The sequence below is a fragment of the Aeromonas molluscorum genome (genome assembly GCF_051376105.1).
GTDB lineage: Bacteria > Pseudomonadota > Gammaproteobacteria > Enterobacterales > Aeromonadaceae > Aeromonas > Aeromonas molluscorum.
Genome location: NZ_JBPQCY010000001.1, coordinates 57,672 through 114,295, shown reverse-complemented (window position 1 = coordinate 114,295; position 56,624 = coordinate 57,672). Strand labels below are relative to the sequence as shown.

Sequence of the window (56,624 nt, the reverse complement as noted above, 5' to 3'; positions counted from 1 at the left end):
AGATAAGCCTGATAGGGATCGCTCGCCTGGCTTCTGCGGGCACAGTGGTTCTGGCACTCCTCCTCGAACCAGGCAAACTTGCCGCTCTCGTGCAGCTTGGCCATCACTGTGTCATAGAGCGGCATCAGATAGAGCACATCCGCCGCCGCGTATTCGAGCTGGCGCTCGGTCAGCGGGCGGGCCAGCCAGTCGGTGCGGGCCTGATCCTTGACCAGTTCCACCCCGAGAAAATCCTTGGCCAGGGCGCCAAACCCAACGGAGACCCCATAACCCAGAAATGCAGTGGCAAGCTGGGTGTCATGGACGCGGTTGGGCAGATGACCAGCCTGGTGCTGAATGAGTTCGAGATCCTCCCCGGCGGCATGGAGGATGGAGACCTGGCCATCCTGACCCAGACGCTCCCACAGGGGGCTGAGATCCAGGGTCAGGGGATCGAGCAAAGCCAGCTGATGACCATCAAAGATTTGAAAGAGACCAAGTTGGGGATAGTAGGTGCGGGTGCGCACGAATTCGGTATCGATGGCGAGTGGCACCTGGGCCAGAGTGGCGAGGTAGGCTTCCAGATCGGCTTGCTGTGAAATGAGTTGATATTGCATCTTTGCCTGCATCTTGTCGGTTGGCCCAAACGAAAAAACCGTGGTGTGACCCACGGTTTCGCATCGGCCAGGATAGGTTACTGCTTGGCGATTTCCTCGTCGCGCAACACGCGGCGCAGGATCTTGCCCACATTGGTCTTGGGCAGTTCGTCGCGAAATTCTACCAGCTTAGGCACTTTATAGGCAGTAAGATGTTGACGGCAATGGGCAATAACTTCCTCCTCGGTCAGCTTGGGATCCTTTCTGACCACAAACACTTTCACCAGCTCGCCGGACACCTTGTGAGGCACACCGACCGCCGCCACTTCCAGCACCTTGGGATTGAGCGCCACCACGTCTTCAATCTCGTTGGGATACACGTTGAAGCCCGACACCAGGATCATGTCCTTCTTGCGATCGACGATCTTGAAGAAACCCTGCTCGTCGCACACCGCTATGTCCCCGGTGCAGAGCCAGCCATCTTGCATCACCTCGGCGGTGGCCTCGGGACGCTGCCAGTAACCTGTCATCACCTGGGGACCGCGTACCTGCATCTCCCCCGGTGTATTCAGGGCATGGATAGGCTGGCCAGCATCATTCACCAGACGAATGTCGGTAGAGCAGACCGGCAGGCCGATGGAGCCGTTGTAGTCGGTCAGATCGTAAGGACAGACGCTGACCAGGGGTGAGCATTCGGTCAGGCCATAGCCCTCCAGCAGCGGCGTGTCCGTCATGGTCTTCCACTGCTCGGCCACCGCCCGCTGTACCGCCATGCCGCCGCCTATGGTCAGGGTGAGCTTGCTGAAGTCCATGCTCTGGAACTCGTCATTGTTGACCAGGGCATTGAACAGGGTGTTGACCCCTGTGATGCAGGTAAAGGGGTACTTTTTGATCTCTTTGACAAACCCCGGAATATCGCGCGGGTTGCTAATGAGCAGGTTGTAACCCCCGAGGCGCATGAACAGCAGGCAGTTCACCGTGAGCGCGAAGACGTGATAGAGCGGCAGGGCCGTGACCACGAACTCCTTGCCACGCTGCAGCACCGGGCCATAGACCCCGAGGCACTGCTCGACGTTGGCAATCATGTTGCGGTGGGTCAGCATGGCTCCTTTGGAGAGACCGGTCGTGCCGCCGGTGTATTGCAGGAAGGCGATCTCTTCCCCATGGATCTCGGGCTTGATGTACTGCAGGAAGCGGCCCTTGGCCAGGGCGTGGCGCATGGTACTGGCATGGGGCAGATTGTATTTCGGCACCAGCTTCTTGACGTATTTCACCACGAAGTTGACTAGCGTTCCCTTGGCCAGCCCCAGATTGTCCCCCATCCGGGTCAAGATCACGTGCTTGATGGGGGTGTCGTAGACCACCTTCTCCAGGGTATGGGCAAAGTTGGAGACGATGACGATGGCCTTGGTACCCGAATCCTTGAGCTGGTGTTCGAGCTCGCGCGGGGTATAGAGGGGGTTGACGTTCACCACTATCATGCCGGCGCGCAGTATGCCAAACACGGCGATGGGGTACTGCAACAGGTTCGGCATCATGACCGCGACCCTGTCACCCTTCTCCAGCTTCAGTTCGTTTTGCAGGTAGGCAGCAAAGGCGCGGGACTGCTCCTCGAGCCGGCGATAGGTGATGGTCTGGCCCATGTTGACGAAGGCGGGCTGGTCGGCAAATTCGTTCACCGAGGCTTCAAACATCTCGACCAAGGAGCCGTAGATATCGGGATTGATCTCGGCTGGCACGCCCTCTGGATAGCGCTTTAGCCAAATTTTCTCGGCCGATGCGCCTGTCGGCTCGGCCTGCGGCGGCACCATGGCTTGCTCATGCTCATCCATATCGACTGACTCTGTGGTCAGATCGGACTGCTGCGGCATGATGTTCTCATGCTCATCTTTATGCTCATGCATAACTCGCACCTGTGCGCTCACTGTGTTGCCCCTATCCCTGTCCACGTTCATTTTCAATCATTTGTTTTGAGCTCAAGCTCTAATGCCGGACATCTTTACATACGACAATAGAAATTAACAGCCACTTAACAAGTGCGAAGTGTGAGGGACGAAGCAAACCTGAAAGATTGAAAGCGGGAGATTCTAGCGAATTTGACAAAATTTTTCGATAGCAATGGCGGTTTGTACGGGATTATCCATATGGAAATGGTGATTGCCCGCCACCCATTGCCGCTGAATGTCATTGAAACATCCCTGGCGGGCCTGCCATTGTGCCGTCAACTGAGGGAAGCCCTGCACCCCTTGAATGAACAACACAGGGCAAGGGATGGCCGCCATCAGCACCCTCGCCTGCCCCTCGCTCATGCGCAAGGGCGACAGATCCCGCAACCTGGGGTCGCTGCGCCAATGCAGCCTGGCAGCGCGGGAAACCAGTTGCCGCTCACAGATAAGCTGCGCCGCCTCGGGGGAGATGTCGGCCACCTTGCAGCGCGCCGCCACCGCCTCCTCCAGGCTGGCAAAACCCAGGCTCGCCCGCGCCCGGGTGCGAGAACGATTGAGAATGGCGCGCCGGATCTGTTCGGGAACGGTATCATCGGGCTGGCTGAGCGGTCCCAGCCCCTCCAGCATGATGACCCGCGTGACCTTTTCCGGGAAGACACCGGCATAGGCCGAGACGATCAAGGCACCCAGAGAGTGCCCGAGCAGCGTGATCTGTTGCCAGCCTCCCGCCACAATGATCTGATGCAGATCGTCTAGCCAGTCAATGAAGACATAGGAGGAAGATTTGTGATCCGAATGACCATGACCCGGAAGATCAACGCAGATCAAGTGAACGCCATCGAGATGGGGAGCAAGGGGCAAAAAGCTGGCCGCGTTGTCGAGCCAGCCATGCAAGGCCAACAGCAGGGGCTGGCCAGGCTGGCCGGATTCCAGATAGGCAACCAGGCGACCATCGGCAAGCCGTAACTGCCCCTCTCTCATCAAATTGCCCATCAAGGCTCCCTCATCCATGGGCTTGCATCACCAGTGGCGCATTGGCCGACGTGGCCAGAAGGGATCGTAGAAAGGGTCGCTGAAGTAGGGATCCATGTAGCGCACCTCCACCTCTTTGATGGGTGGCCACAGTTTGCTGCCGCTCACCCTGATCACCGAAAATTCATATTTGTGATCGCCTATCTTGCTCTCAACCGGTTTGTCCAGGATACCGAGCACCGTCAGGCTGCGCCCCTTGGCATAGAGGGTAGGATCGACAAAGCCCTGCATCACCGCCAGGAAGCGGCCAGGGCTCTGCTCGGTCTGCTCGGGCACACCGTTAGACTTGAGAGGCAGATAAACCACCTCGACCAGGCTGCGATCCTGTTCATTATGCACTGCGGCGATGACACCACTCCAGCGGGCCGGCTTGCCATCCAGGCCCTTCAGGGCAGGTTGGTAGGCAACCAGATCCGCCTGAGGTTCGTAGGCCAGCTCCTTGGGCACCGAGCTGCACCCGGCCAGCAGCAGACCAGCCAGGCCCAGCAGCATGCTTTTTTGCAACAGCAGGCACTTGTTCATATCCCTCTCCTTTGACCTGGCTTCACGACAGACCCGACTCATTCCCGTCCAGGCAGCTTCTTCCAGGTGACTTTGTCTCTCAGATATACGGGGGTCGCCTGCTCCGGAGCCACGGCGCTGCCAGCCAGCCAGGCGGCTTTGGCCAGGGGCAGCATGTCCTGGGCTGCCGGCAGGCGGGCCGCCGGACAGGGCCTCAGTTCATCGGCCAGACCGCTCAGGAGATCAGCATAGGTCTCGAACCCTGTACCCGTGCTAAACCAGAGACCGGAAAGGGTATCTGCTTGCGCCACGGCCTCTGGCCCAGTGACCTGCTCTTCGCCGTCCAATACCATGAGGCCATCTTGCAGCAGATAGCGGCCAAGATAGATCTCCCCCATGCGGGCATCGATGGCGCTGACTACCCGCTCGGCCCCATCCAGGCGATAAGCGCCCTGAGCCATGGCAGCCAAGGTCGAGATACCAATCAGCGGCACACCGGCACCAAAAGCCAGCCCCTGCGCCACGCCAACCCCGATCCGCACCCCGGTGAATGAGCCGGGACCACGGCCAAATGCAATGGCATCGAGCTCGCTCAAGGTTATCCCGGCTTCATCGAGCAGGGCCTGCACCATGGGCAGTATCTTTTTGGTGTGATCTCGCGGTGCCTCTTCCCAACGGGCATAGACGGACTCTCCGACCTGCAAGGCGGCGGAGCAGGCTTCGGTGGCGGTATCGAGGGCCAGGATCTTCAACTCGTTCATTCGCAACTCTTCTCTAAAAGACATCATTGAAACAGATCGGTCGGGGCCGAGTCCGGACTCGCCGCCTCGGCCAAACCGCTAAAGAACTCGCCCAGACAATCCAGATCCCGGGTCCGGGGGATGGCTGGCAGGCTCTTGATAAAGGTGGCGCCATAGGGCTTGTTGACCATGCGCGGATCACAGATGACCAGAACGCCGTGATCACGGCGATCACGTATGAGCCGCCCGACCCCCTGCTTGAGTGCTATCACCGCCTTGGGCAGCTGGATATCGGCAAAGGGATCGCCCCCCTTGAGCTTGCAGTCGTCGACCCGCGCCTTGAGCAGGGGATCATCCGGACTCGCAAACGGCAGCTTGTCGATGATAACACAGGAGAGCGCCGCCCCTCTGACGTCTATCCCCTCCCAGAAGCTGCTGGTCGCCACCAGCACGGCGCGACCATTCTCGACAAAGGTCGAGAGCAGCCGCTGTTTGTTGTCTTCCCCTTGCAGCAAGACGGTACGGCCTATCTCCCGGCGCAGCACCTCGGCCACCTGGCGCATCACCTGATGGCTGGTGCAGAGGAAAAAACAGCCCCCCGGCGTCTTGTTGATGAGGGGGATGAGCCGCAATGCCAGCTGTTCGCCACGGCCAAACGCATTGGGCTCGGGCAGCTGGCGGGGCACGCACAATCGCGCCTGCTCACCATAATCGAAGGGGCTGTCCAGGATAAGCTCACGGCTGCCCGCCAGTCCCAACTCAGCCTTGAAGTGATCAAAGCCCATGTCCACCGTCAAAGTGGCCGAGGTAAAGATCCACGATACCTCGGGGCGCATCACCTCGGCGCCGAATCGCTCGGCCACCGACAAGGGGGTCAGATTGAGGGAGAAATGGAGCCGGGTACACTCATACCAGTAGGAGTAACCCATCTGGTTGATGGCCAGCACCTCCCCGAGTCGCGTCCTGACCTCACAGAGTCGCTCGAAACAGTGATCGAGCTGCTCACCGCGTCCCAAGGCAAGTTTGAGCACCTCATAGCAGAACTCAAGGGCATCATTTAGCCGGGCCAGGGCCTGGCCCCACTGGGGCTGTCGCAGCAGATCCCGACTGTTGCCCCGCCCGCCATCGACCCCGAAGGCGAGGCGCAGATCCTGACTGGCAATACTCAGCCGATCGGCACTCTTGCCGAGCTGGGCCATGTCATGAGCCTCGGCCCGGTAGGCAAGTTGGATATCTTGAGCCAAGTCCTGGATAGTGCGGCTCGATACCGACTTGCCAAAGTAGTTGGTGGCTATCTCGCCGAGCTGGTGGGCCTCGTCAAACACATAGACCTGGGCTTCCGGCACCAACTCGCCAAATCCCGTATCTTTCACCGCCATATCGGCGAAGAAGAGGTGATGATTGATCACCACCACCTGGGCATCCATGGCGCGGCGCCGGGCAATCACCAGATGACAATCCTCGTAATAGGGGCAATCCCGACCGAGGCAGTTGTCATTGGTGCTGGTGATCTGGGGCAAGATCTCGGCGTTCTCCTGCAAGCCGGGAATGTCCCCTACATCGCCGGTGTTTGTCGTACTCGACCAGGATTTGACCCGGACCAGGTCGCTCATCACTTCCGGTTTTTGCAGATGGGATTCGCTCATCAAGCGGTTCATGCGCTCGACACAGAGATAGTTGCTGCGCCCCTTGAGCAGGGCCACGGGCTGGTTGTAATCGAGCGCCCCCGTGATGGTGGGCAAGTCCCGGTAGAAGAGCTGTTCCTGCAGGTTTTTGGAGCCGGTGCTGATGACGACCCGCTTGCCCGATTCCAGGGCTGGCACCAGATAGGCGTAGGTCTTGCCGGTCCCCGTCCCCGCTTCGACCAGCAGACGGTCGTGGCCCTTGATGGTGTTCGCCACCGCCTCAGCCATCTCCAGCTGAGGGGCTCGGGCCAGAAAACCGTCGATATGACGGGCAAGAGGACCGCCTTCTGAGAACAGGGTCTGGATGGTCAAGGAGGGATTCCCACAAGCAAAGGGAGCGATTATAGCCAAAAGCGGGGGCAAGCCAAACGCTCAGACGAACAAGTCGATCTTGTGGTCAGGATCCGGCTTGTGTCCTCCTTGCTCATCAACCTCGCCCTGACTGGGTGGCGGCGGGGTCTTGGAACGCGGCGACTCCTGAGGCGTGCCCTGGCCCCCATCACGCTCTGTGCCTATCTCGTGAGTCTGGTGCTTGTGGTCGATGGGGTTGACCTCACGGCGAATGGCATCACTGCCCGGGGTGGCCGGAGCCCGCGGCAAGATGGGAAAGAGCAGATCCTGATTAGGCATGGGACGTCCTCCGTACTGACATTGTCTTATTATCGACCACTGGCGACCATTCCTTACTTTCTTCGCGATATTTACATTCCTTGGTTGCAATTTTCGTCAAGGTCGGTAATGTAATTCCTGCGTCAGTAACGACATCTTATTTGTAAAGGATTGTTTACATGAAGTTCACCTCACTGAAGACTCATCACCACCATCATCATCCCGAATAGTCTTTCAGGAGGTTGGCTGCTGGAAGACACTTAACAGGTGACTTCCAAAAGGACCGCAAGATTCATAAACCCTCGGAAGCACACACTTCCGAGGGTTTTTTCGTTTTTGACTAGAAGGAAATCGAGCAATGGAAACACAACGTCTGCGCATCGCCATGCAAAAATCGGGTCGTCTGAGCCAGGACTCCCAAGCCCTGTTCAAGAGCTGCGGCCTCAAGATCAATCTGCGTGAGCAGCGTCTTATCGCCCACGTAGAGAACATGCCCATCGACATTCTGCGGGTGCGCGATGATGACATTCCGGGTCTGGTGATGGAGGGGGTGGTCGACCTTGGCATCATAGGTGAGAACGTCCTCGAAGAGGTGCAGCTCATCCGTCAGTCCCAAGGGCTGCCTTTCGAGGTCAAGACCCTCAAACAGCTCGATTTCGGGGGCTGCCGTCTCTCCCTGGCGGTCCCGGAAGATGCCAGCTATTCAGGTCCGGAGAGTCTGGCCGGCAAACGCATCGCCACCTCCTACCCTGGCCTGCTCAAGCGCTTCTTCGACGACAAAGGTCTCGCGTTCAAGAGTGTCATGCTGGGTGGTTCGGTGGAAGTGGCTCCCCGCGCTGGCCTCGCCGATGCCATTTGCGATCTGGTCTCCACCGGTGCCACCCTGGAAGCCAATGGCTTGAAAGAGGTGGAAGTCATCTACCGCTCCAAGGCCGTGCTGGTGCAAGCCCCCAATCCCCTGAACGAAGCCAAACAGCAGATCATCGACAAGCTGTTACCCCGCATCCAGGGCATGCAGCAGGCGCGTGAGAGCAAGTACATCATGCTGCACGCTCCCAAAGACAAGCTCAATGCCATTACGGATCTGCTGCCTGGCGCAGAGCGCCCCACCATCATGCAGCTGGCCGGGGACACCAACCAGGTCGCCCTGCACGTGGTATCCAGCGAAACCCTGTTCTGGGAAACCATGGAGCAGCTCAAGGCACTGGGTGCCAGCTCCATTCTGGTACTGCCCATCGAAAAAATGATGGAATAAGGCGGGAACCTATGCAGACCCTGATCTGGAATCAGCTCTCCCCCGTCCGGCAGGCCGAGGCCCTGACCCGGCCCGCCCTGGACGACGAAGCCAATGTCGGTGCCGTGGTGACGGAGATCATCACTGCAGTCAAAACCCGCGGCGATGATGCGCTGCGCGAGCTGAGTCAACGTTTCGAGCGTGCCCCCCGCCAAACATTGCGGGTGAGCGAGGCGGAGATCGATGCCGCCTGTGCCCGTCTGGGCGATGATATCAAGGCTGCCATACTGGCCGCCGCCAAAAACATCCGCAGCTTCCATGCCGCGCAGGTGCAACCTCCATTGCGCCTCGAGACCCAACCAGGGGTACTGTGCGAGCTGCGCACTCAACCGATCGGCAGGGTTGGTCTCTATGTCCCGGGGGGCAGCGCCCCCCTCCCCTCCACCGTGATGATGCTGGCCATTCCCGCCGCCATCGCCGGTTGCCGCGAGGTGGTGCTCTGCACGCCTTCCCCGGCCAGCGACGAGATCCTGTTTGCCGCCCGCGCCTGCGGAGTGAAACAGCTGTTCGCCATCGGAGGCGCCCAGGCCATCGCCGCCATGGCCTATGGCACCCAGTCCATCCCCAAGGTGGACAAGATCTTCGGCCCGGGCAACAGCTATGTGACCGAAGCCAAAGGGCAGGTTTCCCGTGACTGGCGCGGTGCAGCCATCGACATGCCAGCCGGCCCCTCCGAGGTGCTGGTCATTGCCGACGACACGGCCAATGCCGCCTTCGTTGCCTCGGATCTGCTCTCCCAAGCCGAACACGGCCCGGACAGCCAGGTCGTGCTGGTCACCACCAGCGCCGACCTGGCCGAGGCGGTCAAGGGGGAGCTGGCCAGCCAGCTGGCCCTGCTCAGCCGCCGCGACATCGCCACCCAGGCCCTGGCCGCCAGTCTGACTATCCTGTGCGACAATCTGGACCAGGCCTGCGCCATCTCCAACGCCTATGCGCCGGAGCACCTCATAGTGCAGACCCGGGCGCCGCGGCAGCTGCTGGACAAGCTCGAGAATGCCGGCTCCATCTTCCTGGGAGCATGGACACCCGAGTCGGTCGGCGATTACGCCAGCGGCACCAACCACACCTTGCCCACCTACGGCTATGCCCGCACCTGCTCCAGCCTGGGATTGGCCGATTATCAGCGTCGCTTCACGGTACAAGAGCTGAGCGCCGAGGGTATTCAGGGGCTCGGACCCATCGTCCAGTGCATCGCCCAGGCCGAGGGACTGGATGCCCACAAAAACGCCGTTACCCTGAGATTGAATGCACTGCAACAAAAGGAGCGGACATGAATACCACCGCACCAAGGGTGCTCGATGCCCCCATCAATAACGCCGTGACCCTCAGGCTCAATGCCCTCGCGGGCGCGTCGCAAGAAATTCTGCAGCACAAGGATCTGTCATGAGTATCGCCAAGCTGGCTCGCCGTGTGGTGCGCGCCCTCACCCCCTATCAGTCGGCCCGCCGCATCGGCGGCAATGGCCACGTCTGGCTCAATGCCAACGAAGCCCCGCGCGCCACTCCCTTTAGTGTGGAGAGCAGCAAATTCAATCGCTACCCCGAGTGCCAGCCAACCCAGGTTGTCGATGGCTACGCGGCCTATGCCGGGGTCAACGCCGATCAGGTGCTGGTGAGTCGTGGCGCCGATGAGGCCATCGAGCTGCTCATCCGTACCTTCTGCGAGGCCGGGGAAGATCAGATCCTCATCTGCCCGCCCACCTATGGCATGTACGCCATCAGTGCCGAGACCTGTGGGGTCGGCATCGTCGAACAGCCTCTTACCGCCGATCGTCAGCCAGACTGGCCCGCCATTCGCGATGCCCTCTCCGAGGTCAAGCTGGTGTTCCTCTGCTCCCCCAACAACCCGACCGGGGATCTGGTGGGTCGTGATGGCCTCATCGCACTGCTGGAGGCCGCCAGAGATCGCGCCATTGTTGTGGTGGACGAGGCCTATATCGAGTTCTGCCCGGCAGCGTCGGTGGTGGATCTGCTGGCCCGTTTCCCCAATCTGGTGGTGACCCGCACCCTCTCCAAGGCGTTCGCCCTGGCCGGGATCCGTTGCGGCTTTACCCTGGCCACCCCCGAGGTGATCGCCCTGCTTGCCAAGGTGATCGCCCCCTATCCTATCGCCGACCCCGTGGCGCAGATTGCCGCTCAGGCCCTGACCCCCGTCGGTCTTGCGCTGATGCAAGAGAGAGTGCTTGAGCTAAACGCCCAGAAGGCGGCGCTCAAAAGCACCCTGATCGAGTTGCCCTGCGTGCGCGAGATCTTCGAAGACAAGGGCAACTTCATCCTGGTGCGCTTTGTCGATGGTGCCCGCGTCTTCGCCGCCATGAAGGCGGCCGGCATCATCTTGCGGGACTTCTCCACCAAGCCGGGCCTGGGAGACAGCATTCGCATCACCGTGGGTTATCAGGACGAGATGGATGCCGTGCTCGACATATTGCGGGGCCTCTCCGTTGACGGCATATCTGCTGATAGCCTGACCGCACAGAAAGGATCCGCTGGCAAGACGCCCACCGGCACTGCGCCCGCCAGCCGTTTATAAGGATGTAGAAAGATGAAAACCCCATTTTTGTTTATCGACCGTGACGGCACGCTGATTGAAGAGCCGGTGACCGACAAGCAGGTAGATAGCCTGGCCAAGCTGCGCTTCGAGCCCATGGTGATACCCGTGCTGCGCGAGCTGCAGGCAGCAGGTTATGTACTGGTGATGGTCACCAACCAGGATGGACTGGGCACCAGTAGCCTGCCTCTTGAGCACTTCCAGCCGCCCCAGGATCTGATGATGCACATCTTCGAGTCCCAGGGCGTGCACTGGGAGAGCGTGCTCATCTGTCCCCACTTCCCCACCGATGGCTGCAGCTGCCGCAAACCCCATCTGGGGCTGGTGAAGGAGTACCTCGCCTCGGGCCGCATCGATTTTGCCAACTCCTTTGTGATAGGTGACCGGCAGACCGACATCCAGCTCGCCGAAAACATGGGCATCCGCGGCATTCGCTACCAACCCCAGGATCACAACTGGCTCGCCATTCGCGATCAGCTGCTCAGTAAAGGCCGTACCGCCCTGGTGGAGCGCAACACCAAGGAGACCCGTATCCGGGTGGCACTGGATCTGGACAAGAGCGGAGGCAACCAGATCAGCACCGGCATCGGCTTCTTCGATCACATGCTCGATCAGATAGCGACTCACGCAGGTTTCAGTCTGCAGCTGGCGGTGAGCGGCGATCTGCACATTGACGATCACCACACCGTTGAAGATGTGGGGCTGGCCCTGGGTCAGGCCCTGCGTGAGGCGCTGGGTAACAAACGCGGCATAGGCCGCTTTGGCTTCGTGCTCGCCATGGACGAAGTAGAGGCGCTGATCGATGCCCAACCTCGTCTGCCCGCCCAGGGCTCCCTGCTCGACGCCAAGGTGAGCGCAGCCCTGGACCTGAGCGGTCGCCCCTACTTCGTGTTCCGTTGCGAATCCGGCTTTGGCCGCGACAACGTGGGCGAAATGGCCACCGAGATGGTGCCTCACTTCTTCCGCTCCCTGTCGGACGCCATGGCCATCACCCTGCACCTTTCGGTAGATGCCGGCAACAGCCACCATCAGGTGGAGGCCCTGTTCAAGGGCTTTGGCCGCGCACTGCGCCAGGCCATCCGGGTGGAAGGCACGGATCTCCCCTCCAGCAAGGGGGTATTATGAGCAAGCAACCCTTGATCACCATAGCGACCACCTTGCTGGTGCCAACCTCGCACGCATCCATGGGGAGGCTGATACGATGAGCAATCAGAAACTGGTGATCATCGACACCGGCTGCGCCAACCTGGCCTCGGTGCGCATGGCCTTCGAGCGGCTAGGAGTCAGCCCAAAGGTGAGCCGCGAAGCGGCGGATATCCGCGCCGCTGACAAGTTGATCCTGCCCGGGGTAGGCACGGCGGTGGCGGCCATGAGGAATCTTAACGAGCGTGAGCTGGTGCCGCTCATCCGCGAAGCCCGCCAGCCCCTGCTCGGCTTTTGCCTCGGCATGCAGATGCTGGCACAGGCCTCCGAAGAGACCATGGATGAGAGCGCCGAACTCCCCTGCCTCGGCATCATTCCCGGCAAGATCAAACTGATGGAGGTGGGCAAGCTGCGTCTGCCCCACATGGGCTGGAACCAGATAGAGCACGATGAGCGTCACCCTCTGCTCAAGGGGATCCCCAGCGGCAGCTATTTCTACTTTGTCCACTCCTACGCCCTGGAGGTGACCCAGGCGACCCTGGCCCGCTGCGACTATGGGGTACCCTTCACCGCCATCGCCCATCAGGACAATGTGTTTGGTGCCCAGTTCCACCCGGAGCGCTCAGGCGCCGCCGGGGCACGTTTACTGCAAAACTTCCTGGAGCTATGACAAGGATGATTATTCCGGCAATTGATTTGATTAACGGCCAGGTGGTGCGGCTCTACCAGGGCGATTATGACCAGAAGACGGCCTATGCCAGTGCTCCCCAGGCACGCTTCGATGAATACGTATCCCAGGGTGCGGTACAGCTGCACCTGGTCGACCTCGACGGCGCCAAAGACGCCAAGGCCCGCCAGCTCAGCCTCATCGCGCAGCTGCTCGACGCCACCGACGCCCCGGTACAGGTCGGTGGCGGTGTCCGTAGCGAGCAGGACGTGGCAGACTTGCTGGCCGCCGGCGCCAACCGGGTGGTGATTGGTTCCACCGCCGTCAAGTCTCCCGATCTGGTGGCCAGCTGGATGGAAAAATACGGCCCCGAGCAGATAGTGCTGGCCCTGGACGTCAACATAGACCCCCAGGGCAATCGCAAGATAGCGGTCGCGGGCTGGCAAGAGGACAGCGGCATCACCATAGAGGCGCTGATCGAACGCTTCCTGCCGGCCGGGCTCAAACATGTGCTCTGTACCGACATCAGCCGGGACGGCACCTTGCAAGGGACCAATGTCGCACTCTATCGCGACCTCTGCGCTCGCTTCCCAAGCATCGCCTTCCAGGCCTCGGGCGGGATCGGCGGCTTGGGGGACATAGAGGCGCTCAAGGGCTCGGGAGTCAAGGGCATCATCCTTGGCCGCGCCCTGCTGGAGGGCAAGTTCAGCGTGAGCGAAGCCATCAATTGCTGGGCCAACCAGGGGGAAACCCTGTCGCCACAAGAAGGAGGCTACTGATGCTGGCAAGACGCATTATCCCCTGTCTGGACGTCAAAGATGGCGTCGTGGTCAAAGGGGTGCAGTTTCGCAATCACGAAGTGATGGGCGGTATCGTTGATCTCGCCCGCCGCTATGCCCAGGAGGGCGCCGACGAGCTGGTGTTCTATGACATCACCGCCTCAAGCGATGACCGGGTGGTCGACAAGAGCTGGGTGAGCCGGGTGGCAGAGGTGATCGACATCCCCTTCTGCGTGGCCGGTGGCATCAAGAGTGTCGACGATGCCAAGCGCATCCTGGAGTTCGGGGCCGATAAGGTCTCCATCAACTCCCCAGCCCTGGCCGATCCAACCCTGATCACCCGCCTGGCCGAACGCTTTGGCGTCCAGTGTGTCGTGGTAGGGATCGACTCCTATTACGATGAACAGAGCCGCCAGTATCAGGTCAAGCAGTTCACTGGCGACGAGAGCCGTACCCGCACCACCGCCTGGAATACCCTCGACTGGGTCAAAGAGGTGCAACAACGCGGCGCAGGTGAGATAGTGCTTAACGTCATGAATCAGGACGGCATGCGCCAGGGTTATGATCTTGACCAGCTCAAGCTGGTGCGCGCCCAGTGCAAGGTGCCCCTCATCGCCTCGGGTGGCGCCGGTACCATGGCGCATTTTCGCGATGCCTTTATCGATGCCGATGTGGACGGGGCCCTGGCCGCCTCGGTGTTCCACAAAGGTCTCATTCCCATACCCGAATTGAAGCGTTGGCTTAGCACCCAAGGAGTCGCTATCCGTGAATAATCCATTGATTGATCCCACCCTCATCGACCGGCTCGACTGGGCCAAGTGCGATGGCATGATCCCCGCCATGGTGCAGCACGCCGCCAGCGGTCAGCTGCTGATGCAAGGCTTCATGACCTCTGAGGCGCTGGCAAAGACCCTGGCCACTGGCCAGGTCACCTTCTTTAGCCGCAGCAAGCAGCGCCTCTGGACCAAAGGCGAAAGCTCGGGCCATGTGCTCAATCTCGTCGCCATCAGCACCGACTGCGACAGCGACGCCCTGCTCATCGCCGCCAACCCGATCGGCCCGACTTGCCACCTGGGTACCCCCTCCTGCTTCGATGCCCACCCGGTGCCGCCGCTCGGTTTTCTCGCCGAGCTCGAGCAGATCCTGGCCGCGCGCAAGGGGGCGGATCCGACCACCAGCTACACTGCTAGCCTCTATGCCAAAGGCACCAAGCGCATCGCCCAGAAGGTCGGGGAAGAGGGGGTCGAAGTGGCCCTGGCCGCCATGGCCAAGGACAGGGAGGAGCTGATCAACGAATCCGCCGACCTGCTCTATCACCTGACCGTGCTGCTGCAAAACGAGGGACTGGGATTGAAGGATGTAGTGGCGCGCCTGTATGAGCGCCACACCAAATAGGCGATAGTTCACATCATCGACATAACAACGGGCCCTCGGGCCCGTTCTCTTATCAATGCGACTGATGATGAGTAGCACTCAGGCGCCCATTGGTACTGAACTGCGCCCTGATTGCGCCCCAGGGGGCAGGACTCTCAATTGATACGGCTCCAGAAACTCATATTGACCGAGCTCGTCTCCAGCAGCGCCAGGTATTCACCCGCCACCTCGTTGTGCAACCATTGCTGGCAATAGGTTTCTGCCAATGCCTGGCTCGGGGCCATCACCATATCGGCATAAATACCATCGGCGCCGCGCAGCAAACAGTGGACGATAAGCGCCTGCTGCTGCACCAGAAACTCGGCTTCGACTCGCTGGGACAGAGCGATCAACGCCTGCTCTGTCACTCCCTCCTTGAGCCTGAAGGTGGCAAACTCCAGACCTCCCACCCCTTGCATACCGCCATTGACTATCATCTCTGCTCTCTCTTCATACCGGTTGAATGGAGAGGGGATCATAGGGCAGTGCTACTGACAGCCTTGTGTCAGTCCCGTTCGCTTTTTTTGCGGTTTGGCGACTCGACCACAGTCGGCCGGATCTCAGAGAAGGCAGCCCTGTCCCTGGACACTGGCTCGGCGCGCCGTTCGTCAAGATAGTGAGCCAGGCTCACCCAGGCGGGCGGGTCATCGCAGTCCGGTACCGGTGCCTGGGCCTCGATGCGATCTATCCTGAAATCCCGATAGCCTTGGCGCAGGGTACACCAGGCACCCAAGGTCCAGCGGCCTCCCCAATAGAAGAGCCCCAGCGGATAGACAAGCCTGCGGGTCTGTTGACCCGATGCGGCGCCATAATCGATGGTCAGCCAGTCTCCGGCCGCAATGGCGCCATGCAACTGATCCCAACGTCCATATTCCGCACTGGCGCGGCGATAATCAGGCACCCGCACGGACCGCGCTACCAGAGAAGCAGGGCGTCCCGCCGGCAAGGCCGCTTCTATCTTGGCCAGCAGGGATAGTGCAGGATCCGCCAACCCCTTGCCGGTCAGCACAGTCACCAGATTCACCCCGGTGATCAGCGCTTCGAGCTCGGCGGCGCACAGTTGCAAGGGAGGAAGCTCGAACCCCTCACTCAACCGATAACCGACCCCGGCCTCCCCATACACGGGGATCCCCGCCAGGGAGAGATCGTCCATATAGCGGTAGATGGTTCGCTCCGACACGCCAAGCCGCTCGGCCAGCGCAGTGGCGGTCAGCGGCTGGTGCGCGCGCAGCAAATTGGTCAATTGAAACAGTCGATCCGATTTTCTCACCGCTTACCTTCGGGCGCCATGATGGGGCCGCCATGATAAGTCGGATGCGTGTCGATAACAGCCTCTTCTTGGCCTGGTGCCCCCAAGTCAGGGAGTCGCCCCCCAGTGAACTTGCGACGATAATGGTGACTGACCCCGACCACCCAGCCCGAGGCTCGATGAACAAATACCAAGTTTTTGCCACCCTGGAAGCGCCCGACGCCTTCACCTTGCTCGACATGGCCGCCGCCGATTTTTTCAGAGAAAAGCAAACCTTGCTGGCCCAGGGCCTGGAAGTCATGGGGGAACCCATACTGGCCCCCGATGCCCGGACGGCGGCCAAAACCTATCAAGACTATCTAATCAACCCCAGTCTTCCCTACGGGGGCCCCGCCGCCCACGGCACCTTCATTTACCTGCTGCTCCATGCCCCCCGGATATTTGGCAAGGGAAAGCCGCGGCGACGCTGAGCTGGCTCATCCCTGAAGGGTCACCGAGTCCCCATGCCGGCCCCCCCGGGCTTGAAGCCAACCTGAACAACCGACCCCATTTGACAGCGTAAATGGGGTCTATCAAGGGCGCGGCCCAGCACGGACAATGTCGCCGAGCTAACCAGAACCAGAGGCTTTATGAGCAAATACCAGTTCTTCCGTCAGGGGCAGGATCCCGCCAGCGTCACCTTCTTGCAGATGTCCGCGCCGTCATTTTTATCGCAGAAAGAGCAGCTGCTCGCTCAAGGATTCGAGGTGGTGGGGGATTACATAGAAGCCGGGGATGACCAGGAGGCCCTTGAAAAATTTCGAAGCGGCATGATTGAGCCCCTGGCAGAGTTCACCAAGGCGACCGAAGCGGGGGGACTCTACTACTTGATCACCGGCCTGTGGGAGGCGCTGAACAAACGCATCAAGGGCACGACGTCGCACTGACCCGCACAACGGGGCCATGGCACCATGGCCCCGTTCATCTCGTTGCGCATGCTCCCTCCCCCGATCAGGCCTTCCCATTCAGCGGCCCCACGCAGCCTGTTGCTGCGCATATCCCGCGCTGGCATGTCGCAATTTACAGACAACTTTTGCAGGCGGCGTTTTTTGGCGCAGTCAGGCCTTGTCGCAGTCAGGGGGGCTTTGCCTTGAGACTATTGCGCAAGCTGCCAAGATAGCGGCAAGCCTCACCATAGGCAGCAACGGATAGTAAGGAGAGAGAGATGAACAAGTCCCTGTTAGCCGGTCTCGGCATCGGTATAGCCTCGGCAGTGACCCTCTCGGCGGTGGCAAGTGGCTCACTGTTTGAGTCCAAACCCCAGTTCGCCGAGGTACTGGCCAGCAAGCCGGTCACCGAGACCATCAAGACCCCACGTCAGGAGTGTCGCAACGTCACAGTGACCCATCGCAAGCCGGTGCAAGATCAACACAAGATCCTCGGTACTGTGGTCGGTGGCGCACTCGGCGGCGTACTGGGCCATCAGTTTGGCGGTGGCAGCGGCAAGACGGTGGCCACCGTCGCCGGGGCGGCGGCGGGTGGCTACGCCGGTAATCAGGTGCAAGGCAACATGCAAAACAGCGATACCTACACCACCACCGAGCAACGCTGCAAGACGGTGCAAGAGAGCAGCACCCGCACCCTGGGTTATGATGTCAGCTACAAGCTGGCCGGTCAGGAAGGGGTGATCCGCATGGATCGCGAGCCGGGTAAAACCATCCCGGTCAAGGATGGCAAGCTGGTCATCGATAGCCAGAGCTAAGCGCAACACCAGCTCAGGCCCAACAAAAAGCCCATCGATTGATGGGCTTTTTGTTATCTGCGTTTTGCCTTTTCCTTGGCATGCCAGTCGTCATCCCACGCAAGTTAGGGTGATACTTTATGGTCAAGGATGAAACTCTATTTTTAGGGATGACACTTTATTTTCATCCCACACTACCCATAAAAAACGGGAGCCACTGTGGCTCCCGTTGTCACACCCTCATCCGCTTACTTGCGGCCAAAGGGCCACCAAGGGTTGTCGTTGTCTTCTATCTGAACCCGGGTCTGGCGTTGATCCCCCGCAGCCGCGCCGCGTACCTGACGCAAGGTGGCGGTGAGCTGTTCAGTGCCCTCGACGAACCAGTCATCCAAAATCAGCACCTTGACCGATTTGGTACCGCCCTCACCCGCCGCCCAGCTCACTGAAGGGCTGAGCCAGGGCAGAAAGTCCAGACCCCAGTAAGCACTCTGGCCCTGGAAGGCGAGCTGGGCACGGGCTGGCTGGCTCAGATCGCCGCTGCGCACCAGCGGGATCTCGGCGAACCACTGCCCCTCCCTGACCCGCATCTCCTCTTGTGCCATGGCGATGGTGGCGGCCATCATCTTGTCCTTGATGGTGACCAGGGTCTGGCGCTGCTCACCCAGTGTGGCGCCACTGGCATCTTGCAACACCAGGGTGAACTGCTCGTCCCCTTCGTGCAGGCCATCGCTCAATACCGGGATGCTGATGGTCTTGCTCTCTTCGTCGCCAGCTAACCAGTTGAGGGTTCCGGAAACCGGGGCCACATCGGCGGCCCCTGCGCTGCCAAACACCAGACGGTAGTCGACGCTGGCCGCCCCATGGCTGCCATCCTTGCGGCTGACGGTCAGACTTAGGGTCTGCCCCTCCTCCACCTGGGCCACGGCGCTGTCGAGGGCGATGATCCCCGTCGGCGGCTCGGGATAGTCGATGGCAATCAGCACAGGATCATGGTCCGAGGCGCTAAAGGGGTTGTCAGACTTGGCCAACTGGCCGCTGTACTTGACCCCGTATTCGAAGAAGTTGCTCTCCGCCGAGTTGATGTGCCAATCCTCTATGCCCACCACCTTGCGAGCCAGGGAGGCATTTGCCAGGGCGTGATCCAGATTGCCCAGCTCCCCTTCGTAGCTGTAGGAGTAAGTGTCGGTGCCGTGGAACTGGGTATTGAGGTTGACAAGCCCAGCCCCCTTGCCAAGGGCCCCGCCCTGCTCTTCATAAGGCTGTCCCGCCAGCGTGGTGAAGGAGGCGCTCAAAATCTGGCGCGCTTGCGCCGCCGGATCATAATCGGTCAGCACCCGGATGGGATCCTCCAGGCCGTAGGCGTTCAGATCGCCGATGAGCAGCAGATCGCCGCTCTCAGTGGCCAGCCGCTCAGCCAGCACCTTGGCGGCGGAGACCCGCAGGGCATTGCAGTGGCCCTGACCATCGAGGGGATCGGCGCTGGCGTAATCCGGATAATCCTCAAAGCAGGCCGATCCCTTGGATTTGAGGTGGTTGACCACCAGGGTCAGCGGAGCATCGCCCTTGGGCGAGGTAAAGCGTTGCAGCAAGGATTCACGCATACCCTGGCGAATGTTCACCGGTTTGCCCGCCGCATCCTGGGTCTCGGCGACCTGGACTGGCAAGGGGATAAGTTCGGCGCCACCGGCAAGTTGCACCTTGGCGACTTTGTAGATAAGACCGACCGTGATGGCATCGGTGCCGATGGGCTGACCATCCGGGGAGGCTACCCAGGCATAGTGATCCGCCTCATCGGGCAAGGCGGCATTGAGCGCTGTCACCAGATTGGCGATGGCCGAGTGCTCGCCATAACCGTTGTTCTCTATCTCCATCAACCCCACCACATCCGCATTCAGGCGGGTGATGGCATTGACTATCTTGGCGCGCTGCAGCTCGAACTCAGAGATGGTCAGGGCGCCGCGGTTGCTGCCGGTCGGGTTGGCATCTCCCCCTACCACGCTGGTGAAGAAGTTGAGCACGTTGAAGCTGGCAATGCGCAGATCGCCGGTCATGGCGAGCTCGGGGGTATCAGTTCTGTCCCAGCCGCCATGATCCACGTCGGCACTGCCAATCTGGTTGTCGGCCACCAGGCGATACTGGCTGTAGGAGTAGCCGATGGCCCCTTCGAGGTTATTGAGTTTGTCGCCGATGCGCAGATAACCCTGCTCAGGATGGAAGCTCGGGTACCAGGGCAGGACGCCGTCCGGCGCCTTGGCATCCGTCTCCACCACCAATTGGTTGGCGAGGTTGCGAGCGGCCCAGTCGCTCGCCTCCTGACTCATGGCCGGAAACTTCTGGGTCGACTTGATAAGAGGCGCGCCATAGGCCAGCAGCAGATTGTTGCGCTTGCCGTCGTAATCGAAACTGAAGTTGCGGGTCACCACCAGGCTGGAGGCGGGCACCAGACGCACCCGCATTCCTTCGTGACGCTCGAGCAGTGTCTGCAGGGATTCGTTCCCATCGGGTTGCAGATCCACCGCCGCCAGCGGCTGCACATTGGCATCGGTCACCACCAGATCGCTAGCACCTATCTGGGTCTGGTTGTAGTACTCGGCCACCTTGCCCTGCACACAGACCTCGACCCCGGGCTTGATGGCGGGGTTGCTCTGGGTGCTATGGACGAAAATGCCATCCGAGGTACGCTCATCCCCATCTCCCTGCGGATCCTGGATGAAGAAGCCCTTGTAGAGGCCACTGACCACCTGAGTGACCCGGCCACGAGTGGCATAGGGGACACCCGATTCGAAACGACCGACGGGCACCAGTGGACTGCTGGCGCCACTGCCCTGAATGGCAGGAATGGGGGTCAGCCCATCAACCGGGCAGACAAATGCAGTCGGCGGCAGAGTGTCATCACAGGACGCTTCACCGTTACAGCCCAGGCCGCTAGCGTCGTCCTTGGCAAAGGCGCTGAACTCCAGGGCGGGATCGAAGGGAGATCCGGCATCCACACGGCCCTGATTCACCGTGGCCTTGCGGCGCAGGGTCATGTCCAGGGTGCTGACCGAACCCGATTGCCAGGCGCTGCCGGGATCGACCCCAATCTGGCCCAGGCTGTCAGCCACCTCATCCCCTAGGTAGAGTACCAGGCCGTCGTCACCGTTGAAGGTGAGATTGCCACTGGTCTGGTTGGCCTTGGCGAGGATGTCGGCGCTCGCGCTCGGGTGGGCCAGTACCAGACTCGCCCCGGGGGCAAGCTGGCCTTGCAGGGTGAGGCTGTTGGTCGGGCCCTGGGCCAGGGTGCGCCCATTGGCATAGAGGGCAAGGCGGTAGTCGGCGAGGTTCAGCGCCGTGCTACCCAGGTTGCTCAGCTCGACCGCCTTGTTGTTGCCGGATCCTTCCAGATACTCGGTGATGAGCAATTGGGCATGGGTTTGCCCTGACAGGGCCAGACCAACGGCCGCCGCTATCAGTGAATGTCGTCCAGACATAAGCCAGTATTCCTTTTTATTGGTAAGTTCGTTAATTACCCGCCAGGCGGGCAGCACCTTATTTCATCTGCATTGGCTGGGCCAAATACCGCGCTAATGTGCCAGTTTGGCTCCCTTCATGCCGCGAGCTGGTTAACAATTACAGGAATTTGTTGCGCGTAAGTGACAGCACTGACGATGGCAGACTGAAATAACGTTCAATAAATCAACAACGGAAGAAATACTGCTGGGGAATACCACGAGAGAGCCCGCAGACATCAGCGCATCACCGGGCGATGAGTTCCTGGCTCATCATTAATCACCACCATAAAAATTCAATATAAACAGATGAATAGGTATTTTTTGTCGTTTCAAACTCCCAAGGGGGACTATTTTGATGACAACAAAAAATGAACAAATACTAATTCCAATGCCCTATAAAGAGAGTGAGAATAACCGTCAAAAGATGACGCACCATGCCCCTACCAAGAAGCATCCCTCTTCACTGGATATAATATCCGCAACACCCATGGCAAACACCCAGCAGGTAAGCCGCCATCATGGCGTACAAATAACCATTAATATCGCCCTATCCAGCTTGACTGCCAATTGCAATCCCCTCCCCCCATAAAGGGTTTGGGTGGCGGCATGGCCCCGGCGCTTTTCCCTGACAAATAGAGGGGCTTTGTGCTATATTACGGCCCCTGTTATGGCGCCCGCCCAAGGCGCGCCTCGAATCACCTATCAGGCCCAGCGGGCCTATCATCATCCGGGACTCCTTGATATGACCATCAATGCCATCTTGCAGGCGCGCGCTGGCGCCAAGTGTGAACTGTGCAGTGCCGAACAGGCCCTGACTGCCTATCAGGTTCCCCACTCTCCTGCACAAAATGATGATCACAGTGCCGCCCTGTGTGCGACTTGCCTTGGCCAGCTGGAACAGCCTGACACCACAGTCGTCAACCATTGGCGCTGCCTGGGCGACAGCATGTGGAGCCAGGTCCCTGCGGTGCAGGTACTGGCATGGCGCCAGCTAAAGTATCTAATTGGCCAGGGCGAAGTCTGGGCTCAGGATCTGCTCGACATGATGTACATGGAAGAGGAGACCAAGAGCTGGGCCGAAGCTGGCGTCAGCGCAGAAGATGACGATAGCGTCGCGACCCTCGACTCCAACGGCGCCGTGCTGCAAGAGGGTGATGCCGTCACCCTGATCAAGGATCTTGAGGTCAAAGGGGGCGGCTTTACCGCCAAACGCGGCACCCTGGTCAAAGGCATACGCCTGACCAACAATCCGCTGCATATCGAAGGCAAGGTCAACGGTGTGCAGATAGTGCTGGTTGCGGCCTACCTGAAGAAAGCCTGACACCTCAGCCAAACCAAACAAGCGCCCTGCGGGGCGCTTGTTTGTTGAGGGGATGACCTGCCTTCTGCTCGCGTCCCTAGCTCTCTTTCTCCCCTTCCCCATGAAGACAAACCCGATTGCGCCCCGTCCGTTTGGCGTGATAGAGCGCCTGATCGGCCTGCTCCAGCAGCGCCGCACAAGGGATAGTGCTGCCGGGCGTCACGCCACTCACCCCGATACTGATGGACAGCGGCACCAGACTGTCTGAGCAACGCAGATCCATTGCCGCCACGGCCCATCGCAGCCGCTCCGCGACCTTGACCCCTTACTCCAGCTCCGTTTGCGCCAGGATCAACATGAACTCCTCCCCGCCATAACGCCCCAGTCGGTCGCTGTCGCGCAGCTGCCCGCTCAACACCTGCACCAGCTGCTGCAACACCTTATCTCCGGCGGGGTGGCCATGGCTGTCATTGATCTGCTTGAAGTGATCCAGCATCAGCATCAGCATCAGCAGGCAGAGTGGCACCTTGTTGCGACCTGCCAGCTGCATCTGCTGCTCGAAGAATGCCATGATGGCGCCGCGATTGAGGGTCTCGGTCAAGGCATCCCGGCAAGACTGCTCCCTGAGCCGGGCCAGGGCATCTTCGAGTTGCATATTGAGTTCATGTACCTGCCGGTAGAGCTGCGCCTTCTCGATGATGGAGGAGACGATGCGAGCCAGGTAGACGAACACCTCCTGATGGAGTTTCTGGTAGGTGTGTTTGCTGGCGCTGGAGAAGAAGAGAAAACCTATCCCCTGGCCTTCTACCTGCAACGGACAGGTCAGGCTGGATCGCCCCCCTTCCTGCAGCACCAGTCGGGTCGAGAGGGAGTTGGGGTGCTTGGCCAGGTAAGCCTCGAGATCGTTGATGATCCTCGGCTCCCCTGTCGCCAGAACTTGCTCCAGGCGGCTCCTGCCAAGGTGGCGCGATAGCCATCCTCGAGGCGCAGCGACAGACTGATCCGGCTCATTGACCAGAAGGAGCGTACCCGCGCACCCTCGTCACAGAGCAGGGCACAACCGATGCGATCATAGGGGATGAACTCGGCAAAGTTGTCATAGATGAGGGTATCTTCGATGAAAAGCCCCTTGTTGACCTCCGCCGTGATCTCCTGCAGCCGGTGCAGTTCGCGAAATCGCCTGCCAGCTCGTTGAGCTCCTCGATAAGGGGAGTCAGCCCCTCATCCTCCGTGGTCGGATACCTGACATCGAAACGACCCGCTTTGAGCGGCGCGGACCATGGCTTGCAAGGGGGACAATTCGGCAGAAATAGACATGGCTGACAACTTATATGCTTTAAAAAACTTGGCCAGTATACCTTTTCGCCGATATTACCGTGAAACTAGATCAACCAAGAGATACTAAATAACTCATCGCAGACCGTGATGGAAAATAAACATTGTCGCAGTGACAACAGATATTTAATCAATTACCTCAGGTTCAGGCATCCATTTATATTTTATGTTAGCCGTCCAGTTTGCTTTATAGGGAGCGAAACAGAATACGGAGGGAATAATAAACTCGGCAATGATACCAGCGTGTTAAGTGAAGATCTGTCCGTGTTGCTATCGGCAATAACAACCCGCCTTTTTATCTGACCGGCAACCCCGGCCGCTCGCTGAATTTGCCATGGCACAGACGATGGCTCCCCTCGCATTGACTCTGCCACCCTGCTCTATTTTTTGCCTTGTCGCTCTGCCCAGCAGCCCAGTCCTGCCCCCTTGCAATGGCTGACTAGTCAGCGAATGGCTACCATATGATGCTATTTTCACTTGCTTTGCTGTAAAAATGCACTACAGTGTATATACATTGGCGATACGCGAGAAACCAGATGGAACAGGTGCCACGCAAGCGGGCCAGCAAGCCCAAGAAGGACGCCCAATTAATCATCCGCCTCTCAGGTGAGGAGCGGGATCATTTTATCGACCTGTGTGAGCAGCAAGACAGCTCGGCCTCCCGAGAGATCCGCCGCTTCATTCGGCAATATATTCGCTCGCAGCAAGACGATAAGTAACCCTTACCATCAGTCAGTCGTCGATGGAGAGACCACCCTGAGTACTCGGTACTCACATTAAGGAAGAATAGAAAATGGCTAAGGCATCCAAGAAAGACATCAAGAAGAAAATTGAAGCTCGTCAGGCCAAGATCGCCAAGCACGAAGGCAAGATCAAGAAGTTGAAGAAAGCCCTGAAATAAGGGCCGCCATGATGAAGAAAACCGCCTGAGGGCGGTTTTTTATATTCAGAAGATGAGATTAACAACCTTATATCCAGGCCAGATCGGCCACGTCCCCGACACCGCGTGCCACCCGAGAGTTTTGCACAGACAAGCACTCGCAACCCCTGGTGCAGGGCTTGGTCGAGAAGTGGAATATCTTGCTGGACGGTTCCCTTGGCACACAGCATGATGAGTTCTTTTTACAAGGGATATGTATGAACCTGGACACATGGACGTTGTTCCTGCTGGCTTATCTGCTGGCAACTCTGACCCCGGGCCCCAATGTCTTGCTGGTCATCAAGAATGGCCTGCAACTCGGTTGGCGGGCAGCGCTGCTCACCATAAGCGCAAATCTTGTCTGTCAGGCCATTTTCATCTTGCTGGTCGCCATGGGTATAGGCGCACTGTTGCAGACACTGCCGCCCCTGTTCCTCGCCCTCAAGTTGGCTGGCGGCGGCTACCTCATCTACCTCGGCGGCAAGGCGCTGCGAGCGACCAAGTCGGCGAACCAGGGAGTGACTCTGACCGATTCGCCAGCCAAATCCAGGTCCAGTGTCGCCCTGTGGCGGCAAGCCTTTCTGGTTTCGGCCAGTAACCCCAAGACCATTATTTTTCTCTGCGCCTTGTTGCCCCAGTTTCTCGACCACCAGAGCCCACTGCCGCTTCAGTTTTTTGTCATGTATCTGACCATTTGCGCCATCGTCAGCCTGGTGCATCTGAGCTATGTCGCCTTGGCCAGGCACGCCGGTAGCTACTTCAACCCGGTTCGCTGTCAACGACTCTTTACCCGCCTTACCGGTGGACTCTTTATTACATTCGGCAGCGCCATTGTGTTGAGTGGTCGGCCTTAAGGCTCACTTCCACCAACAAAAAATTTGTCACTTGGTGTTCCCCAAAATATTGGTCACTCTGGCGCTTTTCCATGATTGGACCTTTGAGGAATTGATGCCATGAAAGGCCGATGTTTTATTGCACTGTTAAATCTGGGTTTCAGAAATAGGCCATGACTTCCAGCGTCTGGCCGATATCAGAACTTCCTGTTCCAACCACGTTTTATTGGTTATCAACTGAGCCAAGCTTTCAGTAAATACACTGTTTGACTGGACGCTAGCTAGCCGCCAAGGGATCTTCCCTCTGCGACTTTTTTGCCCCTCTAACTGGCGGAGCAAGGGGCGAGCATAGTGATGCGCATATTCAATAAGATTTTCTGGCAACCAAAGTGCTAAAGGCCTTTCCACGGCGGCAGCCAGCCCAGCGGCAATATCCAAACCACGCTGATCCAGATCGCCAAAGTGAGCCCAGGAAATTGCAGCAGGCAATAAAGGTAGCACTTGCTTGGCCAGAACCGTATTGCGACCCGGCACATAGAGCAGCAGTTCACCCTGTTGCAGAGGGTAATCCACAAAGGCACCTTTGTTCTCCACCGTGACAATTTGCTGACCCTGCCACTCAATACTTTGCAACTTGGTCAAAGCACGCTCTGGTAAGACAATCTCACCCAACACGTTCAGGCTATCATCTGCACAATAACGGCGGCCATCTTTCCACAACAGAGACAGTGATACATCGCTGCGAAGCCGAATAACTTCATCACTAAACACCCGAACTCCCAACGCCTCAGCCCGCGCCAACTGGCTGGGCGATAAGGTGGCTTTACAATCCTTCAACCAGATCCCACTCAGGGTTGCACTGTTAATACTGGTGGGTAAATGCCCCCCTAGCTCTGCCAGTAGCGCTTCCCCCGACCAACGTTGCTCACCTTCTGTTTCAGCGAGCTTCTTTATCAAAAATTCCCGCCCCCGCTCTGTCAACTGACGCCGAGCCCCTAGCCCCATGGGTTGCACACCACCAATACTCTTGAGCATCTCATCGAGCTCTCGACCTACATGGCTGGTGAGCAAGATCCCTTGCCCAGCAGCCAACGCCAGCAGGCGCTCACTCAACGCTCGCATCTCAATGCGCTCGAAAAAAGCCACTTTTATCTTCCTCTGGTCTTGATTGACGACTGTTGACTCACATCAACAACGCCTTGCCGGATACCCGGATCGCACTGCCGGGTTCCGCCGGGTGCTCGGCATGCAGGCGCAATCTCATGCCCATGTATTCCCCCTGAATAGGGTCAATTTCGCCCCGTGGAGCCCCAGGATCTCACGCAGATACCCGGCAAAGCCGTGGTGGCCGAGCCTTCATATACACCACCATCGGCAAAGGGTGCTATACGCGTCAACTCAGGCGCACATTGCGCCATGACCACGCCTTGTCTTGCTGTAGATATTCGCGGCACCTGCACCATGAGATAACCCAGGGCTAATCCTTGAAAATTCGGGAAATGACCCAATCCATTAGATAACAATCCCGGCTTGCCGGTTAAATTAATGCCACACTGGCGCCGCTTGGACGCCGCGGATCCGGGCATGGGCAACTAGCCTTGTGATCTGTGTCTGTATATGGTCCAGCAGTGGAGCACCTTATGTATTCTTACACTCTCACCTTCAAAGAGCAGATAGACAAGTTGACGAGCTTTGAACAGGAGATCAGCATGCAAAGTCCTGCCCAGGCGGGCGATTTCATCATTCTCTCCGATGGCAGCCGTCATCAGGTGATGTTTGTCACCCATCGCACCCACTACAGCAGTCTTTATCTCGATAAAGGGGTGCGCGCGCCTCAGGATCAAGCCTGAGTCAGGCTCTGCCGGACAGACATAAAAAATGAGCGCCAGCTGGCCGCTCATTGTGTCTGCCTGCACGTTGACTATCCTGCGGCCAGATAGGCCTTGATACCATTACTGCGCCGCAAGAACCGGCTGTCGCAATATCTCAATGCCATTTTTATAGACCACCAGGGCTCCCGGCGGGCTATCGCTCTCCCCCATGACAATCACCTCACAGTGATATTGGTAGGGGCCACTTTTAAATTGAAATGAGTGATTGCCACCGCTGCCGTCAAATAGCAACCGCCCCTGTTTCAACACCAGATCCGGCTTTTCATTGAGCGATTTACCCTTGCTCCAGGAGGCGTAACGATATTGACCATTCCCCATATCATCGATACGAATCATGAATTTATCAGTCTGCCACATCAGCTCGGGACGCTCATATTCCCGCAAGCTCGGATGCAGAGCGGATTTTTGCTTGGCGATGAGACTGGCTTTTAGTCTGGCTTCCAGAGAGGTTTGATAATTGACGCCAATGATCTTGCCATCATAATCCATCCACACCTCACCATTGCCCAGCATGATGCCGCGCCACCCCACGCTCTGCCAATCTTGTTCGACACCGGATTGCGCTATGGTGCCCAGCAGTGCGTCATCAAACACCTCGTCAAAACGCGTCAGCATCTCCTGCTGATTGTTGATTGCGGCAAGGGGATATTCTCGTTTGAGCGGATAGGATATCTGTCTGGCAATGGCTTGATGGTCCTTAGTCTTGGCCGCATCGATGAAAGCGTACACAGAGGGGCGATATTCGGCAGGCAGCCCCTCGTCTGCATAGACAGAGGCCGCTCCCGCTACCTGTCCCAGCAACAGGCCCCCCAATACTCCCAATCGCACAAGTGCAGTCTTGCATGACATATTAAAGATCGTGGTTACATGCCGTTTAGCGTCTTTCATCTATTCCCCAATACTTATCAATCATCATAAAGTTATGCTAAGCCTATATTTATACTGACTTGTCTTGACGCCACATGACGCATCAGTACTGAGAGAAAATCAATGAACACATCGCCATGACGATGAATTTCTTCATGCTACCTGACAACAGTGACAAGATCACGGCCATTGATTGTAACACCCGTAATCTAATGGTACCCATCCAATGTTTGTTTAGTGATTAAAGTGACTCGACATCCAGAGCCGCTCTATATCTAAATTCGATCACGACAACGGTTGTTCACTCATGAGAAACCCACGACAACCCGTATTATCAAGACTCACGTCAATCACTTTCACTGAAAAGACCTCGAATGATACGGTGCTGGCAGATAAAGATTCACTTGTTTGGTGACCACAAGCTGGATATTGATATTTGTATCACGCAAGTCACGCTGTATAAAAGCACATTGAATATACATATATTTACACTCTTTCAGCCCCCCTTTGAGTAACGGCAGCAGCTTGCTGCTTATGACTGTTATGTGTCATCAATCGTGGCCACGACATTAATAGACCCAGATATAATTGTTGTTTGGCCATCTTAGCATTTTTGATATGCGGAGGAGGTTGTGGCAGGGCTCCCTGCTGGCGCAATAAAGGGGCAATTAGTCGCCAAGCTTTGTCACTAGACGATGGCAGCAAAAAGCTGCCATTCAGTTGGCTGAGGGCAGTATATGGGCACGTCTCGCAGTCATGATTCTCTATGGAACATGGTGATTGTTGGGCCAGCTTTCGACCCAACACCATTGACTATTGATCCACCTCTTCCATGAAAATCAGCCGCAGCGGCTCTGCCAACAACTCATCGGCCTGATTGGCAAAGGCCTGAAAATAGTCGGTCGCACAATGGGCATCGAGGGCCGCCTGGCTGACAAAGGCCTCACGCATATAGAAAGTGCCCGGCTCGTCACGCAGTTCAAATAACACATAATCCAGATTACCGGGCTCTTGCCGTGTGGGCTCGACCAGCGTGAGCAACTCATGGCGCAGGCGCTCCCGCATTCCCGCCTTCGCCGTCAGCACGGCGATAGATACCAGTTTGTCTGCTTCTCTCTTCATCATCACACTCCGTTATCAAGGGGAAAAATGGCAAAGAAGACCCCCTCACAACGGCTTGTCACCGGACTAAGGGCTCACTCTTCAACCTGAGAGGCAGTGTAAGAGCGAATCATTAATGCGTATAGACAGACAATATGGACAGATTGTTCACCATATAGAACAAATCTCGGGGCAATCGCAAAGATCCGCCGCCACCCCATGAGCTCGCCTATATCTCCCTGAGATTGGCCAGCGGCACCCAGCCAGAGGCGCTGCCACCAGCCTTCTCACACCAGATCCAGCCGTTGAGCGCCCGCGTACCACGCAGTTGGTCACCCACTTGCACATTCAGTTCCCTAGCCGTGTAATCCTCCAAGGCACGAGCCGTGCCATCGCCCGCCGACCCGATGATCTGGGCCGGCACCCAGCCCCCTTGCTGTCCGTCGCAATGGCAGAAGAACCAGTCGTGCCACTCCTCTTCCCCAACATACTTTTCACCAACGGTGAGCGGGGTCCCTTTGCTGAAGGTGATGGGGTCAGGGTATTCGCTACTGTGCACAGTGATGACGAGAAAGGCTTTGCTGTCCATCTTCATATGTTCCTTGAGGATAGGGGTTGGAGTGATGATCCCATGAATCAGGGCTGCGAGCGTTTGCAGCGAACCGATGCCGGGTGGCGGGCAAGCTGCTGGCGATCACGATGGCAATCTCGACCCCCTCCTCATCGGGCTGGAGGCCACACCACCCCACCAGGGCGCCATCGATGAGGACGGCGCGCACGCGGCAACCGGGCAGCGCGTCTATCCGCCGCTTCTCTTCCATCCAGGCCCGCACCCCGGCGGCATCGAAGATGGGGTGGTCAATCAGGTGTTTTCGCAGCGTCTCGTCATTGAGCAGCGGCAGAAAATCCTCTGCACTGACGTCATCAAAGGGGATGAATTTCATAGACTTATCATGCTTTCCCAAAGAGTGAGGGGCCCCTAATAGGGGGTCCCATCCTTGTGTCTGGCCACCCAGGCGCCATCGGCGCCCTGTACCAGGGCCAGATCGTCGTCGGGGTATTGGACTGTGTCCCCCGCCAGCCTGTCCCCCACCTCGAGATAGACGGCGTCCACCTCACCGTGGTTGAGCAACTGGTGGGCCAGACCGCTGCCACCCTTGAAGCCGATGCACTCCCCCGGCGACATCAGATGCTCCTCCTCCCCGTGGCGCAGGGTGGGGTTGCCCGAGATCACATAGACGAACTCGTCCTGCAGACCGTGATGGTGCTTGAGCGCCGAAATGGCCCCCGGCGCCAGGGTCGTCAGATTCACCCCGAAATTGGCGAGACCGAAATGGTCCCCCAACCTGCGCCGGGTGCGGTGCTTGACCAGGGAGGCAAAGGGCTCCGGATAGAGGGACTTTGCCTTGTGCTCCGGGATCTGTGTGGCCTGAATGGGCGTCTTGCCTGTCATGTCTTGACCCTCCTTGTGGATGATATCTCTCTATATAGCCCTCTTCTCAGCGGCGAAACATGAGCTGGGGGTGAAAGGTGACTCACAGACCCTGCCATGCCCAGTTGCAGCAAACGCCGGTGAAATCCTGCATTGGGGAACGCGGCTTTCAATTGCCCCAGCAAGGTAGCGGACAAGTCCATGGACACCATGCCAAGGGAGAAATCGGCGATGTCGGCCCGGCGAAAGAGCTCCACCAGGGCAAAGGGGGAATCTTGCCGGGAACGCGGAGCGTGCTGCCCCTCTATCATCTGGGCTATCTCGTCGACCCACTCCCCCTTGCCCCGCGCGAGCAGATAGCGCTCGGCATCCGCCTCCGATGGGGCAAGGTAATAAGGCGATTGCAACCACTACAGCAGGAAGCTGCCTTCGATGGTCATGCGAGCCTCACCATACAGCTCCACGCGACCGTCATCCCGCACTATGCAACGCAAGGTGCCCTTGCGTGCGCCCCCTTGCTGGGCAATCAGCTCCCTCTTGCCTGTGCGCTCCGCCCAGAACGGTGCCAAGAAGGTATGCGCGGAGCCGGTCACCGGATCTTCGTTGACGCCAACCTGAGGGCCAAACCAGCGGGAAACAAAATCGAAGCGTTCATCGGCTGCCGTCACGATGACACCGCGGGTATCAAACCTCACTAGCGTATTGAAATCCGGGGCCAGCCTGTCGATGAGCTGCCTGTCATCCACCAGCACGATCAGATCATCAGATTGCCATACCCCGACGACCCCTTCTTCTATGCCGAGTGAAGCCAACAATCCCGCGGGAGGCGTTATCTGAGTCGCCGCCTTGGCCGGGAAGTCCATGCAGTATTCATGGCCTGAACGGGTCACGGTGAGAAGTCCGCTGCGGGTGTGAAAATGAATGCGCTCACCAGCATGGTCCAGCTTGTTAAAGAGCACCCAGGCCGCGGCCAGGGTCGCATGCCCGCACAAGTCGACTTCGACCCCCGGGGTAAACCAGCGCAAGTGATAGCCATCCTCTGCCGGGATAAAGAAAGCCGTCTCGGACAGATTGTTTTCAATGGCGATGGCCTGGAGTACTTCATCATCCAGCCACGTCTCAAGGGGACATACCCCGGCCGGATTGCCGCCAAAAGGCTGGGAGGTAAATGCATCCACTTGATAGAAGGGGATCTTCATCGAGCTACTACTCTTCATCACATTTCTCCAGGTAGTTGTAAATCGTGTATCGCGTCACCCCCAACATCCTGGCGACATGGTTGACACTGCCTTTTATCTTGAAAAAACCCATGCCATGAATGTCTGATACGACGCGCCTTCTGAAGTCAATCTTGTTCTCCGAGCCTGTCTGTCGATATCTCTGCAGCACCTCGTCCAGTGTCTGGATGGAGATATTGCTCGACTTGCCTTCCGGCTCTTCGTCCATGCCGGCCGGCAGGAAAAGATAATCCAGATCGCGCTTCAGTTGATTGACCGTTTCCATATCGACATTGATGCAAAATGCCACCAATGGAGTGCCACCCTCGCCGTAATAGATTGTCGATGCGCTATTCAAGCGCTTCCCGGAAGCCGTCTTGGAGACATAACCACTGAATGTGCGGTGCCTGATATCGGATGAAGCCTCGAGCAGCCCCAGAAAACCCATGTCATCATCCGGACCGGATAACAGCGCATCTCCTTTCTTGCGGCCACTTACATGCCCATTGACGATGGCGATGACGGACGCCTCGGGTCTGGTCAGATCATGCAATACCGCTTCGGTATTGGCGGGAATGGTGGTTCTAAGGGCGTCAAGGGATGCCATCAAGACAGTGATTAGACTGTCGTGTTTCATATCCATGTAAATTCTCTCTCTATGAGGCTGTCGCCTGGACTTCAACTTCCACATCCAGCCCAAATGCCAGCGCGCTGCTGGTCACAGAGCGAGCCGGGAAGCCATTTGAAAACCAAGTGCGATACTCGGCGTTGAATTCGGCAAAGTATTTCATGTCACTGAGCCACACTTGCACCCTGACGACCTGATCCAGGCTCACGCCCGCCCGTGTCAGCGTCCCGTCTATCGACTGCATAATCCGCCGGGTTTGCTCCGCAACCGAGCCATACAGCGGCTCACCGCCGGCCGTCATCGAAACCTGTCCAGAGAGGAAGAGAAAGCCGTTCGCCTTCACCGCATCGGCAAAGGGAAAAGGCTTGTCGGTGGCATATCGTTCAATGGTCATGGCGCTCGCACTCCCTCATAAATGTCACTGCGCCTAAGATAGCATCAGGCGCCCTTTTTTAAACATTTTTACATAATTCAACATTTTATGTTTAAATTTATTAAAAATCAGATGGTTGAAGCTAGATTTATCGTTTGTCGGAGCGATATGCGAGGTAGGGTTTGGGCGAGACTGTCTTGAGATAAGGGGAATGAACGTAGAGGGACAGGGGATATGGCTGAAGCATTACGAGAGTGAGCAGGGCTGGCGGGGCTGTAGAGCCGACCGTCACAGTGATGGGGGCCAATCAGGCCAGCCATCTGGCGGGCTTCATCAAACCCGCCCCTCATGGAGCAGTCAGTACCATATGGATTTATGGCACTCCCCTTTTCAGGTCGCTGGCTAATTCACTACCTCGACCTTGACCTTGATAAGACCAGAGCGGGTATTGCCGATGGCGCTGAACGCCGCTTTGGAGAGATCGATGATCCGCCCTCTCGGGAAGTTGCCTCTGTCATTGACCCGCACCACCACGCTCTTGCCATTGGCAATATTGGTTACCTTCACCATGGAGCCAAAAGGCAGGGCCATGTGAGCCGCCGTGTTGGCGCTGTTTTTATAGGGTTCACCACTGGCGGTTTTCTTGTTGTGATAGCGATCGCTATAGAAAGAGGCCAGCCCGGTCTGGGTGTAACCGCGCCAGTTGCCGCCCTTGCCTGGATCTGGCTGGCTGCTGCAGGCCGCGAGCAGCAGACACAGGGAGGCCAGCAGCCCTTTTTGCACATTCAACGTCATTCTGACTTCCTCGATTCGATACACGGCCAACTCGTCATAGCCAATCCGGCTCACCCTACAGGCCGCCCACTTTCGCATACTTCCCATATAAAACGGGAGGCCCAAGCCTCCCGTTTTAGTGATTGCTCCGTCAGCCCCTGTCAGGCGATGAGCTTGTCATCGGCGAAACCGAAGCCCCGCAGCCCCACCACATGCACATGCTCGTGCTTGCCCTGCACCTTGCGGATGAGCTTGTAGGTGGTGCCCTTCTCGGGGCTGATGTTCTCCGGCGCCGCGATAAGCAGCTGCATGTCCTGCCGCTCGCACAGCTCGAACAGGGTGGCGATGGACTTGCCATCCAGGCGCGCCGCTTCGTCCAGGAACAACAGGCGACAAGGTGCGATATCCTTGCCGCGCAGACGGCGGGACTCCTCCTCCCAGCTGATGAGCACCATCAAGAGGATGGCCTGACCGGTGCCGATCGCCTCGCCGGTGGAGAGCGCCCCGCTCTCGGCACGCAGCCAGCCGTCGGCCCCGCGCTGCACCTCGATTTCGAGCTCCAGGTAGTTGCGATAATCCAGCAAGACATCCCCCATCACCTGATAGTTGCGATCTCCCTGCTCGGTTTGCGGGTTGAGGCGCTGGAACAGCTTGGCCATGGCCTCGGAGAAGCTGAGCTCCTTGTCGGCGAACAAGTCGTTGTGCATGGCGGTTTGATCGGCCAGCGCGGTCAGCAGGCGAGTGTGGGCCTCGCGGATATTGACGTTGAGACGCACCCCGCGCACCAGGCCGAAGGCGATGTTCTGCAAGCCCTGGTTGAGCACCCGGATACGGTTCTGCTCGCGGCGGATGATGTTCGTTATCTTGGCCGCCACCTCGTGGGAGGAGAGGGACAGATGGTTCTCCCGCTGCTTGAGCTCGTCGGCGAGCCGCGCCAGTTCGATCTCCATCTCCTCGATGGCCTCTACCGGATCGTCCGAGCGGATGATGTCGTTGCGGATGCGATCTTTGAGGTAACGGTAGACCTGCACGTAGAAGGCGACCTTCTGCTCGGTGCTGCGGTTGCCTTCCGACAGACGCAGCGCATCGCGCAGGGCCTCGTCGTGGGCCACCGCCACCCGCAGGGCGCCGAGGGCCTTGTCCGACATGGAGCGCAGCTCGTCGCTGTCCAAGTAAGCCAGCTCGCGCTTGTTCAGACGCTTCTCGACGTCGGTGTCCCGTGCCAGACGCACCACCCGCGACCAGCTCGCCTTGTGGCCCACCAGGGATTTGCGGGCGCCGAAGTAGTCCTTGCCTTCCAGCTTGAGACGGCCGCCGAGGGATTCAATCTCGCGCTTGGTCACCTGCAGCTGGGCCTCGGCGCTGGTGCGACGGGAGCGGGTACGGATCAGCAGCTCTTCGATCTCTTTCTTGTGGGCGCGGGACTTCTCTTCCATGTCGTCAGACAGCGTCAGCCCCATGGCCCCCAGCTCCTGCTCGAACTCGGCCAGGGTCTGGCGCTTGGCTTCCACACTCGAGTTAAGCGCGGTGCGCAGTTGCAGCGCCTCGGTGTGGCGCAGAGCAATCTGCTTGTGCTGCTCGGTGGTCGTACGAGCAGCCAGCTCGGCCGCTTTCAGCTTCTCCTTGAGCCGCTCGCTCATCTCGGAGGCCTTGCCGAGCAGGTCTTGCGCGTCCTGATAGGCAAAGTGCGGCAGACGGGCCACCAGCTGATCGAGGGCATAGCAACGGCGCTTCTGCTCGGCCAGCTGTTCGTTGACCTCATCAAACGTGGCCTGCAGGGCGGCAAGATCCTGGGGATCCTGGCGCAGCACCTGCACCAACGACTCGAGTTTTTCCAGCGCCTTGCCGTGCTGGGCGACAAAGGCTTCGGCTATTTTAAGTGCCTCGACGTCGGCACGGGCCGCCTCGAGACGAGCCGCCAAGTCTGTCTCGGCAAACAGATGGGCAAAGGGCAACATTCCCTGCACCAGCTGGATATAACGGTTCAGCTGGGCCGCTGCCGCTTTGGCCTCGGAGAGCTGCTTGTCGCACTCGGTCATGGCCCCTTGCAAGGTGCGCAGTTCGGCCTGTTTGGTCTGCACCTGACTTTCAGGGTCCGGCAGGAAAGCGATATCCAGATGCTGGCCGATAAAGTCGCGAAAATGGCCGTAGAGGCGGTGATACTTCTGCTGCTCGAAGGCGGCCTTGGCGTAGCCCTCGATCAGGTTTTCCCGTTCAAGATCCAGCTGTTCAATGCGTTTTTCCCGGGCGGCGCGGCCAAACAGCGGCAATTCGGGATAGCGGGAGAAGCGCACCTGACGCTTGCTGGTACGCACCAGCACGGCGTCCCCCAGCTCGTCCGCTTCCACCAGATCCTCGTCAAAGGAGTCCGGGTTGCCCTGGATGAGGTAGATATCTTCCGGGCAATCTTCCAGCTTTTTCAGCCGCTCGATAGCCCCCTCAAGGTCGAGCACCACCAGGGCGCTGCGGGCCGGGCCGTACAGCGCCGAGTAGTAAGGGGCATCAATGATGGAGATGTCGTCATAGACATCGGTGAGCAGCACGCCCCCCACTTTTTCTGCGATGCTCGCCAGGCGCGGATCCGCCTCGCCAGCCCCCAGTTGCAGGTTGCGGATCTGCAGCTCCAGCGCCTGTTTCTGCGCCGCGATGCGGTTGCTCTCCTGCTCGAACTCGCGCTCCTTGTCGAGCACGGTTTGCATGCCGGCCGAGAGCGCTTCGGCGCTGGCCAGCGGCAGCGCGCTCTGCTCGCGCAACTGTTCGAGCTTTTCAAAGGATTTGAGCCAGCGGGGGGCCAGCTTGGTCAGTTCCGCGATATCGCGGCCCAGCTGGGCGCCCTGATGCTCATGGCTGGCGCGACGCTGGCTCACCTCCGCCTGCTGATCGGCGAGCTCTTCCTGACGGGTACGCTGAGCCTCCAGGAACAGCTCCAGCTCGTCGTTGCTGCCGATCTGCTGGCCGCAAATCTGGGCCAGTTCATCGCGCAGCTTGAACAGCGCCTGCTGGCTGTCGCTCTCTTTTTCAAGACGGGTCAGCGCGGCGCGCAGCCCCTGTCCCTGAGCGATGCGGGCCTTCTCTTCGATATGGCGCTTGAGCAGTGCCTGGGCGGTGGGCCAGGCGGCCTCGCGGGCGGTCTCGGGGGCGATGCTGAGCAGCTGCGTCAGCGCGGCCTGATGCTCGGCCACCGCCGCCTTGGCCAGCGCCAGCTGCTGCTCGGCCCCCAGCACCTGGCTGGTGAGGCTCTGCTCGGCGGCGCGGAACTGATGCAGGTGCTCACTCGCCTGTTCGGCGCTCAAATCGGGTAATTCGCACTGCGCGCGGGCGTTCTCCAGCGCCTGCACCGCCTGACGGTACTGGATGGCGCGGGTCTGCTGGATATCGAGCGCCTGCTGATAGTCGGCAAGCTGGGTCTTGAGACTGTCCACCTCTGCCTGGGCCAGCTCCTTGCGCTCTTCCAGCTCCAGCAGTTGGCCGTGGATCTCTTCCGCGACCGCCTGCTGCTGCTCGAGCTTGTCGACCAGCTCCGCCAGATCGGCGCGATACATGGCGATCTTCTTTTGCAAGTTGACCGCCGCCATCACCTTGGCCAAGTGCTCGGCGGCGGATTCCAGCTCGTCGGTCAGCAATTTCTCGCGGTTGGCAAGCTGCTCCGCCTCGTCGGCCAGATAGATGGCGCGCTGCTTCTCCTCGGCCAAGAGCCGACGCTTGCCAGCCAGCTCCTGGCGCGCCTTGAGGGCCAGTTCGGAGAGGCGGTTCTTCTCGGCGGCGTTGCGCACATAATCCGCCGCCACATAATGGGTGGTTTCGGTGATCAGGTTCTTGAACAGATCCCGCTGACCTTGAGTCTCTTTGATCGCTTCCAGGGTGCGGCGGTTCTCATAGATGGCCGCCTCCATGTCCTGAAACGCCTTGCGCACGCCGGAATTCTCCGGCAGCAGGTATTCCCGCAGGGAACGGCTGATGGAAGAGGAGATACCGCCGTAGAGGGAGGCTTCGATCAACCGATAGAACTTGCCGCGATCTTTTTGATCACGCAGTTTTTTCGGCGTGATGCCGAACTCGAACATGAAATTGTGATAGTCGGTCACCGTATTGAACTTGGCGACCTTCATGGCCCCCAGCTCGGCGGCCGCCCCTTTCAGATCGGCGAAGGCGCGCACCCGCCCCTTGCCGTCATCGAGCTTTTCCAGCAGCAGGTCAGTGGGTTGCAACTGCTCCGGCACATCCACCAGGGCGAAGGGGGTGATGTTGACCTTGTTGTCGCGATTCGCCACCTGCTCCAGGTGCACGCCGACCCAGATCCGCTGCTCGCGGCTGTTCATCACCTCCAGCAAGGAGTAGCAGTGACCGCGCTGCAGCTTGCCGTAGAGCCCCTTGTCGCGGGATGCACTCGATGAGCCCGCTTCCGTGGTATTGCGGAAATGGAGCAGGGATTGATCCGGGATCAGTGCCGCGATGAAGGCCGCCATGGTGGTGGACTTGCCTGCGCCGTTGCCGCCGGACAGGGTGGTGACGAGCTGGTCGAGATCGAAGGTACGGGCGAAGAAGCCGTTCCAGTTGACCATGGTCAGGGATTTAAATTTGCCTCTCACGCCACACTCTCCATCAAACCAATAGGCTCCATCACACCGAAAGGCTCCGCCGGAGCCCGGAATTTAGGGTTGCAGGTCATCTTCAACCTCCAGCTCAAGCTGCTCTTCATCGAGATCCCCTTCGATATCGTCAAAGAGCGAGTCGCTGCTTGGCATCTCGTCATCGTGGAAGATGGCCTCCCCCTCCTGGATCATGCGGAGTTGCACCACCCGTGGATCTTCATCGGAGCGCACATCGGCGGCGAAACGAAACACGGTCTCGTTGACCCGGAATTTGTCACTGTTCCCCAACGAGGTCACCATGCCAAGGCGCTTGAGGCGACGCATGGCGGTGCGGATCTTCTCGAGGAGTTTCTTCTTGTCCAGATCGGTGCCGCCGGAGCGGCTGTTGACCATCCGCAGCAGCTGCTTCTCGTCCGCCAGACTCAGCACCTCCTCCTGCAGTTCACCCATGGTGAACACCCCTTCCGAGGCGAGCCTGTCAGGGCTCAGGAACAAGTAGCAGAGCACCTTGCCCACCAGCATATCGAGCTCGGAGAGCACTGTGGTGCCGATGTCGGCGCTGGGGCGCGGGCGCAGGTAGAAGAAGCCTTCCGGCGCCTTGATGAGCTCCACTTGATAGCGGCTATAGAAGATCTCCAGCTCACCGTGAAACTCCATCAGCATGGAGTGCTGCTCGAAATCGTCGGCGCTGATGTGGCGCCCCGAGCGCAAGGCGGTATCGATGCGCGGAAACAAGGGGTTGGCGATGGCCTCTGCGAGCCGCAGCGGCAGGGGAAACTCAGAATTGATCAATGACATAGGCCTGAACCTTGGATCCAGCTTGGTTAATGGGTTTCCATGCGGGTTGACGGTGCAGCATGTGCTCACCGCTGGCATGGCCCAGGCGCACGGCCTGGTCGATCAGAAGACGAGCCACATCGAAGTGGGCATGGGCGGGGAAGTCGAGCAGGTATTCCCGCAGTACATCGGCCAAGTCCAGCTGATGACCCTGTTCGAGGTAGCGGGAAAGATAGCGCTCGATACGCTCCGCCAACGCCTGGTTGATGTCCACCACCTCCATGTACTCCATCTCCAGCGGCACCTCGCCGGTTACATCGTCGTCATGGATGGCGATGGTTTCATCGCGCAGCTCCAGCAGACGGGGCTCCTCGGCGACGCGGAGCAGGAAGTTGTGCTGCTCGAAGTTGCGGATGGATTCGCGCAGCCGCTGGCTGAAGGCGCGGTTCTTGTCCATGTCGATGGCGTTGCGGATGAATTTGTGGACATGCCTGTCATAGCGCGACCAGAGTTCGATGCACTGCTGGCCCCAGCTGGTGATGACATCGAGGCGCCCCTGCAGGGCATGGGTCAGCTCCTCGACATGGAAGAGATCGTCCCGCCCCTGGGCGGCCTCCTGGATGTTGAGCAACCCCGCCTGCAGGCGGTGGCCGGCGGCATCCAGGGTATCTTGCAGCTCGCGCAGGGTCTGGCCCGTCTCACGCAGCAGTTTTTCGCAGTTGTGGATGGCATCGACCCAGTTCTGGGTCAGCAGCGCGGCTATCTCGCTCTTGACCTGATTCTGCTGCTCGTCCATGGCGCGCTGGGTCAAGTCGATACGCCCCAGGGTCTCTTCCAAAGAGAAGCTCAGCCTGGGCAGCACTTCGGCATCCCACTGTTCGCGGGTGTTGATCTCGAGCGCCGCCTTGCGGGCAATGTCGAGCTCGGAGGCCAGGTGTTCGAGCAGAATGGAGAGCTTGATGCTATCCACCTGACGCTGGTCGAGAAAGAAGTCGACGATGCTCATGCCAAGGCGCGACAGGCGATAGAGGCTCTCCCCCGCCACCATGTCGGTGTTGAAACGCGACAGCAGTTGCTGGCGAATAAGATCGTTGATGGCATTGTTGGCGCGACCGGTCAGGGTCTCGTCCATCTGGCCGAAGGCACTGCTCACGTAACCGAAGGCATCGTGCAGCGCCGCTTCCGACAAGTCCGACTCATCCTCGGACAAGGTCTTTATCGCAATCAGAAAGGCCAGCCGGTCGGTGGGCAGGCTCAAGGCCAATCCCTCCTGCCTGACCCATGCCACCGTTTCCGGCAGGGTACGGGATGTACTCATCATGACGTTATCATCTCGTTGTTATATCCGAGGGGCCGACTTGCACCTTGTGCATATCGCCTCCCCTCGCTGTGGTATAAGTCACGGGGCGCAGTGGATGGCCCCGGACGGCTAGATCCCGCTAGCATAAGAAACTGACATCAGCTGGCTGGCGTGTTCATCATGGCGCCGAGCAGCTGACGGCCAGCGGCGCCAAAGGCTGTGGTGACCATCCGCTCCTCGAGCTCCGTCATCAAGACTTGCCACTGGCAGGCTTTTGCGCCATCACATGGATGTAACGACCCAGTGCGACAAAGGGCTCCTGGCGGCAATAGTGCTGCTCCATGGCCAGCAGATCGTCAAACTTCTCGACTTGATCCTGCTTGTGACGCATGTAGTCATGAATGACCCGCACCCCGGTCTTGCCGATTATCTTGAGCCCCCCTCGCCCGATCCAGTCGTATACCTGTTCCGGCAACTGCGGATTGGTGGGAGTCAAGGCGGTCTGGCGCTTCTTGTTCAGACCCTGGCGCACATAGTCGAAATTACCCACTACCAGACTCTGGAACAGCAGGCCATGGCGGTTATAAAAAAGCAGCGACAGTATGCCCCCTGCATGGACGAAAGGAAACAGACCTAGCAGGGTCCGACGCGGCTCGGCCAGCCACTCTAGCACAGCGTGGCAGAGCACCAGATCGAAGGTGCCGGTCACATGGGCCTTGAGATCCTGAATGGGGCAATGGATGAGACGGATCCTGTCTTCCAGACCCTGTTCGGCGATCTGCACCCGGGCCAGCGCCAGCATGTCGGCAGAGAGATCGCACAGCTCCACCTGATGGCCCATGGCCGCCAGCTTCTGGGCAAAATAACCGAAGCCGCCGCCGGCATCCAGAATGCGCAGGGGGCGATTGCCAAGCCGCGCCAGGCAGGCTTCGATATCGCTCCACACCACTTTGGTGCGAATGCGGCCTTTGGTGGAGTCGTAAATGTTGCGGGCAAACTTGTCGGCGCGGCCGTCAAAACTCTGATCTTGCTTCAAGACAAACTCAGCCTTGTCGATACAGGCATGGGCCACACAGGGGTGGGCCATACGAAAAAAGAGGGGTATTCTGTCACATCCCGGATTTTCTGAAAACTCAAGGACGACGGCAGTGGCACAGTGGTTCTGACTGCCATGCAGTGTGGCAGCGCAGATTTGCTCTTTATCCCGAAAAGAAGAGACTGGACACCCAAAGCCTCTCCCATGGGGAGGCCAATGTTACCCCCTCTAGCACGCCATGCTAAGGAGGATGCGGGGAGGAGTCAAAAGTGGGTGATGTCGGATGACGTCATGACAGAAGACCCCGCTTGCCCGGGGTCTTCCTTGCCTTACTTGCTGTTTTGGACAGTGGGGTAGCGGTTGATCAAATTGCGATAGTCGGGGGTATGGTTGGCGAACAGGGTCCCCAGTCCCTCGACATCATTTCGCCAGTCACGGTGCAGTTCGCAGGCGGCCCCAAACCAGGTCATCAGTTGCGCGCCGGCGCTTGACATGCGGTCCCAGGCCGAATGGCGGGTGACTTCATTGAAGGTCCCAGAGGCATCGGTGATAACGAAGACCTCGCTTGCGAGGTTCAACGTCCGATCTGCCCGAAACGGCCACTGTTGTAGTCATTAATGGCCTGGATGATCTCTTCGTGAGTGTTCATCACGAAGGGGCCGTGCCCGACGATGGGCTCGTTCAGGGGGGCGCCATTGAGCAACAGCAGAGTGGTGTCTGCCTCGACATCAATCACCAGTTGGCTACCGCGTCGTTCCATGACCGCCAGTTCAGCCGTGCGGACCGAATGGTGGTTGCCGAGACAAATGGCGCCTTTGATCACAAACAGTGCGGTGGTATGCCCTTCTGGCAGCTCGAGGGAGACTTGGTGATGTGCGTTCAGACGCATGTCCCAGACGTTCATCGGCGTGAAAGTGCGCGCCGGGCCATGGGTGTCATCGTAGTTTCCCGCGATAACGCGCACCTCGCCTGCCCCCTCCGGCAATGCCACCTGGGGGATCTCTCCTGCGGTAATACCTTGGTAGCCAGGGGCCGTCATCTTGTCTCTGGCAGGCAAGTTGACCCAAAGCTGGACCATCTCAAAGGCGCCACCTTGCTTGGCGAACGCCGGGCTATGGTACTCCTCGTGGATCAAGCCCGAGGCGGCCGTCATCCATTGCACGTCACCGGGACCTATGGTGCCACCACCGCCTGAGGAGTCCTTGTGCGAAACGCCCCCTTCATAGACGATGGTCACCGTCTCGAATCCACGATGAGGATGCTGGCCGACGCCGAGCTGATGGGAGGTGGCCGGGAAATTGGCCGGGCCCGCATGGTCCATCAACAGGAAGGGTGACATCTCCTCGGCGATATCGTTGTAGGAAAAGATGCTCCTGACGGGGAAGCCATCGCCAACCCAATGCCTCTCGTTGCTGCGCTTGATAAATGCCAGTTCTTTCATCTCTGTTGCTCCATTGAGTCGATGGAGACAGTGTAGAAAGTAGTTATTTCCAGCGGTAGATGGTTAAATCGAAAAACACTTTCTATTGGGTTGGAAAATGGATTTCAATCAAGTGGCGGTCTTCGTCAAGGTTGTCCAGGCCGGCAGCTTTAGTGCGGCGGCCCGTTTCCTCGGCTTGCCGACCTCAACGGTTAGCAATCGGGTGGCTATGCTCGAAAAGCGCTTGGGGGTCACGCTGCTACAGCGCACCACACGCCGACTACATCTGACGGAGGCTGGGCAGGTTTATTACGAGCATGCATCGGCTGGGTTGGTTCATATGTTTGACGCCGAGGCTGCGATGGCCGAAGCCGTTGGAGAGCCTTGTGGTTTGCTGCGTATTACCGCCCCCGTTGATGTTGGCGATCAGATCCTCTCTTCTATTCTGGGACAGATGCGTAGTCAGTGGCCCAAGGTCGATGTTGAACTGGTTTTGATGAACCGCTATGTGGATTTGGTGGCTGAAGGAGTAGATGTCGCCATTCGCACCGGGCCTCTCAAAGACTCGACGCTGGTCGCCAAGAGCGCAGGCATTGCACGCTGGGCACTATTTGCCAGTCCTGGTTACCTCGCCGAAGCCGCAGTGCTCGATTCGCCCCAGGCTCTGCGACACCATAGCTGCCTGCAGTTCACCCCGCTGGGCAAGGAGGCTTGGGAGCTTCATGACGCCGTTAACAGCATCACTGTTTCCCTGGCTCGCCAGGTGCTGGTGAATGACGTAGGGCTGATTATGACCATGGTATTGGCAGGGGATGGCGTCGCGCTGCTGCCAATGTATCTGTGCCGGCAAGCCTGCGAGGAGGGAAGATTGGTGCGCGTACTTCCCGCATGGCATGGGAAGATCGATCCCATCCACATCGTCTACCCACGGCAACGTTTTATGCCTCCCAGATTGCGAGCATTCATTGACCTGGCGTCGCTGGAGCTTCGAAAGTGGCTCGAATAACCGCTCTGCCCCGAAACCCTTTGGCCTGCTCCAGGTTTTCATCCCATTCGCCATCATTCGGGCGCGTGCTTGCAGCAACATACTCATTCAGGGTTTCATGGTGTTGGCTTGGGGCCCTGTTGCCTGTAAGCCATCGCGGAGTACGGCCCGCGGCTTGCCTTGGATCTCGAATGCTGAGCGCAGCTGCAAACTCCGGGTGGGCAATCTCCTACCCTGGACAGGTTGACTGTATGATGCCGAGGGTCGTTTAGCGTATCTGGGGCTCAGATAGCAATCCCGTGGAGACAGTGCGAATGGGGAATGATGTTCACGCTGACATCCGGAAACTTGCCAAATACACACTCAACACTATCATAACTTGCTGTTATGTAAGTAAATTCTGGAGAAATTAGTGTTTGAACTCAAAAAGTGGCTAGGCCAACTGCTGATGCCGCTCCCCTTCTCCCTCTCCTTATTGCTGCTGGCGCTCTTGCTGCTCTGGTTCACCCGCTTTCAGAAAACCGGCAAGCTGCTGGCGACCTGCTCGTTGGTCATCATCACCCTGATGGGGCTAAGACCCATCAGCTATGAGCTGGCCCGCCCGCTGGAGCAACGCTTCCCGCCGTTCGAGGTGAGCCTGCACCCCGCTATCGACGCCATCGTCGTGCTCGGCAACGGCCATGTCAGCGATCCGGCCGTGCCGCCATTTAGCTGGCAGAACAATATCGCCCTCGCGAGAACGCTGGAAGGGGTACGCCTCGCCAAGGCCTATCCGCAGGCACAGTTGATCTTTTCGGGTTATGTGAGCGGCGATCCTCTCTCCAACGCCGAGGTCAACGCCCGCATGGCGGCGAGCCTGGGGATAGACCGCTCCCGCATGACGTTGTTTGAAAACAACAAAGACACCCATGACGAGGCGGTCAGCATCGCCGATTATCTCAGGCAAAAACGGGTGGCGCTGGTGAGTTCGGCCACCCATTTGCCGCGGGCCCTGGCGCTCTATCGCCAGCAGGGTCTGGATGCGATACCTGCCCCCACGGACTACACCGCCAAGCAGAGCCAGCAGCCTCAACCGCTCTATAGCTACCTGCCCAAGGGGCGTTACCTGATGTACTCGGAAGCGGCCATGCACGAGTGGATAGGCCAGCTCTGGGCCCGGCTGCGTGGTCAGGTCAACGAGTGAACAGTCGAGAGGGCCTTTCCTGATTTGGATCAGGAAAGGGAAAAAAAATTACGTCATTTGCCGCCGGGTCAGCTATCTTGGGCTCGGTTCAATTCATATAATGACGCGCAATCAAACGCCTAGGAGTAATAAAAGATGAGACAGCACCTGGTAATGGGTAACTGGAAACTGAACGGCACCAAAGCTTCCGTCGAAGCGCTGATCAAGGGTCTGATCCCGGCTGCCGCCGCGCACCCTTCCGTTCAAGTCGCCGTCTGCCCACCGGTTATCTTTTTGGGTCACGTTGAGCAGCTGACCGCTGGCAGCAACATTGCTTACGGTGCCCAGAACGCCGATCTGCACGAATCCGGCGCCTTCACCGGCGAGAACGCTCCTTCCATGCTCAAAGCCTTTGGTTGCACCTACTCCCTGGTCGGCCACAGCGAGCGCCGTACCCTGCACGCCGAGACCGACGACCTGGTGGCTGCCAAGTACGAAGTCATTCAGAAAGCGGGCCTGATCCCCGTGCTCTGCATCGGTGAGACCCTGGAGCAGTTCGAAGCAGGCGTGACCAAGAACGTGGTTGAGACCCAGCTCAAAGCGGTCATCGACCGTTGTGGCATCGCCTCCTTCGAGAACGCCGTGGTCGCTTATGAGCCGGTATGGGCCATCGGCACCGGCAAGACTGCCACCCCTGAGATAGCCCAGGCCGTCCACGCCCACATCCGTCAGTACCTGGCCGGTTTTGACGGCGCAGTGGCTGCCAAGGTTCAGATCCTGTACGGTGGTTCTGTCACTGGCGCGACCGCAAGCGATCTGTTCGGTCAGCCGGACATCGACGGTGGCCTGGTGGGTGGCGCGTCCCTGAAAGTGGACGATTTCTCCCAGATCATCGCTGGCGCTGCCAAGTAAATAGAGCCCTGAGGGGGTCCCAGGCCCCCTCCTTTGCCGGTTTTCGTATGGCGAACAACAAGCCGATACGAAAGCCGATATAGTAAAACAGGCTTATCCATTCGATAACTTGAGATCCAGAGGCACTCATGACCAAGCAAATCAAACGTATTGGTGTTTTGACCAGTGGTGGCGATGCACCCGGTATGAACGCAGCCATTCGCGCCGTGGTGCGCGCCGGTCTGCACCATGGCCTGGAAGTCTATGGCATCTATGATGGCTACCTCGGTCTGCACCAGAATCGTATCGTCAAACTCGAGCGTCACAGCGTCTCCGACGTGGTAAACCGCGGCGGCACCTTCCTGGGATCCGCCCGTTTCCCGGCGTTCAGAGATGCCAAGGTGCGTGCCGAGGCGATCGAGAACCTCAAATCCCATGGCATCGATGCCCTGGTGGTGATCGGCGGTGATGGCTCCTACATGGGTGCCAAGAAGCTGACCGAAGAGGGTTTCCCCTGCATCGGCCTGCCGGGTACCATCGACAACGATATCGCCGGCACCGATTTTACCATCGGCTTTGATACCGCCCTGAACGTGGTGGTGGATGCCATTGATCGCCTGCGCGATACCTGCAGCTCCCACCATCGCATCTCGGTGGTCGAGATCATGGGCCGCCACTGTGGCGATCTGGCCATGTCAGCCGCCGTTGCCGGTGGTGCCGAGTACGTAATAGTGCCGGAAGTAGCCTTCGATAAAGACAAGCTGCTGACCCAGATCCGGGAAGGCGAAGCCAAGGGCAAGAAGCACGCCATCATCACCATCTGTGAGCACGTCACCGACGTCAATGCCCTGGCCAAGGACATTGAAACCATGACGGGCCGCGAGACGCGCGCCACCATCCTCGGCCACATCCAGCGCGGCGGTTCGCCGACGGCCCGTGATCGCATCATGTCCAGCCGCATGGGTGCCTTCGCCGTTGAGCAGTTGCTGGCAGGTCAAGGTGGCCGCTGCGTCGGTATCCAGGGCAACGAGATGGTGCACCATGACATCATCGACTGCATCGAGAATCTGAAGCGCCCCTTCAATCAGGAGCTCTACGACCTCTCCACCACCCTGTTCTGATGACAGCCGTTATCTGAAAAAAAACCCTCCAGCCGGAGGGTTTTTTGTTGTGTGCGACAGCCTCACCGCCACCGCACTGGCTTCTCCGGTCTCGGCGCCGCCCATGTTCACCTCGCCCGCCTCAGGGTGAGGTTGAAACGCACCGCTTCGGGCCCGGCCTTGACGGGGGCCACCCCGTGAAAGCGTAATCGCGCCTCGCCGCCCAACACCAGCAGATCGCCGCTTCGCAACGTCTGCCGCTGCACCGTATCTCCTCGCGTCAGCCCCCCCAGCAGAAACTCGGCGGCCAATCCCAAGGAGAGAGAGACGATGGGATGGGCAACATCGGCCTCATCCCTGTCCTGATGCAAGGACATGCGCGCCCCTGGGACATAACGATTGATGAGGCAGGCATCGGGCTCAAAATCAACGAAACCTGCCGCCTCGGCGGCGTGTCTGGCCAGGATGAGCAACTCACTCGGCAAGGGGGGCCAGGGCAGCTGGCTGAGAGGATCAAGGGGGCTATAACGATAACCGCGCCGGTCAGACACCCAGCCACAGGGGCCCGCATTGGTCATGGCCACCGACATGCGCTGCCCGCCCGGAGTCTGCAGATGGCGAAAGGGCGCCTGGGCACTCGTCGTCACAATCCAGGCCAACAGCCAGCGTGCTCCAGGCCCCAGGCGCTCGATCCCTCCGGGCAGATGAAGGGCGCCGGGTGCCAGCCAGCGAGGCTGCGCCTCTTGCTCGAACAGATCGCCCATGGCGTTGTCCAGCATCGTCTGTCTGACCATGTTTCCTCGTTGGTTTGTGCCGCTGATTGGGAACCAGGCGCCCAGTGCTGCGCCAGCCTCTTATTCCACCGCCTTGATATCGCCGCACTCAGCGCTCAGCCACGTGCTCTGACTGGTGCCGGTGAGTCGCTCCTGCTTGCCCTCGTGCATGAGGTCGAGGGTAAAGCGACTGTGATAGGCGGTCGGGCTGACAAATGTCACCTCCCCTTCCCCCTTGGCCTGGGGGTCGCTGCAACTGAGCGTGAACTGCATCTGGGTCTCGCTGCGCTTGCTGAGCTGGCGCTGGCAACCCTCTCCCTTCTCGAAGGGCAGCCGATCCTGCGCCACCATCTGCGCACTGAGGCAATGGCGCACCCGCACACCGCCGGCGTCCAGACCCTGAATGCCAACGCCCTGCTTGGCCATCATTTCTGCCATCATCTTGCGCTGCCCCTCGGGCAGCGCCGCCAGCTGTTTCTCCATGGCGGCCATGGCCTGTCCCAACTCGCCGGCGGCCTCCATCTTGGTCTGCATTTCCCACAAGCCGGGTTTCAGGTTGTAGGCCTCGGCCCCACCACTCAGCACAATGGCGGCCACCAAGGTCACCTCTCGAAGACACAAAGCCATAGGGCCTCCTGCGTTGGAAGGGCGGCAAACTGGCTCGCCGCACCGGTTTCAAGGACCTTAAGGATGGCACAGGGCATGGCGGCAGAGCAGTTAGAAGAGATCCAGTTGCTGGCCGCAGATCCGCTCGAAGGATTCGCCGATGAAGGGCAGTATGGCGTCGGCTATGGGCTTGAGCTGCTTGTCGATGTAGTGTTCATAGTCGATGGCACTGCGTCTGTACTCGAGGGGCTCGGGGCCTGACAGCGTCATCAGATAGGCGATCGCGCCACGATGCTGGTAGCGCTGGGGCAAACCGCGGCGCAGATTCTCTTCATCGGCCAGGCGCGCGGCCCGCACATGGGGCGGCACATTCTTCTGGTACTCCTCCAGTTTCTGGCGCAGTCGCTTGCGATAGATGAGCAGCTCGTCGTGCCGCCCGCTGCGGGTCTCATCCACCATGGTGCGCACATAGTCGCAAGGGTCCTCATCGTGGAAGACCAGCTCGTAGAGCCGGGTCTGGAATTGTTTGGCCAGCATGGTCCAGTCGGTGCGTACCGTCTCCAGTCCCTTGAACACCAGATGCTCCGACTCCCCCTGCCCCACCAGCCCGGCATAACGTTTCTTGCTGCCTTTCTCCAGCCCCCTGATGGTGGGCATCAGGAATCGGCGGTAGTGGGTCTCGTATTCGATCTCGAGGTGGCAAGGCAAGTCAAACTCATCCCTGATAAGCCTGGTCCAGTTGTGGTTGATCTCCTGGGCCAGTGACTGGCCTATCTCATCCGCCTGGGCCGGGCTCATCTCCTCGGGGAGATGGACGAAGGTGGAGTCGGTATCCCCGTAGATGACGCGGTAGCCCCGAGCCTCTATCCACTCCCGGGTCTGCTGCATGATGCTGTGCCCGCGCAGTGTGATGGAGGAGGCGAGCCTGGGATCATAGAAACGGCACCCCCCCGAGCCCAGCACCCCGTAAAAGGAGTTCATGATGATCTTGATGGCCTGGGAGAGCGCCTTGTTATTGGCTGCCTTGGCCCTGTCCCGTGCCGCCCACAGGGTGGCGATAAGATCTGGCAGGAAGTGCTTGTCCCGGGAGAAGAAGGCGCCACGAAAACCGGGAATGGCGTCATCGGGGGCCTTGAGCCCTTCGATCAGCCCCATGGGATCGATGCAGAAGGTGCGGATGATGCTGGGATAAAGGCTCTTGAAATCCAGCACCAGCACTTGGCGATAGAGGCCGGGCTTGGAGTCCATCACATAGCCGCCGGGGCTCGCCAGCCCCCCATCGGCGGGCAGATTGGGGGCCACATAACCGCCGCGATGCAGCCGTGGCAGATAGAGATTGGTAAAGGCCGCCACCGAGCCGCCGACGCGGTCCAGCTCCAGTCCGGTGAGATTGGCCCGCTCGATGGCAAAGGGGATCAGGGCGCAGTGCTCGACTATCTCCCACACCAGCTTGCAATCTTCCAGGTTGTAGCGGGCCAGCGCCTCTTTGTCGGAGTGAAACAGCTCGGTGATCTTCTCACCCCGGTTCGCCACATCCTCGACATCCTTGCCACGGCCAAGCAGCTCGCTTGCCACCGCATCCAGGCTGTAACTGGCGAACTGCCAGGTCGCGCTCTTGAGGGTGTCGATGCCATCGAGCACCATGCGCCCCGGCAAGATGACGCTGCCGGTCTGGGGATCGCCGCGCGAGGCGCGCCAAAATGCCAGCTCCCGCCCACGGCCGAGGCGCAGCCGGCGCTTGTGAAGCTCGGCCCGGCGCAGCAGCAGGCGAAAATCAAAATTCACTACGTTCCAGCCGAGCACCAGATCAGGATCATGGCGCAGGAACCAGGTTTCGAGGGCCGCAAGCAACGCGGGCTCATCCGCTACCCACTGTACCTGGGTCTCCCAGGACGCGGCGTCATCGGGGGCCTCGCCTATCATGATCACCCGGGCATCTTGCTCGCTATACAGTCCGATGGAGAAGAGGGCGCCATCCATGGCGCATTCCACATCCAGGGAGACCCAGGAGAGAGTCGGAGTCACGGCCTGGGGGGCGCAGCGCGCCTCGTTGACTAACCAGTGATCGCCGCGTTTGACCGTCTTGCCATCAAAGCGCATGCCCGCGGTAATGAAGCGCTCCATCAAGAAACGTTCGGGCAGGCGAATATCCGATTCGAAATGCTCCAGGCCACGAATGAGCAGCAGCTCTATGGCCCTGTGATAGTTGCTCAGGGTGGAGAAATAACAGCCCACCACCGCACGGCCATCGAAGGTATGCATGGGCAGACGACGAAAGCGGCCACGTACCCCGGCCCCCTGGAACAGGGCAACGGCCTCCTCCATGTGGGACTGGGGCAGGAAGAAGAGCGGCTGCTGACCGGCGACCACCAGACGGACCGGTCCTTGCTCACTCCATAGCCAGAACACGATTTCGGTACCATCGCGTCCGTCACCGCGCCCGCGCACGTCCCGGCTGTGGCGAGTCAGGATAAAACCGTCGGTGGGAGCGAGACTAGGGGTCATGGTGAAAGCAGGGAACAAAGGGAAGATAAGCTATTGTACGTTCATACAGTAGTAGCTCGCAATGCTGACGCGAGTGAGGCCCGCAAGGGCTGCCACCCGCGCTGGATTTGGCTTATAGTGGGCACATTGAGTGGGCCGCGGCGCATTGCATCAAGGCCCCATCCCACTGTGCACCCGGATCTGTGCCCGGCTGGCGAGCCACCCTCGCCGGCTCATGACAAGGAGCTTTCATGCGTGTTGTCCCTTCCCTTATGCTCACCCTGACAGCGCTTGGCCTGGTTGGCTGCAGCAACACCAGTCCCACCGTCGGCGCCAGTGTCGGCATGGGTTATGGCAGCGATTATGGCGCTGCTCCCTACCCCTGGTGGTATGACGACTACTTCTACTATTGGGACCGCTACTACCCCTGGTGTTGCAATAATGATGGCGAGTTCGACGATCTGATCCAGCACTGGTGGCAGGATCTTGATGAAGGCAAGCGTGACGACATCAAGAACAAGTTCAAGGATTGGCACTCCGAGCTTGGCAAGCCGGATATAGAGACGCTGCGCACCGATTTTTCCGATCGCTGGAATGCCCTGAGCCCGGAGCAAAAGAGCATCCTGCGCGATCGCCAGCAGGTATTGCGCAAGATAAATCCGACCGGCACAGAGCGCCTCTCGCTGCCAGAGGCCACCGAGGCGGCCCGCAGGCTCAATCTGGATGGCGGCAGCCTGGCTCAGCCCAGGCCCGCGACCCGGCCTGTCAGCCTGGCCCAGCCCAGGCCCGCGACCCGGCCTGTCACCCTGCCATCCCGGCCGGTCGTCAGGCCCATGACCCGCCCTGCCCACATGATGAATATGCCGGTGATCCGGCGCCGCTAATCCGGTTGCCCAGCCAAGGAGAGTGCCATGACAGACAAACTGCAACTCATCGATTCGCGCACCACGGATGTTGGCGGCATACCGGTTGCCCGCGCCATACCGGTCAAGGAGAGACGCACCATAGGCCCTTGGTGCTTCCTCGATCACATAGGCCCGGCCCGCTTTGCCCCAGGTGAGCCCGGACTGAACGTCGGCCCTCATCCCCACATCGGGTTGCAGACCTTCACCTGGATGCTGGAGGGGGAGATATTGCACCGCGACAGTCTGGGCAGCGAACAGGTGATCCGCCCGGGCCAGGTCAATCTGATGACGGCAGGCCAGGGCATAGCGCACACCGAGGAGTCGGTGCCCGGCCACTCGAGTGTTCATGCCGCCCAGCTCTGGATAGCCTTGCCCGAGGCTTCCCAGGCCACTCGGCCCCGCTTCGATCACTACCCGGACTTGCCGCGCTGGCAACAACAGGGGATCGGATTCACTCTGCTCATTGGCCACCATCAGGACCGGCAGGCCCCGACCCTCAGCTTCGCCCCCATACTGGGGCTGGATCTGCAGGCCGAGGAGACCCGTACCCTGACCCTGCCCCTGGCTCCCGAGTTTGAACATGGCCTGCTGGCCCTGGCCGGTGAAGTGGCGGTGGCAGGCCAGACGCTGGCCGCCGAGCAGCTGGCCTATCTGGCACCGGGTACCAGTGAGGTGACCCTGACCCTGAAGGCGGGCGCCCGCTTGCTGCTCATCGGCGGCGAGCCCCTGGCAAAGCCGTTGCAGGTCTGGTGGAACTTCGTCAGCTTCGACAAGGAGGCTATTCGCATCGCGGCGCAAGATTGGCAGTCAGAGGATGCGCGCTTTGGCGAGGTGGTTGGCTATGATGGGGCCAGGTTGATAGCCCCGCCCCTGGCCGGGCTGTGAGCAGCGACCTCATGAAGCTGACCCTCTCCCCTCAATCCAGATCCCCCGGCGCGGTTCACGGGGATCAGGCCCCATTGCTGATGGATCTGACTGCCGAGCTCGATCTCAGTCCCCGTGAACATGAGGCCATCACGGCCCTGCGCAACAGCTGCTTTCCCGCCTATGCCATGCCTCGATCCTATTTCAAGCAGCGGCCTCACTTGAGGGGGCTGGTATGGCAGGGGGCGCAGCTGGTCGGCCATGTAAGGCTGGATCAGCGCATGATTGCGGTGGGCGATCAGCCCGTTGCCATACTGGGGTTGATCGATCTCTGTGTGGCGCCCGCGATGCGCGGTCAAGGGGTGGCCAGTGCCATGCTGACCGAACTGCAGCCATTCGCTCGCAGCAAGGGGCTCGATTATCTGTTTCTCATCGCCGACGATCCCAGCCTCTATCTGGCCAATGGTTTCGTGCAGATAACCCAGTACTGCAGCTGGCTCAGGATCAACGACTTCAAGAACTACGGTGTTGCGGTAGAGCTGCTGGATGACATTTTCATCAAGGCGCTCAGCGACACTCCCTGGCCCAACAGACCCATAGATCTGTTGGGTTATATGTTCTGACGCAGCCCAGCAAGCCCATGGCACAAACAGACAGGGCGCCCCAAGGCGCCCTGTCTGGCATAGCAAGCACCCTGGTGCTTAGTACTCATCTTCCTGCTCGGCCTTGGCTCTGGCCTGGCGGGCCATGGCCTCCTCCTCGGCACTCTCTATCTCATGCAGAACAGCGTCGATATCGATGATGGCCGTGCTTTCCGCAAACTGGCCCGTGAGACGGCTCTCCGGCGTCAACTCCCCCTCTTCATAGAGGGCCCACATCTCCTGGGCATAACGGGTCTTGAGCAGCTCCGGGGCGTACATGCCGTAGTAATTGCGCATATTCTCCACATCGCGCACCAACATGGCCTTGGCCTGATTGTTGGCGGCGGCATCGATCACCTGAGGCAAATCGATGATGACGGGCCCCTTGTCATCGACCAGGACGTTGAACTCGGAGAGATCCCCGTGAATGAGGCCCGTGCATAGCATGCGCACCACGTAGCCTATCACCTTGTCATGGTCCGCCAGTGCCTGCTCCGGGCTCAGCGCCACGTCGTTGAGACGGGGGGCAACATTGCCTTCGTCATCGGTGATGAGCTCCATCAGCAGCACACCATCCAGGCAGACATAGGGGGTAGGCACGCGCACACCAGCAGCGGCCAGCTTGAACAGCGCATCCACCTCGGTGTTCTGCCACACCTCTTCATGCTGGCGACGACCGTAGCGCGAGCCTTTCTCCATCGCTCGCTGGCTACGGCTGTTACGTACCTTGCGCCCTTCCTGATAGACCACGGCCTGTTTGAAGCTGCGTTTAGCCGCTTCTTTATAGACTTTGGCACAGCGAACATGTTCGCCGCAGCGCACCACATAGACATCGGCTTCTTTGCCGCTCATCAGCCGACTGATGACCTCGTCGACGAGGCCGTCGTCCACCAGAGGCTGGATTCGATTTGGTATTTTCATGGCCGAACTTTTACCCTATTTGCGCACCCGGCGCCAGCGGTGCCGTGCATTCCTGTCAGTTTTGAGGGACTTGGCAACATGGCTGCTCACGTCATCGCCGACGCGCGTTCAGATTGCAGCCAAGGCTGGCCCCGTATAACCCCTTTCGTCCACACGCCCGGTTCAGGGCTCGGGGGGCAATCCCTGGCGAATGCGGCGGATCCCATTCTCATACAGCCCCTGGCGCCGGTCACCTTCGGGCTGGGTTTCAAAAATCTTGAGAAACCACATGTACTGTTCGGGGCGCCGGCCGAGCTGTTGCTCCACCATGCTATTCATACGTAATACGTCCTCCTCCAGGTTGCTGGTGGGGTAAGGTTCGAAGGGGGGCTCTATTTCAAGGCAATAGCAGCCCTGCTCCTCGTCATAGCTTGCAAAAATGGGTACCGCCTTGGCGCCGGTCAGCTTCACCAACTTGGGCAAGGCTGGCAAGGTTGCCTTTGGGTGGCCGAAGAAGGGTACAAAAATGCTGGCCTCTCGGCCATGATCCTGATCCGGCAGATAGAAGAAGTTGTCACCGCCGCGGACCGCCTTGATGGCGGGCTTGATGCCGACGCTACGTTCATAGACGCGGCCGCCCTTGGCACGCTCGCGGTTGATGTACCAGTCAAACAGCGCATCTTTTGGGCTTTTCATCATGGTGCACATGGGCAGACCACGCAGTACGAACAGGCGACCAATCACATCCACCGCCCAGGTGTGTGGTACCACCAGGATCAGAGGACGCCCCTGCGCCTGCTGCGTCGCAATATGTTCCCAGCCCGTCACCCGAATCCTGGAGGCCAGATAGCGGTTGCTGCGCCAGGTCAGCTCGCCAAACCCCATGAAGGTCTTGAGACCCACTCGTACTGATTTGAGCAGCAGCGCCTGATGCTGCGTCTCGTCCAGATCAGGAAAGCAGATGTCCAGGTTGGTATTGGCGATATAGGCTTGCTTCGGGGAAGCCCGCAGTATGAGCGGGGCCAGGCCGTTGGCCAGGCCATCGCGCAGCCGGACAGGCAAGAAGGCCAACAGGGTCAGCAAGGCAAGGGCGAGCCAGCTAAGCCAGTGCCTGGGATGAAGCAGAGCGAGGTGAAATGAGGTGTCGAACACCGGATCTTGAGAAGCCATGTTGCGGTTCTTGTCATCTAAACAAGGGGTTATTTTAGTTATCTCAACGTATTTTTCTAGCCTGACCAGCTAGAGAGCCTGATCATTACCCCCTTTCGAACAGACCAACCCCCTTGGCCATACCATGAAAAATGGCCCCGCAAGGGGCCATTGGCGAGCAGATACGCCGCGCGCTCAGGGATGGGGCGAGAGACCACGGCGAATGCGTTTTATCCCCGCCTCGTAGAGGCCATGCTTGTCTACCGGGTGCTCCAGGGTCTCGAAGATCTTGAGAAACCACATGTATTGGCCAGGGTGGCGCCTGAGCTGCCCCTCCACCATCTGGTTCATATGCAGGGTGTCGGCTTGCAGATCGCCACTCGGGTAATCGGCAAAGGGCGCCTCTATCTCGAGGCGATAACAGTGCTGCGCCTCGTCATAGCAGGCAAGCAGCGGCACGGCCTTGGCGCCGGTCAGTTTTACCAGCCTGGGCAAGGCAGGCAGTGTGGCTTTGGCACGGCCGAAGAAGGGGACAAAGATGCTGGCCTCGCGACCATGATCCTGATCCGGGAGGTAGAAGAAGCTGCGCCCTCCCTTGACTGCCTTGATGATAGGTTTGATGCCAGCCTGGCGTTCATAGACCCGGCAACCGCTCTTGGCACGCTCACGATTGATGTGCCAGTCGAACACTGGGTTGCGGGCGCTCTTCATCATGGTGCACATTTCTATGCCCCGCTGGGCAAAGTAGTAACCGGCAGCGTCCACCGGCCAGCTGTGGGGCACGACCAGGATAACGGGGCGTCCCTCAGCCTGCTCCGCCTCGATATGATGCCAACCACTGACCTGGATACGTTTCATCAAGTAAGCGGGGCTGCGTACCGTGAACTCCCCGAAGCCAAGCAGGCTCTTGAGACCGATACGCACCGACTTGTGCAAGATGGCCTGGCGCTCTGCCTCGCTCAGCTCGGGAAAACAGA

The 56,624-nt window shown here is 59.2% G+C and carries 55 protein-coding genes, 1 pseudogene and 1 other annotated feature (2 of these 57 cut by a window edge); of the genes and pseudogenes, 22 read left to right on the top strand and 34 right to left on the bottom strand.

Annotation, left to right across the window (positions count from 1 at the left end; genetic code table 11):
- The 7 genes from rnd to ACSMDR_RS00480 form a co-directional block, all read right to left on the bottom strand.
- Positions 1–596 carry the 5' portion of a ribonuclease D gene (gene rnd, locus ACSMDR_RS00510; RefSeq protein WP_005898828.1) on the bottom strand. It extends 517 nt beyond the left edge of the window, so 596 of the gene's 1,113 nt are visible here — the first part of the coding sequence; its start codon is at positions 594–596; the stop codon falls past the left edge of the window.
- A gap of 77 nt (positions 597–673) precedes the next feature.
- Positions 674–2,386: a long-chain-fatty-acid--CoA ligase FadD gene (fadD, locus tag ACSMDR_RS00505; protein WP_436468160.1), complete on the bottom strand. Its 1,713-nt coding sequence runs from the start codon at positions 2,384–2,386 to the stop codon at positions 674–676.
- A 276-nt stretch (positions 2,387–2,662) separates the two neighbouring features.
- Positions 2,663–3,514, bottom strand: coding sequence for an alpha/beta fold hydrolase (locus ACSMDR_RS00500; RefSeq protein WP_436466652.1), 852 nt, complete (start codon positions 3,512–3,514; stop codon positions 2,663–2,665).
- A gap of 27 nt (positions 3,515–3,541) precedes the next feature.
- Positions 3,542–4,075 carry a Slp family lipoprotein gene (locus tag ACSMDR_RS00495; RefSeq protein WP_436466651.1) on the bottom strand — a complete coding sequence of 178 codons (534 nt, stop codon included), beginning with the start codon at positions 4,073–4,075 and terminating at the stop codon, positions 3,542–3,544.
- A gap of 38 nt (positions 4,076–4,113) precedes the next feature.
- Positions 4,114–4,815: a tRNA (adenosine(37)-N6)-threonylcarbamoyltransferase complex dimerization subunit type 1 TsaB gene (gene tsaB, locus ACSMDR_RS00490; RefSeq protein WP_436466650.1), complete on the bottom strand. Its 702-nt coding sequence runs from the start codon at positions 4,813–4,815 to the stop codon at positions 4,114–4,116.
- Positions 4,816–4,838: 23 nt separating this feature from the next.
- Complete coding sequence (yoaA, locus tag ACSMDR_RS00485; protein WP_436466649.1) at positions 4,839–6,791, bottom strand: DNA repair helicase YoaA; 1,953 nt, start codon at positions 6,789–6,791, stop codon at positions 4,839–4,841.
- Between the two features lie 60 nt (positions 6,792–6,851).
- Complete coding sequence (locus ACSMDR_RS00480; protein ID WP_005909907.1) at positions 6,852–7,109, bottom strand: hypothetical protein; 258 nt, start codon at positions 7,107–7,109, stop codon at positions 6,852–6,854.
- Between the two features lie 184 nt (positions 7,110–7,293).
- Positions 7,294–7,422 (top strand) — a sequence feature (His leader region).
- A gap of 24 nt (positions 7,423–7,446) precedes the next feature.
- On the opposite strand from ACSMDR_RS00480, the gene hisG reads away from it, so the two are divergent.
- From hisG to hisIE, 8 genes are all read left to right on the top strand, one after another.
- Entirely contained in the window at positions 7,447–8,343 is an 897-nt protein-coding gene (gene hisG, locus ACSMDR_RS00475) for an ATP phosphoribosyltransferase (protein ID WP_005909909.1), read from the top strand.
- Positions 8,344–8,354: 11 nt separating this feature from the next.
- Positions 8,355–9,656 carry a histidinol dehydrogenase gene (hisD, locus tag ACSMDR_RS00470; RefSeq protein WP_436466648.1) on the top strand — a complete coding sequence of 434 codons (1,302 nt, stop codon included), beginning with the start codon at positions 8,355–8,357 and terminating at the stop codon, positions 9,654–9,656.
- Between the two features lie 109 nt (positions 9,657–9,765).
- The gene (gene hisC / locus ACSMDR_RS00465) at positions 9,766–10,911 is read left to right on the top strand and encodes a histidinol-phosphate transaminase (protein WP_436466647.1); all 1,146 of its coding nucleotides are present in this window, start codon (positions 9,766–9,768) and stop codon (positions 10,909–10,911) included.
- A 12-nt stretch (positions 10,912–10,923) separates the two neighbouring features.
- Positions 10,924–12,054 (top strand): bifunctional histidinol-phosphatase/imidazoleglycerol-phosphate dehydratase HisB, encoded by a 1,131-nt coding sequence (hisB, locus tag ACSMDR_RS00460; RefSeq protein WP_436466646.1) that lies wholly within the window; start codon positions 10,924–10,926, stop codon positions 12,052–12,054.
- A gap of 76 nt (positions 12,055–12,130) precedes the next feature.
- The gene (gene hisH, locus ACSMDR_RS00455; RefSeq protein WP_436466645.1) at positions 12,131–12,742 is read left to right on the top strand and encodes an imidazole glycerol phosphate synthase subunit HisH; all 612 of its coding nucleotides are present in this window, start codon (positions 12,131–12,133) and stop codon (positions 12,740–12,742) included.
- Between the two features lie 5 nt (positions 12,743–12,747).
- Complete coding sequence (gene hisA, locus ACSMDR_RS00450) at positions 12,748–13,518, top strand: 1-(5-phosphoribosyl)-5-[(5-phosphoribosylamino)methylideneamino]imidazole-4-carboxamide isomerase (RefSeq protein ID WP_040319375.1); 771 nt, start codon at positions 12,748–12,750, stop codon at positions 13,516–13,518.
- The gene (hisF, locus tag ACSMDR_RS00445; protein WP_436466644.1) at positions 13,518–14,291 is read left to right on the top strand and encodes an imidazole glycerol phosphate synthase subunit HisF; all 774 of its coding nucleotides are present in this window, start codon (positions 13,518–13,520) and stop codon (positions 14,289–14,291) included. The genes hisA and hisF overlap by 1 nt, the downstream gene beginning before the upstream one ends.
- Positions 14,284–14,913, top strand: coding sequence for a bifunctional phosphoribosyl-AMP cyclohydrolase/phosphoribosyl-ATP diphosphatase HisIE (gene hisIE, locus ACSMDR_RS00440; RefSeq protein WP_436466643.1), 630 nt, complete (start codon positions 14,284–14,286; stop codon positions 14,911–14,913). The genes hisF and hisIE overlap by 8 nt, the downstream gene beginning before the upstream one ends.
- 134 nt (positions 14,914–15,047) lie before the next feature.
- Here hisIE and ACSMDR_RS00435 read toward each other — a convergent pair whose 3' ends face one another.
- Positions 15,048–15,368 carry a hypothetical protein gene (locus tag ACSMDR_RS00435; protein WP_436466642.1) on the bottom strand — a complete coding sequence of 107 codons (321 nt, stop codon included), beginning with the start codon at positions 15,366–15,368 and terminating at the stop codon, positions 15,048–15,050.
- A gap of 68 nt (positions 15,369–15,436) precedes the next feature.
- Positions 15,437–16,174, bottom strand: a complete 738-nt coding sequence (locus ACSMDR_RS00430; protein WP_436468159.1) for a helix-turn-helix transcriptional regulator — start codon at positions 16,172–16,174, stop codon at positions 15,437–15,439.
- A gap of 185 nt (positions 16,175–16,359) precedes the next feature.
- Here ACSMDR_RS00430 and ACSMDR_RS00425 point away from each other — a divergent pair, with 185 nt between their 5' ends.
- The 3 genes from ACSMDR_RS00425 to ACSMDR_RS00415 all read left to right on the top strand — a co-directional run bounded on the left by ACSMDR_RS00425 (position 16,360) and on the right by ACSMDR_RS00415 (position 17,921).
- Positions 16,360–16,650 (top strand): hypothetical protein, encoded by a 291-nt coding sequence (locus ACSMDR_RS00425; RefSeq protein WP_436466641.1) that lies wholly within the window; start codon positions 16,360–16,362, stop codon positions 16,648–16,650.
- A 159-nt stretch (positions 16,651–16,809) separates the two neighbouring features.
- On the top strand, positions 16,810–17,106 hold the full coding sequence (locus tag ACSMDR_RS00420; RefSeq protein ID WP_436466640.1) for a hypothetical protein: 297 nt from the start codon (positions 16,810–16,812) through the stop codon (positions 17,104–17,106).
- Between the two features lie 278 nt (positions 17,107–17,384).
- Complete coding sequence (locus tag ACSMDR_RS00415) at positions 17,385–17,921, top strand: glycine zipper 2TM domain-containing protein (protein ID WP_436466639.1); 537 nt, start codon at positions 17,385–17,387, stop codon at positions 17,919–17,921.
- A 227-nt stretch (positions 17,922–18,148) separates the two neighbouring features.
- Here the strand turns inward: ACSMDR_RS00415 and ACSMDR_RS00410 are convergent, their stop codons facing one another.
- Positions 18,149–21,370 (bottom strand): ExeM/NucH family extracellular endonuclease, encoded by a 3,222-nt coding sequence (locus ACSMDR_RS00410; RefSeq protein WP_436466638.1) that lies wholly within the window; start codon positions 21,368–21,370, stop codon positions 18,149–18,151.
- Between the two features lie 763 nt (positions 21,371–22,133).
- On the opposite strand from ACSMDR_RS00410, the gene ACSMDR_RS00405 reads away from it, so the two are divergent.
- A complete protein-coding gene (locus ACSMDR_RS00405; protein WP_436466637.1) occupies positions 22,134–22,712 on the top strand; it encodes a PhnA domain-containing protein in 579 nt (192 codons plus the stop codon).
- A gap of 76 nt (positions 22,713–22,788) precedes the next feature.
- Here the strand turns inward: ACSMDR_RS00405 and ACSMDR_RS00400 are convergent.
- Positions 22,789–23,709 (bottom strand): annotated as a pseudogene (locus ACSMDR_RS00400) (sensor domain-containing diguanylate cyclase).
- An 853-nt stretch (positions 23,710–24,562) separates the two neighbouring features.
- On the opposite strand from ACSMDR_RS00400, the gene ACSMDR_RS00395 reads away from it, so the two are divergent.
- Both ACSMDR_RS00395 and ACSMDR_RS00390 read left to right on the top strand, forming a co-directional pair.
- Positions 24,563–24,745: a hypothetical protein gene (locus ACSMDR_RS00395; protein ID WP_436466636.1), complete on the top strand. Its 183-nt coding sequence runs from the start codon at positions 24,563–24,565 to the stop codon at positions 24,743–24,745.
- 418 nt (positions 24,746–25,163) lie between these two features.
- Positions 25,164–25,799: a LysE family translocator gene (locus ACSMDR_RS00390; protein ID WP_436466635.1), complete on the top strand. Its 636-nt coding sequence runs from the start codon at positions 25,164–25,166 to the stop codon at positions 25,797–25,799.
- A 126-nt stretch (positions 25,800–25,925) separates the two neighbouring features.
- On the opposite strand, the gene ACSMDR_RS00385 is transcribed toward ACSMDR_RS00390, so the two are convergent.
- Entirely contained in the window at positions 25,926–26,924 is a 999-nt protein-coding gene (locus ACSMDR_RS00385) for a Wadjet anti-phage system protein JetD domain-containing protein (RefSeq protein ID WP_436466634.1), read from the bottom strand.
- 494 nt (positions 26,925–27,418) lie between these two features.
- Here ACSMDR_RS00385 and ACSMDR_RS00380 point away from each other — a divergent pair, with 494 nt between their 5' ends.
- Positions 27,419–27,628, top strand: a complete 210-nt coding sequence (locus tag ACSMDR_RS00380; protein WP_436466633.1) for a hypothetical protein — start codon at positions 27,419–27,421, stop codon at positions 27,626–27,628.
- A 102-nt stretch (positions 27,629–27,730) separates the two neighbouring features.
- Here the strand turns inward: ACSMDR_RS00380 and ACSMDR_RS00375 are convergent, their stop codons facing one another.
- From ACSMDR_RS00375 to ACSMDR_RS00300, 16 genes are all read right to left on the bottom strand, one after another.
- Entirely contained in the window at positions 27,731–28,519 is a 789-nt protein-coding gene (locus ACSMDR_RS00375; protein ID WP_436468158.1) for a hypothetical protein, read from the bottom strand.
- A gap of 831 nt (positions 28,520–29,350) precedes the next feature.
- On the bottom strand, positions 29,351–29,659 hold the full coding sequence (locus ACSMDR_RS00370) for a putative quinol monooxygenase (protein WP_436466632.1): 309 nt from the start codon (positions 29,657–29,659) through the stop codon (positions 29,351–29,353).
- A gap of 208 nt (positions 29,660–29,867) precedes the next feature.
- Entirely contained in the window at positions 29,868–30,227 is a 360-nt protein-coding gene (locus ACSMDR_RS00365; protein ID WP_436466631.1) for an SH3 domain-containing protein, read from the bottom strand.
- Entirely contained in the window at positions 30,187–30,582 is a 396-nt protein-coding gene (locus ACSMDR_RS00360) for a GNAT family N-acetyltransferase (protein ID WP_436466630.1), read from the bottom strand. Before ACSMDR_RS00360 ends, ACSMDR_RS00365 begins: the two co-directional genes overlap by 41 nt.
- 35 nt (positions 30,583–30,617) lie before the next feature.
- The gene (locus tag ACSMDR_RS00355; RefSeq protein ID WP_436466629.1) at positions 30,618–31,091 is read right to left on the bottom strand and encodes a cupin domain-containing protein; all 474 of its coding nucleotides are present in this window, start codon (positions 31,089–31,091) and stop codon (positions 30,618–30,620) included.
- Complete coding sequence (locus ACSMDR_RS00350; RefSeq protein ID WP_436466628.1) at positions 31,088–31,477, bottom strand: hypothetical protein; 390 nt, start codon at positions 31,475–31,477, stop codon at positions 31,088–31,090. The genes ACSMDR_RS00355 and ACSMDR_RS00350 overlap by 4 nt, the downstream gene beginning before the upstream one ends.
- Before the next feature lie 3 nt (positions 31,478–31,480).
- Positions 31,481–32,287, bottom strand: a complete 807-nt coding sequence (locus tag ACSMDR_RS00345; protein WP_436466627.1) for a PhzF family phenazine biosynthesis protein — start codon at positions 32,285–32,287, stop codon at positions 31,481–31,483.
- A complete protein-coding gene (locus tag ACSMDR_RS00340; RefSeq protein WP_436466625.1) occupies positions 32,277–32,930 on the bottom strand; it encodes a helix-turn-helix transcriptional regulator in 654 nt (217 codons plus the stop codon). The genes ACSMDR_RS00345 and ACSMDR_RS00340 overlap by 11 nt, the downstream gene beginning before the upstream one ends.
- A gap of 13 nt (positions 32,931–32,943) precedes the next feature.
- Positions 32,944–33,309 carry a RidA family protein gene (locus tag ACSMDR_RS00335; RefSeq protein ID WP_436466624.1) on the bottom strand — a complete coding sequence of 122 codons (366 nt, stop codon included), beginning with the start codon at positions 33,307–33,309 and terminating at the stop codon, positions 32,944–32,946.
- Positions 33,310–33,690: 381 nt separating this feature from the next.
- Positions 33,691–34,083 (bottom strand): septal ring lytic transglycosylase RlpA family protein, encoded by a 393-nt coding sequence (locus tag ACSMDR_RS00330; protein WP_436466623.1) that lies wholly within the window; start codon positions 34,081–34,083, stop codon positions 33,691–33,693.
- Positions 34,084–34,223: 140 nt separating this feature from the next.
- Positions 34,224–38,651: a chromosome partition protein MukB gene (gene mukB, locus ACSMDR_RS00325; RefSeq protein WP_436466622.1), complete on the bottom strand. Its 4,428-nt coding sequence runs from the start codon at positions 38,649–38,651 to the stop codon at positions 34,224–34,226.
- A gap of 63 nt (positions 38,652–38,714) precedes the next feature.
- Positions 38,715–39,452 carry a chromosome partition protein MukE gene (mukE, locus tag ACSMDR_RS00320; RefSeq protein WP_005905881.1) on the bottom strand — a complete coding sequence of 246 codons (738 nt, stop codon included), beginning with the start codon at positions 39,450–39,452 and terminating at the stop codon, positions 38,715–38,717.
- Positions 39,433–40,752, bottom strand: a complete 1,320-nt coding sequence (gene mukF, locus ACSMDR_RS00315) for a chromosome partition protein MukF (RefSeq protein WP_436466621.1) — start codon at positions 40,750–40,752, stop codon at positions 39,433–39,435. Before mukF ends, mukE begins: the two co-directional genes overlap by 20 nt.
- 229 nt (positions 40,753–40,981) lie before the next feature.
- Positions 40,982–41,767 carry a tRNA uridine 5-oxyacetic acid(34) methyltransferase CmoM gene (gene cmoM / locus ACSMDR_RS00310; protein ID WP_436466620.1) on the bottom strand — a complete coding sequence of 262 codons (786 nt, stop codon included), beginning with the start codon at positions 41,765–41,767 and terminating at the stop codon, positions 40,982–40,984.
- A gap of 329 nt (positions 41,768–42,096) precedes the next feature.
- Positions 42,097–42,261 (bottom strand): hypothetical protein, encoded by a 165-nt coding sequence (locus ACSMDR_RS00305; protein WP_436466619.1) that lies wholly within the window; start codon positions 42,259–42,261, stop codon positions 42,097–42,099.
- A gap of 80 nt (positions 42,262–42,341) precedes the next feature.
- Positions 42,342–43,208 (bottom strand): pirin family protein, encoded by an 867-nt coding sequence (locus ACSMDR_RS00300; protein WP_436466618.1) that lies wholly within the window; start codon positions 43,206–43,208, stop codon positions 42,342–42,344.
- A gap of 97 nt (positions 43,209–43,305) precedes the next feature.
- Here ACSMDR_RS00300 and ACSMDR_RS00295 point away from each other — a divergent pair, with 97 nt between their 5' ends.
- The 4 genes from ACSMDR_RS00295 to pfkA all read left to right on the top strand — a co-directional run bounded on the left by ACSMDR_RS00295 (position 43,306) and on the right by pfkA (position 47,346).
- A complete protein-coding gene (locus tag ACSMDR_RS00295; protein WP_436466617.1) occupies positions 43,306–44,193 on the top strand; it encodes a LysR family transcriptional regulator in 888 nt (295 codons plus the stop codon).
- A 391-nt stretch (positions 44,194–44,584) separates the two neighbouring features.
- The gene (gene elyC, locus ACSMDR_RS00290) at positions 44,585–45,355 is read left to right on the top strand and encodes an envelope biogenesis factor ElyC (protein ID WP_436466616.1); all 771 of its coding nucleotides are present in this window, start codon (positions 44,585–44,587) and stop codon (positions 45,353–45,355) included.
- A 135-nt stretch (positions 45,356–45,490) separates the two neighbouring features.
- Positions 45,491–46,246, top strand: coding sequence for a triose-phosphate isomerase (gene tpiA, locus ACSMDR_RS00285; RefSeq protein ID WP_005905898.1), 756 nt, complete (start codon positions 45,491–45,493; stop codon positions 46,244–46,246).
- A 128-nt stretch (positions 46,247–46,374) separates the two neighbouring features.
- Positions 46,375–47,346, top strand: a complete 972-nt coding sequence (pfkA, locus tag ACSMDR_RS00280) for a 6-phosphofructokinase (RefSeq protein WP_005905900.1) — start codon at positions 46,375–46,377, stop codon at positions 47,344–47,346.
- A gap of 107 nt (positions 47,347–47,453) precedes the next feature.
- Here pfkA and alkB read toward each other — a convergent pair whose 3' ends face one another.
- From alkB to ACSMDR_RS00265, 3 genes are all read right to left on the bottom strand, one after another.
- Positions 47,454–48,119, bottom strand: a complete 666-nt coding sequence (gene alkB / locus ACSMDR_RS00275; protein WP_436466615.1) for a DNA oxidative demethylase AlkB — start codon at positions 48,117–48,119, stop codon at positions 47,454–47,456.
- 60 nt (positions 48,120–48,179) lie between these two features.
- Complete coding sequence (locus ACSMDR_RS00270) at positions 48,180–48,725, bottom strand: DUF3617 domain-containing protein (protein WP_436466614.1); 546 nt, start codon at positions 48,723–48,725, stop codon at positions 48,180–48,182.
- Positions 48,726–48,815: 90 nt separating this feature from the next.
- The gene (locus tag ACSMDR_RS00265) at positions 48,816–51,209 is read right to left on the bottom strand and encodes a DNA polymerase II (protein WP_436466613.1); all 2,394 of its coding nucleotides are present in this window, start codon (positions 51,207–51,209) and stop codon (positions 48,816–48,818) included.
- Between the two features lie 230 nt (positions 51,210–51,439).
- Here ACSMDR_RS00265 and ACSMDR_RS00260 point away from each other — a divergent pair, with 230 nt between their 5' ends.
- The 3 genes from ACSMDR_RS00260 to ACSMDR_RS00250 are packed head-to-tail and all read left to right on the top strand — an operon-like array spanning position 51,440 to position 53,580.
- Complete coding sequence (locus ACSMDR_RS00260; RefSeq protein ID WP_436466612.1) at positions 51,440–52,072, top strand: hypothetical protein; 633 nt, start codon at positions 51,440–51,442, stop codon at positions 52,070–52,072.
- Positions 52,073–52,099: 27 nt separating this feature from the next.
- On the top strand, positions 52,100–52,978 hold the full coding sequence (locus ACSMDR_RS00255) for a pirin family protein (protein ID WP_436466611.1): 879 nt from the start codon (positions 52,100–52,102) through the stop codon (positions 52,976–52,978).
- Between the two features lie 11 nt (positions 52,979–52,989).
- Positions 52,990–53,580 (top strand): GNAT family N-acetyltransferase, encoded by a 591-nt coding sequence (locus ACSMDR_RS00250; protein WP_436466610.1) that lies wholly within the window; start codon positions 52,990–52,992, stop codon positions 53,578–53,580.
- Between the two features lie 78 nt (positions 53,581–53,658).
- On the opposite strand, the gene ACSMDR_RS00245 is transcribed toward ACSMDR_RS00250, so the two are convergent.
- From ACSMDR_RS00245 to ACSMDR_RS00235, 3 genes are all read right to left on the bottom strand, one after another.
- Positions 53,659–54,519, bottom strand: coding sequence for a PA4780 family RIO1-like protein kinase (locus tag ACSMDR_RS00245; RefSeq protein ID WP_005908489.1), 861 nt, complete (start codon positions 54,517–54,519; stop codon positions 53,659–53,661).
- A gap of 162 nt (positions 54,520–54,681) precedes the next feature.
- Positions 54,682–55,668 (bottom strand): LpxL/LpxP family acyltransferase, encoded by a 987-nt coding sequence (locus ACSMDR_RS00240; RefSeq protein WP_436466609.1) that lies wholly within the window; start codon positions 55,666–55,668, stop codon positions 54,682–54,684.
- A gap of 174 nt (positions 55,669–55,842) precedes the next feature.
- Positions 55,843–56,624, bottom strand: the 3' portion of a protein-coding gene (locus ACSMDR_RS00235) for a lipid A biosynthesis (KDO)2-(lauroyl)-lipid IVA acyltransferase (protein WP_436466608.1). 208 nt of this gene lie beyond the right edge of the window; only the last 782 of its 990 coding nucleotides appear in the window; the start codon falls outside the window, past its right edge — the gene reads right to left on this strand; it ends in the stop codon at positions 55,843–55,845.

Bases quoted from the DNA above. Each gene is read 5' to 3' on its own strand.
- hisD (WP_436466648.1), top strand. From the start codon at position 8,355: ATGCAGACCCTGATCTGGAATCAGCTCTCCCCCGTCCGGCAGGCCGAG.
- ACSMDR_RS00395 (WP_436466636.1), top strand. From the start codon at position 24,563: ATGGAACAGGTGCCACGCAAGCGGGCCAGCAAGCCCAAGAAGGACGCC.
- hisH (WP_436466645.1), top strand. From the start codon at position 12,131: ATGAGCAATCAGAAACTGGTGATCATCGACACCGGCTGCGCCAACCTG.
- hisB (WP_436466646.1), top strand. From the start codon at position 10,924: ATGAAAACCCCATTTTTGTTTATCGACCGTGACGGCACGCTGATTGAA.
- pfkA (WP_005905900.1), top strand. From the start codon at position 46,375: ATGACCAAGCAAATCAAACGTATTGGTGTTTTGACCAGTGGTGGCGAT.
- ACSMDR_RS00405 (WP_436466637.1), top strand. From the start codon at position 22,134: ATGACCATCAATGCCATCTTGCAGGCGCGCGCTGGCGCCAAGTGTGAA.
- ACSMDR_RS00410 (WP_436466638.1), bottom strand. From the start codon at position 21,370: ATGTCTGGACGACATTCACTGATAGCGGCGGCCGTTGGTCTGGCCCTG.
- fadD (WP_436468160.1), bottom strand. From the start codon at position 2,386: ATGGTGCCGCCGCAGGCCGAGCCGACAGGCGCATCGGCCGAGAAAATT.
- ACSMDR_RS00240 (WP_436466609.1), bottom strand. From the start codon at position 55,668: ATGGCTTCTCAAGATCCGGTGTTCGACACCTCATTTCACCTCGCTCTG.
- mukE (WP_005905881.1), bottom strand. From the start codon at position 39,452: ATGTCATTGATCAATTCTGAGTTTCCCCTGCCGCTGCGGCTCGCAGAG.
- ACSMDR_RS00435 (WP_436466642.1), bottom strand. From the start codon at position 15,368: ATGATAGTCAATGGCGGTATGCAAGGGGTGGGAGGTCTGGAGTTTGCC.
- ACSMDR_RS00245 (WP_005908489.1), bottom strand. From the start codon at position 54,519: ATGAAAATACCAAATCGAATCCAGCCTCTGGTGGACGACGGCCTCGTC.
- ACSMDR_RS00345 (WP_436466627.1), bottom strand. From the start codon at position 32,287: ATGAAGAGTAGTAGCTCGATGAAGATCCCCTTCTATCAAGTGGATGCA.
- ACSMDR_RS00340 (WP_436466625.1), bottom strand. From the start codon at position 32,930: ATGGATATGAAACACGACAGTCTAATCACTGTCTTGATGGCATCCCTT.
- hisC (WP_436466647.1), top strand. From the start codon at position 9,766: ATGAGTATCGCCAAGCTGGCTCGCCGTGTGGTGCGCGCCCTCACCCCC.
- ACSMDR_RS00375 (WP_436468158.1), bottom strand. From the start codon at position 28,519: ATGTCATGCAAGACTGCACTTGTGCGATTGGGAGTATTGGGGGGCCTG.
- ACSMDR_RS00265 (WP_436466613.1), bottom strand. From the start codon at position 51,209: ATGACCCCTAGTCTCGCTCCCACCGACGGTTTTATCCTGACTCGCCAC.
- hisG (WP_005909909.1), top strand. From the start codon at position 7,447: ATGGAAACACAACGTCTGCGCATCGCCATGCAAAAATCGGGTCGTCTG.
- ACSMDR_RS00260 (WP_436466612.1), top strand. From the start codon at position 51,440: ATGCGTGTTGTCCCTTCCCTTATGCTCACCCTGACAGCGCTTGGCCTG.
- alkB (WP_436466615.1), bottom strand. From the start codon at position 48,119: ATGGTCAGACAGACGATGCTGGACAACGCCATGGGCGATCTGTTCGAG.
- mukF (WP_436466621.1), bottom strand. From the start codon at position 40,752: ATGATGAGTACATCCCGTACCCTGCCGGAAACGGTGGCATGGGTCAGG.
- ACSMDR_RS00270 (WP_436466614.1), bottom strand. From the start codon at position 48,725: ATGGCTTTGTGTCTTCGAGAGGTGACCTTGGTGGCCGCCATTGTGCTG.
- ACSMDR_RS00480 (WP_005909907.1), bottom strand. From the start codon at position 7,109: ATGCCTAATCAGGATCTGCTCTTTCCCATCTTGCCGCGGGCTCCGGCC.
- ACSMDR_RS00380 (WP_436466633.1), top strand. From the start codon at position 27,419: ATGTATTCTTACACTCTCACCTTCAAAGAGCAGATAGACAAGTTGACG.
- ACSMDR_RS00250 (WP_436466610.1), top strand. From the start codon at position 52,990: ATGAAGCTGACCCTCTCCCCTCAATCCAGATCCCCCGGCGCGGTTCAC.
- ACSMDR_RS00420 (WP_436466640.1), top strand. From the start codon at position 16,810: ATGAGCAAATACCAGTTCTTCCGTCAGGGGCAGGATCCCGCCAGCGTC.
- ACSMDR_RS00370 (WP_436466632.1), bottom strand. From the start codon at position 29,659: ATGAAGAGAGAAGCAGACAAACTGGTATCTATCGCCGTGCTGACGGCG.
- tpiA (WP_005905898.1), top strand. From the start codon at position 45,491: ATGAGACAGCACCTGGTAATGGGTAACTGGAAACTGAACGGCACCAAA.
- ACSMDR_RS00330 (WP_436466623.1), bottom strand. From the start codon at position 34,083: ATGACGTTGAATGTGCAAAAAGGGCTGCTGGCCTCCCTGTGTCTGCTG.
- ACSMDR_RS00335 (WP_436466624.1), bottom strand. From the start codon at position 33,309: ATGACCATTGAACGATATGCCACCGACAAGCCTTTTCCCTTTGCCGAT.
- ACSMDR_RS00305 (WP_436466619.1), bottom strand. From the start codon at position 42,261: ATGTCAAGCGCCGGCGCGCAACTGATGACCTGGTTTGGGGCCGCCTGC.
- hisF (WP_436466644.1), top strand. From the start codon at position 13,518: ATGCTGGCAAGACGCATTATCCCCTGTCTGGACGTCAAAGATGGCGTC.
- ACSMDR_RS00425 (WP_436466641.1), top strand. From the start codon at position 16,360: ATGAACAAATACCAAGTTTTTGCCACCCTGGAAGCGCCCGACGCCTTC.
- ACSMDR_RS00495 (WP_436466651.1), bottom strand. From the start codon at position 4,075: ATGAACAAGTGCCTGCTGTTGCAAAAAAGCATGCTGCTGGGCCTGGCT.
- ACSMDR_RS00500 (WP_436466652.1), bottom strand. From the start codon at position 3,514: ATGGGCAATTTGATGAGAGAGGGGCAGTTACGGCTTGCCGATGGTCGC.
- hisA (WP_040319375.1), top strand. From the start codon at position 12,748: ATGATTATTCCGGCAATTGATTTGATTAACGGCCAGGTGGTGCGGCTC.
- ACSMDR_RS00415 (WP_436466639.1), top strand. From the start codon at position 17,385: ATGAACAAGTCCCTGTTAGCCGGTCTCGGCATCGGTATAGCCTCGGCA.
- ACSMDR_RS00355 (WP_436466629.1), bottom strand. From the start codon at position 31,091: ATGACAGGCAAGACGCCCATTCAGGCCACACAGATCCCGGAGCACAAG.
- tsaB (WP_436466650.1), bottom strand. From the start codon at position 4,815: ATGAACGAGTTGAAGATCCTGGCCCTCGATACCGCCACCGAAGCCTGC.
- ACSMDR_RS00295 (WP_436466617.1), top strand. From the start codon at position 43,306: ATGGATTTCAATCAAGTGGCGGTCTTCGTCAAGGTTGTCCAGGCCGGC.
- ACSMDR_RS00300 (WP_436466618.1), bottom strand. From the start codon at position 43,208: ATGAAAGAACTGGCATTTATCAAGCGCAGCAACGAGAGGCATTGGGTT.
- ACSMDR_RS00255 (WP_436466611.1), top strand. From the start codon at position 52,100: ATGACAGACAAACTGCAACTCATCGATTCGCGCACCACGGATGTTGGC.
- ACSMDR_RS00390 (WP_436466635.1), top strand. From the start codon at position 25,164: ATGAACCTGGACACATGGACGTTGTTCCTGCTGGCTTATCTGCTGGCA.
- ACSMDR_RS00365 (WP_436466631.1), bottom strand. From the start codon at position 30,227: ATGGACAGCAAAGCCTTTCTCGTCATCACTGTGCACAGTAGCGAATAC.
- ACSMDR_RS00360 (WP_436466630.1), bottom strand. From the start codon at position 30,582: ATGAAATTCATCCCCTTTGATGACGTCAGTGCAGAGGATTTTCTGCCG.